We start from the raw sequence: 42,250 nt of genomic DNA, 5'->3' as shown, positions 1-42,250 counted from the left end.
ACGGGCGGTTCAAGGCCGGGTACGGGCGGTTCAAGGCCGGGTACGGGCGGTTCAAGGCCGGGTACGGGCGGTTCAAGGCCGGGTACGGGCGGTTCAAGGCCGGGTACGGGCGGTTCGGGGACGGGTACGGGCGGTTCAGGACGCCGGCAAGCGGAGCGCGGCCAGCACCGGAAGGTGGTCCGTCGCCGCCCTCAGGTCGCGCTCGCTGAGGCCCGGCAGCCCGCGCGGCACCCCGCAGCCCAGAATCCCGATCCCCGGGGTGGTGAAGATCGCGTCGATCCGTTGACGCGGATCCGAGGGCGTCGAGGTGTACTCGTCCCCCCACGGCTCGGCCGTCCAGCAGTCCTGGAGCTCCCCCGCCAGCAGGCGGAAACTACGGCCGCCGGGCCGCTCGTTGAGGTCACCGGCCACGATCGCATAGGGCACGTCCATGGCCCGCACCCGGTCGAGGAGCATCCCGGCCTGCGCGTACCGTTCGTCGCTGCGCAGGCTCAGATGGCAGCTGAGCAGCCCGACACGGGCCCCGCCGATCCGTACGACCGCCGTCGCGAAGCCGCGCCGGTGCAGCCCGGGGGTGTGGGGCAGCAGGATGTCCTCGGTCCGCTCGACCGTGGCGCGCAGCGAGCAGAGCAGCAGTGGTCCGGTGGCGGTGGCGCCGCCGGTCAGCACGACCAGGCCGGTGTGCGCGGCGAGCCAGGCCGCGTGCTTGCGCCAGCGGAAGAACCGCGGTGCTTCCTGGACGAGGACCAGATCGGGGGCGCAGGCCCGGATCACCCGGGCCAGTGCCGCACGGTCGTCGCGCATCGAGCGGATGTTGTAACTGAGCACCCGGACCACGGCCGAACCGTCCGGCTCGGTACGGGAGTCGGGCAGCGGAGGCATCGCCATGATCACAAGATACGGGAGCGGGGCTCGGCGGCAGGTGCCCGACACCGCGCTGCCCGGAACACGGTCCGCGCCCGCCGCACCCCCGGTCCGGGGTGCGACGGGCGCGGTCTGCGACGGGGGTCGGGTCAGCCCTGCCGGGCCAGGTCCGCGGCCCCCACCAGCCCTGCCTCGCCGCCCAGTTGGGCCGCCAGAACCTGGGCGTGCGGGCGCCACTCGCCGCCGATCAGCCAGCGCCGGAACGACTTGCGGATCGGGTCGAGGACCAGCTCGCCCTCGTCGGAGACACCGCCGCCGACGATGAACGCGGACGGGTCGAAGAGCGAGGCCAGATCGGCCAGCCCCGCCCCGGCCCAACGGGCCAGTTCACGGAAGGAGTCGATGGCCACCGGGTCGCCGGCCCGGGCCGCCGAGCTGATGTGCCGGCCCTGGATGCCGTCCGGCGTACCGTCGCCGAGGCCGAGCAGCAGCCCGGCGTTCTCGGGTGTCGCGTTGGCCCGCTGGCGCGCGTACCGGATGAGGGCGCGCCCCGACGCGTACTGCTCCCAGCAGCCCTGGCTGCCGCAGCCGCACAGCAGGCCGTCGGGCACGACCCGGATGTGTCCGAACTCGGCTGCCACGCCGAAGCGTCCGCGGCGCAGCTTGTTGCCGATGATGATGCCGCCGCCGAGTCCCGTGCCGAGCGTGATGCAGATGACGTCCTCGTGGCCCTGGCCGGCCCCGAACTTGTACTCGCCCCAGGCGGCGGCGTTGGCGTCGTTCTCCACGACGACCGGCAGACCGACCCGCTGCTCGACCTTGTCCTTGAGCGGTTCGTGACGCCAGTTGATGTTCGGCGCGAAGAGGACGGTGGCGCGCTTGTCGTCGACGTAACCGGCGGCGCCGATGCCGACGGCCTCGATCTCGTGCCCCTTGCCCGCGCCGGAGACGGCGGCGCAGATCGCGTCGACGATGCCTTCGGCGGTCTGCGGGGTCGGCACTTTGTGCGTTTCCAGGATGACGCCGTCTTCGTCGACCACACCGGCCGCGATCTTCGTGCCGCCGATGTCGACGCCGATGGTGAGTCCCATGTGTCCCTCAGTTTTCGGTCGAGCCCCGCAGGTTCCAACCGTACCCGAGGACGGGCATCCGGCAGTCAGTCCAAGTCGATCCGGCCGTCCGGACCAGGTCCTTCGTCCCGGGGGTCCGAGGGGTCGTCGGACTTCTTCGTGTCGTGCGCGGCACCAGCGCCGTCGGACGACGTGGGCGACGGCGGCGCGGACGCGGACGACGGGTCCGAGGACGAGGGATCCCCGGCCGACGGGCCCCGGGTCCAGCGGCTCTCCTGGGTCTCGACGGCGGAGCGGTAGGCGGCGAGCAGTTCGCCGCCCGCGGCCGCGAGGTGGTCGAAGACCCCGGGGTTGCGCTCGATGACCGGCTCGACGGCCGCCTTGGCCTGGTTCACGAACTGCTGTACGGCGCCTTGCGCGGCCATGCCGAACAGCGGGCCCGGCAGCGACGAGACCTTGTCGGCGACCGCGTCGACCAGCTTGCGCAGCTCCTCGGCGGCGGCGCCGGGCTGCGGCCCGTAGGTGGCGCGGCGGCGGGCCTTCTCCGCCTCCAGGTCTTCGGCGCACGCCGTGGCCCAGGCGTCCGAGTCGGCGGCGGGGCGCTCGGTTGCATCGCTCATGGGGTACTCCTGCGTCCGGGACAGGGTCCTTCCGCCATGGGCAGCGGAAGGGTTCGTACCTTCGACGGTACCCGAACGGAGATACGTCGTTCAGTCCGTACGCGGCCACAGAGCGGGGTCGGGCGTGAATCTGACCCGCAGCACGCCGTCCGTGAGGGCCGCGCCGGTGACCGTACAGCGGCGCAGCGCGGACGGCAGCGGAACGATTCGGCGGAACGGGCCCACGGCGAGCAGGAGTTCGTCCTCCCGGCGCACCAGCGACAGCTCGCTCTTGACCGCTCCGGGCAGCGGCAGGCACCAGACGAGCAGATTCTCCTCGGCGAGCCTGTCCTCCGTCCGCCACGGCAGCGTGGCCAGTCCCGGGGCATCGTCGTCCAGCCCGGCGCCGAGGCCACCCGCCGGCCGGACGCCTCCGGTGTCCCCCGGCCCGTCGCCTTCGGTGCCATCCGCCCCGTCGCCCTCGGTGTCTCCCGGTCCGCTGTCAGGACGGTCGAGGAGGCCGAGGTCGTCGAGACCCTGCGGATCCCGCCCCAGATGCCCGATCTCCCGGACGGAGGTCTCGGGCCCCCACTCCTCGTCCCACTCCTCCAGACACTTGCGCTGCTGCGCGACGAGCGTCGTGAGCCAAGGGTCCGACGTGTCGCGCGGAAGTATCCGGTTCGGTACGAGGGTGTCGACCCGCAGGCCGTACAGGGCGAGTCCGGTACGGGCGGTGCGCAGTGCCCGCGCCGCGGTGGGCCCCGGCTCGGCGACCAGCCGTACCGTCGTCGTCCGGTCCTCGATCAGCGCCTGTACGGCGGCCAGTTCGGCGTCCCGCCGCGCGGCGGTCTCGTACAGCCACTGCGCCGGCATCGGTACGCCCGCGAGCTGGGCCATCATCGGGCGCAGGGCGCGGGCCGCCTGCCGTTCCCTCGGCAGCAGGCGTCGGAGATAGCGGCGCAGCTGTTCGGGCAGGGCCAGTAGGGCCAAGGCGTCGTGCAGCGGCGGCAGATCGACGACGAGGACGTCCCAGCCGCCCTCGGCGGCCCGGCGCAACGCCTGGAGGAGAGCGGACTGTTCGCTGCCGGGCAGTTCGGTGAGCTCCTCGTCGGCCAGCTTGCGGGCGCCGAGCAGTTCGAGCACGGTGGCGGCCTTCTCCTGGAACGTGAGCAGTTCCGTACGGAAGTGCTCGCCGGAGTCGATTCCCGCGGCCCACAGCCCCGGTGTCACCTCGACGGGATCCGCGGCGCGCGAGGTGTCGGGCGAGGTGCCGAGGAGATCGGCGAGGGGGTCGGCGGAGAGCAGGAGGACGCGCCTGCCGCGCCGGACCGCGGCCAGGGCGGTCGCCGCGGCGACGGTGGTACGGCCCGCGCCGCCGGGGCCGGTGACCAGGACCGTACGCATCGGGATCAGGCTCCGGGGGCGGATTCGACGCGCTTCTTGAGGCCCGCCAGGGCACGGTCGATGATGACCTTCTCCGCCTTGCGCTTGATCATGCCGAGCATCGGGATCTTGACGTCGACGGTGAGCCGGTAGGTGACCTCGGTGTGGCCGTCGCCGACGGTCGCGAGGTGGTACGAGCCGTCCAGGGCGCGCAGCATCTGGGACTTCACCAGCGTCCAGCTGACCTCGTTGTCGCCGGTCCAGGTGTACGCGAGGGTGTGGTCGTCCTTGATCGCTCCGGCGTCCAGCACCAGCCTGACCTGCTCGGCGCGGCCCTTGGCGTCGGTGGTGAGCACCTCGGCCTCCTTCACCTCTCCGGTCCAGTCCGGATAGCGGGCGAAGTCGGCGATCACGCCCATGACGTCGGCCGGTGCCGCCTCGATCGTGATGCTCGAACTGGTGTGTTCCGCCATCGCCGTGCTCCTCCGGTGCTCGGGCTGTCCCGGCATCTGGGGTGGGTGAGATGTGCAGGCTATCGCGAGCGGACCGGTCACCATTCCAGGGCCCAGGGCCGTCCGGTCGACGCGAAGTGCCCGACGTTCACGCACTCCGTGTCCCCGACACGCATCCGGCGGGCGAGCGGCTGATGGACATGGCCGAAGAGCGCGTACCTCGGCCTCGTCCTGCGGATGGCGTCCAGCAGAGCCCGGCTGCCGCGCTCGAAGCGGCGGGAGACGGTGTCGTACGTCAGGTCGGGCACGTCCGGCGGGATGTGCGAGCACAGCACGTCCACCTCGCCGAGCGCCTCGACCTTGGCCGCGTACTCCTCGTCGGAGATCTCGTACGGGGTGCGCATGGGGGTACTGAGTCCGCCGCCGACAAAGCCGAAGACACGGCCGCCCAGCTCGACGCGCTCGCCGTCGAGCACGGTGGTGCCCGCTTGCGCGTACTCCGGCCAGAGCGCCGGGATATCGACATTGCCGTAGGTGGCGTACGTCGGATTGGGGAGGGCGGCGAACATATCGGCGTACTGGCGTCGCACCGCTCCTTCGATGGCGGTCTCCGGATCGACACCGATACCGGCCCACAGCCCGCGGCCGAAGTCACGGGCCTCCTCGAAGCGCCGGGCGGTGCGCAGCTCCACGATCCGGTGGGCGTTCTCGACACCGAAGAGTTCCGGGAAGATCCCGCGCGAATGGTCCGCGTAATCCAGGAAGAGCACGAGGTCACCGAGGCAGATCAGGGCATCGGCACCGGCGCCCGCCGTCGCCAGATCCGCCGTGTTCCCGTGCACGTCGCTGATCACATTGACTCGCATGAAGATCACCCTAGAACGGTGTTGCCTTACCCGGTAGAGGGTGCCGGACCTGCGGTTACCGCCCCGGAGCCCCGGTGGTGGACTACTCTGCGCGAAGTACCGTCAATACTGTGTGACCCAGGGAACATCTGTCCGGACCCCCCTATCCGTATGCCGGTACCGATGGGTAACGTCCAGGCAGTCCAGTTGTGCTCGCCCCACCGAGCACTTGCCCGATCTTGGACCGCAGCCGGCGCGTACACGGAGCCGTGGCGCCGGCGCCCGACGAGGAGCAGCAGTCTTGCGCGAGTTCGGCCTTCCGGCCCTGTACGAGGTCCCCTCGGACGGCAATCTGACGGATCTCATCCGCCGCAATGCCGTTCAGCATCCCGATGTCGCGGTTCTGGCCCGCAAGGTGGCCGGCGTCTGGACGGACGTGACCGCCACCCAGTTCCTCGCCGAGGTACGGGCCGCCGCCAAGGGCCTGATCGCGGCGGGCATCCAGCCCGGCGACCGGATCGCGCTGATGTCCCGCACCCGCTTCGAATGGGTCCAGCTCGACTTCGCGATCTGGAGCGCCGGCGCGGTCACCGTCCCGGTGTACGAGACCAGTTCCGCCGAGCAGGTGCAGTGGATCCTCGGCGACTCGGGCGCGGTCGCCGCGATCGTCGAGAGCGACGTGCACGCCGCGGCGGTGGAATCGGTACGGCTCGGGCTGCCGGCCCTGCGGAACGTCTGGCAGATCGACAAGGGCTGCGTCGACGAACTCACCGCGTCGGGCGCGGAGATCACCGACGAGACGATCGACCAGCGGGCCTCGACGGCGAAGGCCGACGACCCCGCGACCATCATCTACACCTCCGGGACCACCGGCCGCCCCAAGGGCTGTGTGCTGACCCACCGCAGCTTCTTCGCCGAATGCGGCAACGCGGTGGAACGCCTCAAACCCCTTTTCCGTACAGGCGAATGCTCCCTCCTGCTCTTCCTCCCGACCGCCCACGTCTTCGGGCGACTGGTCGAGGTGGCGGCCGTCATGGCACCGATCAAACTCGGCTGCGTACCGGACATCAAGAACCTCACGGAGGAACTCGCCTCCTTCCGGCCGACGTTGATCCTCGGTGTGCCCCGCGTCTTCGAGAAGGTCTACAACTCGGCGCGCGCGAAGGCCCAGGCCGACGGCAAGGTCAAGATCTTCGACAAGGCCTCGCAGACGGCGATCGCGTACAGCCGCGCGCTGTCCACCCCGCAGGGCCCGTCCTTCGGCCTCAAGGTGCGGCACAAGATCTTCGACCGGCTCGTCTACCGCAAGCTACGCGCGGTGCTCGGCGGACGCGGGGAGTACGCCATCTCCGGCGGCGCCCCCCTCGGCGAGCGGCTGGGCCACTTCTTCCGGGGCATCGGCTTCACCGTGCTGGAGGGCTACGGCCTCACCGAGTCCTGCGCGGCGACCGCCTTCAACCCCTGGGACCGGCAGAAGATCGGCACGGTCGGGCAGCCACTGCCGGGCTCGGTCGTCCGGATCGCCGACGACGGCGAGGTGCTGCTGCACGGCGAGCACCTGTTCCAGAGGTACTGGAACAACGAGGAGGCCACCGCAGAGGCGCTGGCCGACGGCTGGTTCCACACCGGTGACATCGGCACGCTCGACGAGGACGGCTACCTCGCGATCACCGGCCGCAAGAAGGAGATCCTGGTCACCGCCGGCGGCAAGAACATCGCCCCCGCGGTGATCGAGGACCGCATCCGGGGCCACGCGCTGGTCGCGGAGTGCATGGTCGTCGGCGACGGCCGCCCGTTCGTGGGCGCGCTGATCACACTGGACTGCGAGTTCCTCTCCCGCTGGGCCGCCGACCACGGCAAGCCGCCGAACTCGACGGCGGCGACGCTGCGGCTGGACCCGGAACTGCTGGCGGAGGTGCAGCTGGCGGTGGACGAGGGCAACGCGGCGGTGTCGAAGGCGGAGTCGGTACGGAAGTTCCGCATCCTGACGACGCAGTTCACGGAGGAGGCGGGGTACATCACGCCGTCGATGAAGCTGAAGCGGAACGTGGTGTCGAAGGACTTCGCGGACGAAATCGAAGCGATTTATCAGGGCTAGGTCGAGCGCCGTTGTGGTGCGGGCCGGTTTTTCGCGTGCGGGTTGTTGCCGGGGGCCGCGGTGTGCCGTCCGGCGGGGCGTGGTCGGGGTGCGTTGTTGGCTGGGGCCGGTTTTTCGCGTGCGGGTTGTTGCCGGTGACCGCGGTGTGCCGTCCGGCGGGGCGTGGTCGGGGTGCGTTGTTGGCTGGGGCCGGTTTTTCGCGTGCGGGTTGTTGCCGGGTGCCGCTCCGGGGTCATGTCCTGCACTGCATGATTTACGCCGCGTGCGGCTCGGTTCTTCGTGTGACGGCTCGTGAGCGGCACAAATCACGCTTTACGTTCCGGACACGACCCCTGCGCGGCCCCCTTCACCGCCCGCCACAGACCACCCCCACCGGGCGGCAGGCGGGGATCCGGCGGGAGGGGGTCGGGGTCGCAGGAGGTGACGTGTCCGGACGTAAAGCGTGATTTGTGGCGCACACCGGCCCGCACCCTGAAAACAAACCCGCACGCGCCGTAAATCATGCAGTCCGGACATGCGCCTCCGGAGGCCCCGGCACCCGACCCACCACAAACCGCACCGCACCCACCACCGAGCCGTACCCGCACCCCGAACCCCCGCCGGACGGCGTACCGCACCCGCACCCACCACCGAGCCGTACCCGCACCCCGAGCCCCCGCACGGCTAAAGCAGTTCCCGCAGCCGCCCCGCCAGCAGGTCCCAGCGCCACCTCTCCTCCACCCACGCCCGACCCCGCTCCCCCATCTCCCGCCGCAACGACTCGTCCTGAAGCAGCGTCACGATCCGCTCCGCCGACTCTCGCGCAGCGACCTCCGGCGGTCCTCCGTGGACCACCCACCCCGTCTCCCCGTCCAGCACGGCGTCCGGCGCGCCGCCCGAGTCGCCCGCGATCACCGGGAGCCCCGTCGCCGAGGCCTCCAGGTAGACGATGCCGAGGCCCTCGACATCGAGGCCGCCCCGGCGCGTACGGCAGGGCATCGCGAAGACGTCGCCCGCGCCGAAGTGGGCGGGCAGTTCCGCCCAGGGGACCGCGCCGGTGAAGCGGACCGCGTCGGCGACCCCCGTTTCCCGGGCGAGCTTCCGCAGATCGTTCTCGTACGGTCCGCCGCCCACGATCAGCAGGACGGCGTCCGGGACGTGCGCCAGGATCGCGGGCAGGGCGAGGATCAGTGTGTCCTGGCCCTTGCGCGGCACCAGGCGGGAGACGCAGACGACGACGGGCCGGCCCGTGAGTCCGAGCCGCTCGCGGATCTCCGTGCCGCCCGAGCCCGGGTGGAAGGTCTTCTCGTCGACGCCGGGCGGCAGTTGCACCATGCGCCCGGCGGCTTCCGGGGTGAGCGCCGCCGCGATGCGTGAGCGGGTGTACTCACCGAGATAGGTGATCGTGTCCGTGCCTTCGCCGATGCGCCGCAGCAGTTGCCGGGCGACGGGCAGCTGTGCCCAGCCGGCCTCGTGGCCGTGCGTGGTGGCGACCAGGCGGCGTGCGCCGGCCTGGCGCAGGGCGGGGCCCATCAGCCCGAGGGGGGCCGCCGCGCCGAACCAGACGGACTCGCAGCCGTGCGCGCGCAGCAGCTGGGTGGCGCGCCGGGTGACGCGCGGGGTCGGCAGCAGCATCGTCGTACGGTCGCGTACGACGGTGAAGGGCTGCTCGGCGTCGAACGCGGCGGTGGCCTCCGCGCCCTCCCGTCCGCGCTTCCAGGTGGACGCGTAGACGACGAGCTGTTCGGGGTCCAGGCGCAGCGCCATGTTGTGCAGGAACGCCTGGATGCCGCCCGGTCTGGGCGGGAAGTCGTTGGTCACGATCAGTGTCTTGTGCATCGCCGCCGACAGTACCGGGCGGCCCCGCCTCGTCGCTCCGGCACAGCCCCGCCCGGCATCATGACTCCCGCAATCACGCAATCACGCATGAATCGGATGAGGTGGTCATGGCGGGCGCGTACGGCACACGGTTCCCGCTCGCGGTGTGGGCTCTCACCAGGGCCGCTCTGCTGCTCTGTGTCTTCAAGGTCATCACACCGCCGGGGCCCGACGTCACATCCGATGTCTCGGTGATCTACCAGGGCTGGTACGAGGTGCTGAAGACCGGCACGTATCCGCTGGACGACGTGACCTGGCAGTATCCGCCGGCGGCGGCGCTGGCGATCGCGTCGCCCGCTGTGCTGCCGTTCCTCGGTTACGTCTCGGCGTTCTTCGTGCTGGCGTTCCTCTGTGACGCGGTGGTCCTCGGCCTGCTGCTGCGGGCGGGCAGGGGAGGCGGCCGGTCGCCGCGGGGTGCGTGGGTGTGGGTGGTGGGCGTGCCGCTGCTCGGGCCGACCGCGTATGCGCGGTACGACCTGATGGTGACGGCGGTGGCCGTCGCCGCGCTGCTCGCGGGGGCGGCCCGGCCCCGGCTGATGGGGGCGCTCGCCGGGTTCGGCGCGCTGTTGAAGGTGTGGCCGGTGCTGCTGCTGGTGGGTGTGGAGCGTGGCCGGGCCACCCGGCGGTCGTGGACGGCGGCCGCCGTGAGCGCGGTGGCGCTGGTCGTGGCGTGTTACGCGGCGATGCCGGGCGCGCTGGCCTTTCTGACCTTCCAGCGCGACCGGGGCACCGAGATCGAGTCGCTGGGGGCGCTGGTCTTCCAGGTGGCGCGGCACTTCGGCTGGGAGGGGAGCGTACTGCTCAACTACGGTTCCGTGGAGTTCGTCGGGCCGTACGTCCAGCTGGTCAGCCGGGCGGCGCTGGCGCTGACCGCGCTGGCTTTCGGCTGGTTGCTGGTGTGGCGGCTGCGGGTGCGTGAGTTCACGGCGGGCTCGCTGTGCGACGCGGCGTTCACGGCGGTGGCGCTGTTCACGACCACGAGCCGGGTGATCAGCCCGCAGTACATGCTGTGGCTGGTCGGTCTGGCCGCCGCCGCTCTGACCGTGCGGGCGAGCCGGATGGCTCTGCCGGCGGTGCTGGTGCTCGTCGCGACGGCGGTGACCCTGCTGGAGTTCCCGTTGCTGTTCGACCGGGTGGTGGCCGGGGACCCCGTGGGCATCGCGCTGCTGGTGGTACGCAACGGCTCGCTGGTCGCCGCGTCCCTGATCGCCTGCCGGCGGCTGTGGCGGGAGACGGTCTCCGGGCCCCGGGCGGCGGGGGCGGTCAGCCCAGCCGTTGGCGCAGATACGCGCGCCACCGCACGGTGAAGTCCTCCGGTGTCGTGGACAGGATGTCGTGCAGCGCGTTCTCCACGGCGCCCGCGCGCCCGCTGTGCGCGCCCACCGCGCGGTAGAAGTCGGTCAGCGGCTTCTCGCCCCAGCGTTCGGCGATCAGCTCGCAGGCCAGCCAGCCGCTCTCGTACGCCCGCGCCAGCCGGTCGGCGTCGCCGCCGAAGGCGAAGTCACGGTCGTCCGGCAGAGCGGCGGGGACCTCGCGCCGGCGGACGGCGCGCTGGAGTTCGGGGGCGATCTCGCCGGCGGTCCGGCCGGTGCCCCGGTACGCGATCCGGTCGGCGAAGCCCTCCGAGAGCCAGGTCGGGGTGGCGGCGGAGGTGGCGGCGCGGGTCGCCACGTGGGTGGTCTCGTGGGTGAGGACGATCCGCTGCCCGAAGGTGCCCAGGGCGCCGTACGCCTCGGGGTTCACGATGACCCGGTCGGCGGGGGACGCGCCCGATCCGCCGGTCTCGCCGGTGGTGACCGCCGCGATACCCCGGTAGCCGGCCGCCGACGCGCCCAGCAGCTCGGCCATGGACGTCAGGGAGCCGGGCACCAGCAGGACCACCCGGCCCGCCCAGGGGCCCGGCCAGGCGGCCTCGACGGCGGGTACGGCCCGGTCGGCGGCGGCCGCGACCGCCCGCAGCCGCTTCTCGTCCGGCCCGACGCCGAGGACCAGGCTGTGGGTGCCGCGTACGACTCGTACGGCGCCCTGCTGCCAGAGCTGCCGGGCGCCGCCCTTGCCCGGCCGGTCGCCGGTGACATACCAGCGTCCTTCGCGCTCGGCCAGTTCCAGCGTGCGGGGCGTCGACACCGGCGCGCTGTCGTAGCCGGCGAGCCGGTAGCGCAGTTCGGCGTGGGCGGTGGCCCGGTCGCCGGAGCGTTCGACGCCGGTGACGCGGTACTCCCAGGAGCTGAGCGGCACGTCGGCGAGGTTCTCGAACTCCCGGCGTCCGGTGGCGCGCAGGGCCGCCGCCGAGGGGTCGAGGACGGCCAGGTAGGCGCGTTCGTCCCGGTCCAGGACGGCGGCCGCCCGCCGGTCCAGGGTCTGCCGGATCTCACGGGTGGCGGTGCCGGGGTTCTTCGCCGGGGCCGTACAGCCGGAGCCCGGCACGAGCAGCAGGGCGGCGAGCCCGAGCACGGCGGCGCGCCGGGGCGGGCCGCCGCCCGGCGCCGCGGCCCGCGGGCCCGCCGTCGTACACGGTCCGCTCGCGCTCCGTGCTCCCGTCGCGGTACGCCCCTGACCTGCCACGCCGCCGATCGTACGGGGTCTTCGGCGCCGCGCTCAGACGCGCGTGACGGACGAGACGGGCATCATGCCCACCGGGTCGTAACGCACCGCGGCGCCGGGGTACGGGGCGTGGATCACCTGGCCGTTGCCGACGTACATCCCGATGTGGCTCGCGTCGTCGCGGTACGCCACGAGATCGCCGGGCCGGGCCTCGGAGAGCGAGACCTGGCGTCCCGCGTGCCGTTGCGCCTGGGAGGTGCGCGGCAGTCCGACGCCCGCCTGGCCGTACGACCACTGGGTGAGTCCCGAACAGTCGAAGCCCGTGGGCCCGTTGGCGCCCCACACATACGGCCGGCCCAGCGCGCGCTGGGCCGCCTGGACGGCGGCGGCGGCCCGCGCCGAGGACGGTGCGCCGCCGGAGAGCGTGGGCAGTTCGTCGCGGCCGGAGCGTGAGGCCCGGTCGTACGAGTCGCGGTCGGCGGTGGGCAGGGAGTCCAACAGCCGTCGCGCTTCGGCGAGTTTGCGTTCGACGGTGTGTTTGTAGCGGCTGACGGTGGCCCGGCTGCGTTCCAGTTCGGTCAGATCGTGGGCGGCTTCCATGCGCACCTGGGCCAGCCTCCGCTGGGCGTGTTGGAGTTCCCGCAGGACACCGCTCTGGCGTGCGCTGACCCGGTCCAGGACGGACGCCCTGTCGAGGTAGCTGTCGGGGTCGGAGGAGAGCAGCAGGGCGAGGTCCGGGTCGATTCCGCCCGAGCGGTACTGGGCGCCCGCGACCGAACCGAGCAGTCCCCGCATCCGGTTGACGCGTTCCTGGCCCCGGGCGGCGCTGTCCTGCGCCTGGTTCACCAAGGCCCGTAGCCGGCCCACCTGTTCGCCCGCCTCGTTGAACCGCTCGGTGGCCTTCTCCGCCTCCTGGTACAGCCGGTCGACCTTGGAGCGGGCTGCCTCGGGCGTCAACTGCGGGTCGGCTCCGGCCGGGGAGGCGCCGAGCGCCGCGGCCGTGGCCGCCGCCGCGGACACGGCGGCGATGGCGCTGCCACGGGCACTGACACCGAGGCCCGGCTGTGAGGGACGGCGATGGGACACCACAGGAAGCCGCGCTCCCTTCCGCTGTACGCGCTGGCGCAGCCCCTGCCGCCCGACGGGCGGACCGATGGCCGGAGCTGCGCGGAGCAGACAGTAGCGGGGCGATCACGGAGCGGCCAACGACCGCCCCGCGCACACAAAATGGCGCCCCGCCGTAGACCTCAAGGTCATCGGCGGGGCGGGGTGTCAGCGAGGGGCGCCGGAATTCGCCCGAATGGGCGGTGTCAGCGGCGGTCCGTCGGATTCAGCGGCGGCTGTCAGATCCGGACGCCGAACTGGAAGCTGCCGGCCCACTCCATGGCTTCGTAACGCACAACTGTGCCCGGCTTGGGGGCGTGGAGCACCTGGCCGTTGCCGACGTACAGGGCGACATGGCTCAGGCTGCTGAAGAAGACCAGGTCGCCGGGGGCCAGTTCGCCGCGCCCGATCTTGGTGCCGTCGTTGACCTGGGTGTAGGTGGTACGCGTGAGACTCACACCCGCCTGGCCGTAGGCCCACTGGGTCAGCCCGGAGCAGTCGTAGGCGTTGGGGCCCTCGGCGCCGGAGACGTACGGCTTGCCGATCTGGGTCTTGGCGGCTTCCAGCGCGGCGGCGGCGCGGCCCGAGGTGGGCTTCTCGTTGCCGAGGTCGATGCGGTCGTTCCCGCGGCTGGCGCGCTCCGCGTCGGCCTTGGCCAGCTCGTCGCGCTCCTGCGCGGTGAGCGTGTTCAGCAGCTTCTGCGCGGCGGCGAGCTTGGTCTGAACTTCCTTCTTCTTCTTGGTCAGTTCCTTGCGGGTCTCCGCGAGGTCGGTGACCTTGCTCTGCGCCTCCTGGCGCTGCTGCGCGAGGGAGCGCTGCTTCGCCTGTATCTGCTGGAGCGACTCGGCCTGCTTGGCGCTGACCTGGTCGAGCGTGGACGCCTTCTCCAGGTAGCTGTCCGGGTCCGAGGAGAGGAAGAGCTGGACGGCGGGGTCGATGCCGCCGGTGCGGTACTGGGCGCTGGCCATCGAACCGAGGCTCTCGCGCATCTCGTTGAGCTCGTCCTGGCCGCGGGCGACCTTGTCCTGGAGGGCGTCGACCTGCTTCGCCAGCTTGTTCTCCGCCTCCTCGGCGCCGCTGGCCTTCTCGGTCGCCGCCTCCGCCTCGTGGTAGAGGTGGTCGACCTTCTCCTTAACGTCGGCCTTGCTCGGCTTCGGGTCGGCCTGAGCGGACTGGGAGGTGAGAGCGACCGCGGCGGTGGCGATGGTGGTGAGCACGGTCACTCGTGCGCGGCTCGGCTGCTTGGGACGGCGGTGGGACGCCACGGAGGCGAACTCCTTCTTCCTCAGCCGCCTGCCGGGCCTTTGGGGACGTTAAGTCCCGACTCCGTGGGCTCGGCTCCCCCGCAAACATGGCCGAACTACACGAAAACGGCGGTTCCTTCACTGCCACCCCGGATGGGTGATCAACCGCGCGAAGGTTCGAGGCCTGACCTTAGTGACCCCTCCGTGATCAGTTCAAATCCTTCTCAGAAAAATCTCGGCCAGGGAACGCATAATTTACCGACACTACACAGACAGTGATGGACATTTGACGCCGCGCCCCACCATTACCTGACCAATTCGGTCATTAACCAAAGAAGTTGATTAGACGCGCGAAAGCCGCTTCAACAACAACGCGGACGTGACCGGCCTGGCCCCCGCCTTCGCCACCCCGTCGGCGACCTCACGGTCGGTGGAGACCACCACCACCGGCCGGCCCGGCGGCTCCGCCCTGACGAGCTGACGGATCAGCTCGTCCGCGGTCACCCCCGGCTTGGAGAACAGCACCCGCACGCCGCGCGGCGGGGCCAGCAGCACCGGCGCCGCCAGCTCCGCACCGTCGAAGACACAGGTCATCTCGGCGCCCGTCTGCGCCGCGAGCATCGCGAGGCCGCCCAGCAGCCGCAGCCGCTGCTTCTCCAACGGCATCGTGGGATAGCCGGTCTTGGTCACGTTGTAGCCGTCCACGACCAGATGCGCCTGCGGCAGCGCGAGCAGCTGGTCCAGCAGCGCCGGATCGGTCTCCGACAGCGCGCGGGCCGCCACGTCCTTGGGAGACATCCGGCCGGGCTCGACCGCGTCGACCGTATCGGCGGGCCGCGCGGCCGCGGGCGGCAGCGCCAGCTCGCGCCGCAACCCCTGCGCCGACTCCAGCACCGTGTCCAGCAGCAGCCGCAGCCGCATGTCCTCGACCGAGCGGCCCTCACGCGCGGCCCTGCGGCTCGCCTCGACCGCCGACTCCGCCTCGCCCAGACGCGCCTTGATCCTGCGGGTCTCGCTCTCGGCGGCCGACACCTGGGCGGCGGCCTCCGCCCGGACGGTCTCGCTCTCCGCGTTCGTACGGCGCAGGGCGGCCTCGCCCCGCTTCACATCGCTCTGGGCGCTGCGCAGCTTGCGATGGAGCGATTCGGTCTCCTTACGGGCCGCCTCCAGCTCCGTACGCAGCCGCTCCGTCTCGCTCTTCGTCTGCGCCTTGGCCAGCGCCAGTTCCTCCCGCAGCCGCTCCAGCTCACGCCGGGTCTCCTTGTCGGCGCGCTCGGCGTCCGCCCGCTGGGCCTCCTCGCCCGCCGCGGCCACCAACTTCACCCATCCGGGGGGACGGAGCACATACGCGGCGGCGGCCACATCGACGGGATCGGCGGCGGCAGGCGGCGATCCCGCCTCCAGCGCACCGGCCAGCTCGGGCTGGGACTGGCCGATCCGCTCCCCGATCCGCTGCCGGAACAGCGGATCGCTCTCCAGAGCGGCGGCCATCGCGTTACCGGCGAACTTCGCGCGCCTGGTCGGGGTGAACCGGGCGTACTGGCGCAACTGCGCGGGGAGTTCGGTGACGGTCAGCCCGCCGAAGGCGTCCGAGACCAGCGCGACGACCCGGCGCCGTACCCCGTCCGGGAGCGGGCGGTCGAGCGCCTCCGCGACGTCGCCGTCGGCGGCACCGGCCGGCTCAGCACCGCTCGCGGGCTGCTCCACGATCCGTCACCCCATCTACCCCTTTCGGGCGGCTCCCTCAGGAACCGGCCCCTGGCCTGTCAACCAGCTCGATCTGATCCACCGCGTTGCACCAGCGGCAACGCACCGACTCGATGGTCTCACTGACCACCTCGCGCTCCTCGATCTTCGGTTCTCCGGCCAGGTCCAGATGGACGTATTCGACAGCCTTCGACGACCGGGTCACATCGAAGCGCGTGAGATTGCCGCACAGCGTGCAGCGCCACCGGGTGTCGGCCGTCGGCTGGGGAACCGTCGTCATCGTTGCCGTCCTCTTTTCGTCGTCCCTCATGCGGAGTCCCGCGGTGCACCGTCGAACTGCGGAGAGAAATACTCCCTGCAACCCTACGGCCTCACAGGCACCCCAGGGAGCGGCGAGGCACTCTGTGCCACTCGGTCCCGGTACGACATGCTCTGTCCGTGACGAATTGGCGGACAGCGGCCGGCGGACCGGTGGTGACCTACGGACTGATCGGCCTGTGCCTGCTGGCCTTCCTGATCAGCCCGGTCTCGGGGTTCAACCCGGCGTACGGGGAGGGCGACTCGGTCCTCGCCGCGCAGAGCGCGCACTTCGAACAGTGGGGCGTCATCCCCAGCGAGCTGATGCGCAGCTCCCCGCGGATCCTGCTCACCCCGCTGACCGCGCTCTTCGTCCACGGCAGCTGGCTGCACCTGCTGGGGAACATGCTCTTCCTCTACGTCTTCGGAGCGATGGCCGAGGAACGCATGGGCCGGACACACTTCGCGCTGTTCTACCTCACCGTCGGCTATCTCGCGCTGTTCGTGTACGCGGCGGCCAACGCCACCTCGGAGCAGACCCTGGTCGGGGCCTCGGGCGCGATCTCGGGAGTGCTCGGCGCCTTCCTCTTCCTCTTTCCCCGGGCCCGCGTCACCAGTCTCTTCCCGTTCCTGCTCTTTCTGCCGCTGCGCTTCCCCGCCTGGATCGTGCTGATCTTCTGGTTCGTCCTCCAGTGGCTGGCCGCACGCGGCGCCGGCCCGGGACCCGGGGTCGCCTACCTCGCGCACCTGGTGGGCTTCGGCACCGGCTTCCTCTACGCCTGGGGACGCTACTGGCGGAGGGATAGAGTGAGGGACCAAACCGGGGCCACCGAGGGAGAACGCCAACCGTGATCACCGCGATCGTGCTCATCAAGACCAGCGTCGACCGGATCCCCGAGATCGCGGAGTCGATCGCCGCGCTGGACAGCGTCAGCGAGGTCTTCTCGGTGACCGGTACGTACGACCTGATCGCCATGGTCCGGGTGCCCAAGCACGACGACCTGGCGGATGTCATCCCCGGCCGGATCAGCAAGATCGAGGGCGTCGAGGCCACGGACACGCATGTGGCGTTCCGTACGTACTCCCAGCACGACCTGGAAGCGGCCTTCGCCATCGGCCTCGACGCGTAGGCCCTGTTTCAGAGGTCCCGCGGCTCACGGTGCCGGGCGCACCCGCCGACCCGGGGCGCCCGGCGGCCGGTCAGCCGCGGTCGGGGACGCAACGGCCGTCCTCCGTGCGGTAGTTCCACCGGGCACCCTCACGCACCAGCTCGCGCACCGCCCGGACGAACCGCTCCACATGCTCGTCCGGCGTCCCGGCGCCGAAGCTGACGCGGATCGCGTTCAGCGAGCGCTCGCCCGGACCGGCCTCCGGGGCACCGCACTCCCCCGGGTCCCGCGGGTCACTGCCCAGCAGGGTCCGCAGCAGCGGGTGGGCGCAGAAGAGACCGTCCCGTACGCCGATGCCGTACTCGGCGGACAGCGCAGCGGCGAAGTGCGAGCTGTTCCAGCCGTCGACCACGAACGACAGGACACCGACACGCGGGGCGTCGTCGCCGAACAGCGAGAGCACCTTGACCTCGGGCACCTCGGCCAGCCCCGCACGCACCAGGCCGACCAGCCGCTGCTCACGGGCCGCCAGCGCGTCGAACCCGGCCTCCGAGAGCGCCTTGCAGGCGGAGGCGATCGCGTACACACCGATCACGTTGGGCGAACCGGCCTCGTGCCGGGCGGCCGTGGTGTGCCACTCGACCTCCACCCCGCCATCGGCACGGCGTGCCACCGTACGGCTGGCTCCGCCGCCCGCGAGATACGGCTCCGCGTCCTGAAGCCAGTCGGACCGGCCCGCGAGCACTCCGGAGCCGAACGGCGCGTACAGCTTGTGCCCGGAGAAGGCGATCCAGTCGACATCCAGCTCGGCGATGTCCACCGCGTGATGCGGCACGAGCTGCGCGGCGTCGAGAACGATCCGGGCCCCCTGGGCATGCGCGGCGGCGGCCAACTCCCGTACGGGCCACAGCTCACCGGTGACATTGGACGCGCCGGTGACACACACCAGCGCCGGCCCCTGAGGGTCCCTCCCGGCGAGCGCGCGCTCCAGCGTGGCGACGGCATCCTCGGGCGTACGGGGAGCGTTCAGGAACGTCACCCGCGCATCCCGCCAGGGCAGCAGCGAGGCGTGGTGCTCGGTCTCGAAGACGAACACCTCGCAGCCGGCGGGCAGCGCGCCGGCCAGCAGGTTCAGCGAATCGGTGGTCGAGCGGGTGAAGACGACCTGGTCGTCGGCGCGGCAGCCGAGAAACTCCGCGACCGTGCGGCGGCTGTTCTCGAAAAGGTCCGTGGAGAGCTGCGAGAGATACCCGGCGCCGCGGTGGACACTGCCGTAGTACGGGGCATAGGCGGCGACGTCGTCCCACACCCGCTGGAGCGCCGGGGCGCTGGCCGCGTAATCGAGCGCGGCGTAGCTGACCTCGCCGCCGGTGACGAGCGGGACGGTGACGTCCCGCCCGAGGACGGGAAGCGGCGCGGCGCAGGCGGGGTCGTCGGAGGTGGCGGCGGAGTCGGTGGTAGCGGCATTCAGGAACGCGGACATGGCGAAATCTCCCGGCAGGACAAGTCGAAACGGCTTCAAGGACCCGCGGGCACGGCGGAACCGTGACGGTGCGGGGGTTGCCTCGACACACGGAGAACACCGTGCGGAGGTGTGTTGAAGAGGGGCGTCGATGCCCTAGCGCATTCGCTTGCTCACGAGGCTGCTCCCTTGAGGACCAGGACCCCAGAGATCACAGGGGTCCGCGCTTGCCGCAGACCTCGCTGCCTACGGCCTGGTCTTCACCCGGGGCACCCCGCCACGGACGGAGGGTTGCCGGACAGCGAGCCGGGGCCTTAATCGCTGTCACTCATGACCTTGGCCGAGAGTATGGCACAGCGTGCCGAGAGGGAGCAGGGGGTGTCCGCGATGCGGGACGCGGTCTCGCCGTCCGGCGGGGGGGTGCGGGTACGGCTCGGTGGCGGGTGCGGTGTGTGGTGGGTGCGGGTGCCGGGGCCTCCGGAGGCGCATGTCCGGACTGCATGATTTACGGCGCGTGCGGGTTTGTTTTCAGGGTGCGGGCCGGTGTGCGCCACAAATCACGCTCTACGTCCGGACACGTCACCTCCTGCGACCCCGACCCCCTCCCGCCGGATCCCCGCCTGCCCGGTGGGGGTACGGCCCTGGCGCGCTGGGGTGGTCTGTGGCGGGCGGTGAAGGGGGTCGCGCAGGGGTCGTGTCCGGAACGTAAAGCGTGATTTGTGCCGCTCACGAGCCGTCACACGAAGAACAAAGCCGCACGCGGCGTAAATCATGCAGTGCAGGACATGACCCCGGAGCGGCACCCGGCAACAACCCGCACCGAACCACCGGCCCCAGCCAACAACGCACCCCGACCACGCCCCGCCGGACGGCGACACCGCCCCCGCCGGACGGCTACATGTTGCTCGCCGTGACCCAGCGCGTCAGCGCCCGTCCCGCCGCCCCCGAGTCGATCGACTCCGCCGCCCTCGCGATCCCCGCCGCCAGTTGCAGCTCCAGCGAGTCCCCCGTCGGGTCCAACGCCACCAGCGCCGCCGCCGAGTTGAGCAGCACCGCGTCGCGTACGGGACCGGTTTCGCCGGCCAGCAGCCGGCGGGCGACGTCCGCGTTGTACGACGCGTCCGCGCCCCGCAGTGCCTCGACCGGTACCAGCTCCAGGCCCACCTGCCGTGGGTCGAAGGGCTCCTCGGTGACCTGTCCGTCCCGTACGACCCATACCCGGGACGTGGCCGTGGTGGTCAGTTCGTCGAGGCCGTCGTCGCCCCGGAAGACCAGTGCGGACGCGCCCCGTTCGGCCAGCACGCCCGCCATGATGGGCGCCATCCGGGCGTCGGCGACGCCGGTCGCCTGTGCGCGTACCTTCGCCGGGTTGGTGAGCGGGCCGAGGAAGTTGAAGGTGGTGCGGATGCCCAGTTCGCGGCGGGCGGCCGCCACGTAGCGCAGGGCGGGGTGGAACTTCACCGCGAAGCAGAAGGTGATGCCCGCTTCCTCGGCGACCTGGGCGACGCGCTGCGGGGGCAGTTCCAGGTTGACGCCGAGCTTCTCCAGTACGTCGGACGCTCCGCTGGCCGAGGACGCGGCCCGGTTACCGTGTTTGACGACCTTCGCGCCGGTGCCCGCCACCACGATCGCGGACATGGTGGAGATGTTGACGGTCTTGGCGCCGTCGCCGCCGGTGCCGACGATGTCGACGCTCCGGCCCGGTACGTCGATCAACTGGGCGTGCGCGTACATCGCCCGTACGAGACCGGTGATCTCCGCGACGGTCTCGCCCTTGGCACGCAGGGCCACCGCGAAACCGGCGATCTGCGCGTCGGTGGCCGCGCCGCTCATGATCCGGTCCATCGCCCAGGCGGTGGCGTCCGCGCTCTGGTCGGCGCCGCTGAGCAGCGCGTCCAGCACACCCGGCCAGGAGTACGCCGCCACGGTGTCGCCTCCGACGGGGGTAACAGCGCTCATGCTCGCTCCTGGGTTTTCGTCTGGGTTGGGGACGCGGTAGGGCCCTGTCTCAAGCCTATCGGCGCGCAGGGTGCCGACATGCCCGATGCCCGCACTCCGGACAACGCCGAGGGCCCCGGCCGGTTCCCTCTCGGGAGACCGGGCCGGGGCCCTCGGTGGTGGCGACCTGGATTGGCCGGGTGGGATCAGTGGTGGCCGTGGCCGCTGGTGATCTCCTTGTACTCCTCGGCGGTGGGCTTGGGGATCTGGTTCCCCTCGCCGTAGTAGCCCTTGCTGAGCTTCGCCTTGAGCTTCTCGGCGGGCTTCACCTTGCGCCGCACACCGTTCTCGTCGACGGTGGCACCGATCTCGGCGGGCGCGTACTGCTCGTGCGCGGTGAGCTTGTGCAGGTCTCCCTGCTCCAGCGGGGTGTGGACCTCGACGAACTCACCGTGCGGCAGCCGCTTGATGACACCGGACTCGCGTCCGTGCAGCACCTTCTCGGCGTCGCGGCGCTGGAGACCCAGGCAGATCCGCTTGGTGACGATGAAGGCGATGACCGGTCCGACGAAGAAGGCGATCCGGACGAACCAGGTGATCGCGTTGATCGACAGATGGAAGTGCGTCGCCCACAGGTCGTTGCCGCCGCCGACGAGCAGTACGAAGTACCACGTCAGCCAGGCCACACCGAACGCGGTACGGGTCGGTACGTTGCGCGGGCGGTCCAGGATGTGGTGCTCGCGCTTGTCGCCGGTGACCCAGGACTCGATGAACGGGTAGACCGCGATCGCGACCAGCACCAGCGGGAAGATGACCAGCGGGATGAAGACACCCAGGACGAGGGTGTGGCCCGCGAAGTTGATCTCCCAGCCGGGCATCACACGGATGAGGCCCTCGGAGAAGCCCATGTACCAGTCGGGCTGGGCGCCGGTGGACACCTGGTCCGGGCGGTACGGGCCGATCGCCCAGATCGGGTTGATCGTGGCGATGGCCGAGACGATCGTGATGAGTCCGAAGACCAGGAAGAAGAAGCCTCCGGCCTTGGCCATGTAGACCGGCAGCAGCGGCATGCCGACGACGTTCTTCTCCGTCTTGCCGGGGCCCGCGAACTGCGTGTGCTTGTGGTAGAAGACCAGGATCAGGTGGGCCACGACGAGGCCGAGCATGATGCCGGGCAGCAACAGGATGTGGACCGAGTAGAAGCGGGCCACGAAGTCGCCGCCGGGGAACTCCCCGCCGAACAGGAACATCGACAGGTACGTTCCGACGATCGGGACCGACAGGACCGCGCCCTGCATGAACCGGACGCCGGTGCCGGAGAGCAGGTCGTCCGGGAGCGAGTAACCGGTGAAGCCGGTGAACATGCCCAGGACGAACAGCAGGAAGCCGAACACCCAGTTGACCTCACGGGGCTTGCGGAACGCACCCGTGAAGAAGACTCGCATCATGTGGACGAGCATGGCCGCGAGGAAGATCAGCGCGGACCAGTGGTGGATCTGCCGGATCAGCAGACCACCGCGGACATCGAAGCTGATGTCCAGCGTGGAGGCGAACGCCTCCGACATCATCTGCCCCTGGAGCGGGATGTAACCGCCGTGGTACTCCACCTCGTTCATCGACGGGTGGAAGAACAGCGTCAGGTACACACCCGTGAGGATGAGGATGATGAAGCTGTAGAGGCAGATCTCGCCGAGCATGAAGGACCAGTGGTCCGGGAAGATCTTCCGCATGTTGGCCTTGGCCAGGGAGTAGATCCCCAGCCGGCCGTCGGCCCAGTCGGCGACCCGCTCACCCGCGGGTGCCTGGCGCTTTTTGTCGTCCGTAGCAGTGGTGGTACTCATCCGCGCTCCCAGAAGGCAGGACCGACGGGCTCGTCGAAGTCGCCGAGCGCCTCGAGGTTGCCCTCGGCGTTCACACCGATCCGCAGCTGCGGAAGAGCGTGACCGGCCGGGCCGAAGATGACGCGGGCGCCGTCGGAGAGGTCGAAGGTGGACTGGTGGCACGGGCAGAGCACGTGGTGCGTCTGCTGCTCGTACAGGCTGATCGGGCAGCCGACATGGGTGCAGATCTTCGAGAACGCCACGATGCCCTGGTGGGACCAGTCGAGCTCGCGCTTGTCCTTGATCTCGTCCGGCTGGATGCGGACGATCATCAGGGCCGCCTTGGCGATCTCCTTCTGGAAGTCCTCGCTGTGCTCCTCCAGGCCCTCGGGCATGGCGAAGGTCAGCGAGCCCACGACGACGTCCTCGGGACGCAGCGGCTCATGGGTGTTCATGTTGATGAGCTCTTTGCCCTTGCCCCACAGCGTGGAGCGGAGCTTCTTCTCGGGCAGCGGACCCAGGTCGCGCAGCAGCACCACTCCGGAGAGCGGGACCAGCGCGAGCGCGCCGAACATGGTGTTGCGGACCAGCTTGCGCCGGCCGAAGCCGGACTCGGCCGCGCCCGCCGCGAAGTCCTCCAGGACCTTCGCCTTGACCTCCGGCGGCGCCTCGATCGGGTGACGCTCGGCGGCGGTCTCCACGTCCGACATCAGCGTGCGGGCCCAGTGGACCGCGCCGGCGCCGATGCAGAACAGCGCGATGCCCAGGGTCAGGCCCAGCGAGAAGTGCAGGGCGCTGACGTGGCCGATGGGCCAGATGTAGACGCTCTTGTCGACCGGGAACGCCACGAACGAGGCGATGAACGCCACGGTCGCCACCATCGACAGCAGGAACATGAAGGCGATCGCGCGCTCGGACCGCTTGGCCGCCCGCTCATCGATGTCCTGTATGCGCGGTTTATGGGCCGGCAGCCCCGGGTCGGCGAACGGATCGTCCGCCACCTGCACCGCGCCGTGCGCGGTGTCCTGCTCGCTCGGCAGGGTCTCTTCTGGAATCTCTTGGCTACTCATGACTTCTTGGCCTTAGCGGTGTGGGCCGCGACCCAGACGGCGGCTGCGATCAAAGCACCCAGACCGAAGATCCAGGCGAACAGGCCCTCACTGACGGGGCCGAGGCCGCCCAGGCTGAGACCGCCGGGGCTCTCGGTCTCGTCTCCGTTCACCGCCTTGACGTAGGCGATGATGTCCCTCTTCTGCTGCTCCGGCATCGTGGAGTCGGGGAAGGACGGCATGTTCTGCGGGCCGGTCTGCATGGCCTCGTAGATGTGCTTCGGATCCACGCCTTCGAGGCTCGGCGCGGTCTTGCCGTGTGTCAGCGCGCCACCCTCACCGGTGAAGTTGTGGCACTGGGTGCAGTTGGTGCGGAACAGCTCGCCACCCTTGGCGATGTCGGCGCCCGCGGGGCTGTACTGCTTGTCGGTCGGCGTGATCGGACCGGCGCCGAGGGACGCGACGTACGCGGCGAGCTGGTCGATCTGCTTCTGCGAGTAGATGACCTTCTTCTTCGGCACCTGCGCGCCGGGCTGCTGGGCCGGCATACGGCCGGTGCCGACCTGGAAGTCCACGGAGGCGGAGCCGACGCCGACCAGGCTCGGCCCGTCAGAGGAACCCTGACCGCCGGTTCCGTGGCAGCTGGCACAGCCCACGGAGTAGAGCTTCTTGCCCTCCTCGATGGCGAGTGACTGGGAGGTTTCGTCGGCCTGCGCCTTACTCGCGGGCGCGAACGCGGCGTACAGCCCCCCGGTGGCCGCCAGCGCGAAGAGTAGGACGACGACCGCCGCCAGCGGATGGCGTCGTCGTGCGGAGAGCTTTTTCACGGATTACCCCGGTGTCAGGATCTTCAGCGTCGGTGCTTCTGGACTGTGTGCGCTCGGGCGCGTGGCCCGGCTACTTGATCAAGTAGATCGTGGCGAAGAGGCCGATCCAGACGACATCGACGAAGTGCCAGTAATAGGACACGACGATGGCGGCGGTTGCCTGTTCATGGGTGAATCTCTTGGCCGCGTACGTCCTGCCCAGGACGAGCAGGAACGCGATCAGACCCCCCGTCACATGCATGCCGTGGAAGCCGGTGGTCAGGTAGAACACCGAGCCGTACGGGTCGGAGGAGAGGGAGATCCCTTCCTCCTTGACCAGTTCCGTGTACTCGAAGATCTGACCGCCGATGAAGATCGCACCCATCACGAACGTGATCACGAACCAGGTTCGGAGCTTCTTCACGTCACCCCGCTCAGCGGCGAAGACGCCGAGCTGGCAGGTGAGGGAGGAGAGCACCAGGATCGTGGTGTTCGTCGCCGAGAACGGAACGTTCAGGGCCGAAGCCATTTCCTTCCAGTACGCCGCTCCCATCACCGAACGCAGGGTGAAGTACATCGCGAAGAGGGCCGCGAAGAACATCAGCTCGGAACTCAGCCAAATGATGGTTCCGACGCTGGTGAGGTTCGGCCGATTGACCGACGGGTGCGCGTGCCCGGTTTCTACTGTCGTTGCTGTCGCCACGACCGACATTATGTCGGTCGCTTATCCCGCGCTGACTCCGGGGGGTGCCGTTCGGTGTGTCCATGGGGTGTGCTCAGCGGTAACAGCCCGGCGAAGCGTCGTCGTTACCCGTGCTGACATGGTGTCCGACGGAGTAGCATCCGCGCATCGGTCCAGGGCAACGGCGCCCTGGAGCCCTCGCAGACACTGATGTCACGGAGGAACAATGCAGCCGACCGCCACGGTGCTGGTCTACAGCGACGACGCGAACACCCGCGAGCAGGTCAGGCTGGCTGCGGGACGCCGGCCGGCCGCCGACGTCCCACGGGTCGAGTTCCTGGAGTGCGCGACGCTGCCCGCGGTCCTCAAGGCGCTGGACAAGGGCGGTGTCGACGTCTGTGTGCTGGACGGCGAGACGGTTCCCGCCGGTGGCATGGGCGTCTGCCGGCAGATCAAGGACGAGATCTTCGACTGCCCGCCGGTACTGCTGCTGATCGGCCGCCCCCAGGACGCCTGGCTGGCCACCTGGAGCCGTGCGGAGGCGGCGGTGACCCTTCCGGTCGAGCCGGTCGGCTTCGCGGACGCCCTGGCCTCCCTGCTGCGCGCCAGGCTCGCCGTGGAGGCGTGAGGGGCCGATGGGCTCGGAGGTGCGCCGGGAGGCGCGAGAGAGGCTCATGGCCGGCCGTACGGACTCCGTACGGCCGGCTTCGTGCGGACGGGCTCCGTACGGCCGGAGTTCCTCCGTGCGGACGGACTTCGTGCGGTCTCCGGTTCCTCCGTACGGTCAGACCACGGGGCGGAGCCGCGCCGAGTCGGCGGGGCTGCTGCCGTCCCTGGTCCCGGCCTGGAGGACGCTGCCCTTGCGCCAGTCGTCCCACTCCATGTTCCAGTCACCGAAGCCGTTGCCGAAGTCCTCCATGTAATCGCCGGCGCTGTTGACGACCTGGACGATGTCGCCCGGGGTGACGGTTTCGAAGAACCAGGCGGCGTTTCCGGTGGACATGCCGACGCATCCGTGGCTGACGTTCGCGACTCCCTGCGAGCCGACGGACCAGGGCGCGGCGTGCACGTACTCACCGCTCCAGGTGACGCGGGTCGCCCAGTACACCGGCAGGTTGTAGCCCTCGCTGCCCCCGATGCCGACGGTTGAGCCGCGCATCTGTACGAACTGCTGCTTGCCCAGTACGACCTTGATGCCGTTACGGGTGGAGAAGCCGGGCTTGCCGGTGGTCACCGGGATGCTGTTGATCTCTTCTCCGTCGCGGTAGACCGTCATGTAGTGCGCACTGGCGTCGACGATCGCCTCCAGGCGGCTGCCGACGGCCAGTTTGAGGGGCTTGACGGCGGCCCCGTACAGCTTGTCGCTGATCTTCACGCCTTCGAGGTTGCTGCTCGCCGTGATGCTCCCGTGGGCGGGCCAGTACTCCTTCGGACGGAAGTGCAGTTCCGTGTCGTCCACCCAGTGCCAGGCGCCGCCGTTCGCGACGGGCGTGGAGCGGACCTTCAGGGACCGTTCGACGACGTCCCTGGCCTTCTTCGACTTGATCGGCTCACTGAGCGTGGCGGTGATGGGCTGCCCCACACCGTACTCGCCCTCCTCCGGGCCGAATTCGACCTCGAGTTTCTTCTTGGCGGGGCGGGTGTCGAAGGTGAGGGTACGGGCGCCTGGGGCGCCGTCCTTGTTCTCCGTGGCGACCTTGACGGTGTAGCGGGCGCCGGCCGCCAGCGGCGCCGTGGAGTGCCAGCGCAAGCCGTCGGCGGCGAGTTCACCCGCCAGGTAGTGGCCCGTCGCGTCGACGGCGATGACATCGGTGATCCGGCCGTCGCCTCCTTTGGAGGTGACCTCCAGAGGCTTGTCGGGATCCGCCTTGGCACTGCCCGCGGGTGTGCTGAAGGCGATCTTCCCGGTGGCGTCGGACGGCTTGGCGGAGAGGGGGTGCTTGTCACTCCCTCCGCACGCGGTCGCGCCCGCCCCGAGGGACACGACCAGCAGGATGCAGCTGAGAACGGTGCGCGAACGCGGCGTGTGGTTCATGAGCACACGGTAAGAAGATCAACCGTTTTTCCGCGCGATGAGCGAAGCAAACGGGGGGCCCGGACGCTCCATGGCGAAGCGTCCGGGCCCCCCGGTTGACTACTCTGTGCTACTGGTTCTGGTTCTCGCCCCGGTAGAACTCGAAGACCCAGCCCCAGAGGCCGATCAGGAGCAGCGGCGCCGAGAAGTACAGCAGCCACCAGCCCACGGCTACACCCAGGAACGCGAGCGCGCCACCGATGGCGAGCGAGAACGGCTGCCAGCTGTGCGGGGCGAAGAACCCCACCTCACCGGCCTCGTCCGCGACATCGGCTTCCTTGTTGTCCTGCGCCATCGCGTCCACCCGGCGGGCGGTGAAGGCCAGGTAGAAGCCGATCATGACGCTCAGCCCGAAGGCCAGGAACAGCGCGGTCGTGCCGACCGGCTCCTTCGACCACACGCCGTAGACGGCGGCGCAGGCCAGGATGAAGAAGCTGAGCCACAGGAACATCGTGCCTTGGATCTTCACTTCCCGGCCTCCTTGCCACCGACGAGGGCGCTGGAGTCGGCTCCGTGGCCGACGTTCTCAAGCTGGTCGAGGGCGGCGATCTCCGGGTGGTGCAGATCGAACGCCGGGGATTCGGAACGGATCCGCGGCAGGGTGAGGAAGTTGTGCCGCGGCGGCGGGCAGGAAGTCGCCCATTCGAGCGAACGGCCGTAGCCCCACGGGTCGTCGACCTCGATCTTCTTGCCGTACTTGGCGGTCTTCCAGACGTTGTAGAAGAACGGCAGGACCGACAGACCGAGCACGAACGAGCTGATCGTGGACACCGTGTTGAGCGCGGTGAAGCCCTCGGAGGCGAGGTAGTCCGCGTAACGACGCGTCATTCCCTCGGCACCCAGCCAGTGCTGTACGAGGAAGGTCCCGTGGAATCCGATGAACAGCGTCCAGAAAGTGATCTTTCCGAGCCGCTCGTCCAGCATCTTGCCGGTGAACTTCGGCCACCAGAAGTGGAATCCGGCGAACATCGCGAATACCACGGTGCCGAAGACGACGTAGTGGAAGTGCGCGACGACGAAGTACGAGTCGGAGACGTGGAAGTCCATCGGCGGCGAGGCCAGGATCACACCGGTCAGGCCACCGAAGACGAAGGTGACCAGGAAGCCGACCGTCCAGAGCATCGGTGTCTCGAAGGACAGGGAGCCCTTCCACATCGTGCCGAGCCAGTTGAAGAACTTCACCCCGGTCGGGACCGCGATCAGGAACGTCATGAACGAGAAGAACGGCAGCAACACACCGCCGGTCACGTACATGTGGTGCGCCCAGACCGTCACCGAGAGACCCGCGATCGCGATGGTCGCGCCCACCAGACCGATGTAACCGAACATCGGCTTGCGGGAGAAGACCGGAATGATCTCGGAGACGATGCCGAAGAACGGCAACGCGATGATGTACACCTCTGGATGCCCGAAGAACCAGAAGAGGTGCTGCCAGAGCAACGCCCCGCCGTTGGCGGAGTCGAAGATGTGCGCACCGAACTTGCGGTCCGCCTCCAGGGCGAACAGCGCGGCGGCCAGCACCGGGAAGGCGAGCAGGACCAGTACACCGGTCAGCAGCACGTTCCAGGTGAAGATCGGCATCCGGAACATCGTCATGCCGGGAGCGCGCATGCAGATGATCGTGGTGATGAAGTTGACCGAGCCGAGGATCGTACCGAAGCCGGAGAACGCCAGACCCATGATCCACAGGTCGGCGCCGATGCCCGGCGAACGGACCGCGTCCGACAGCGGCGAGTACGCGAACCACCCGAAGTCGGCGGCGCCCTGCGGCGTGATGAAACCGCTCACCGCGATGATCGAGCCGAAGAGGTACAGCCAGTACGCGAACATGTTCAGCCGCGGGAACGCCACATCGGGCGCACCGATCTGCAACGGCATGATCCAGTTGGCGAATCCGGCGAACAGCGGCGTCGCGAACATCAGCAGCATGATCGTGCCGTGCATCGTGAACGCCTGGTTGAACTGCTCGTTCGACATGATCTGCGTGCCCGGACGGGCCAGCTCGGCGCGCATGAAGAGCGCCATCAGACCGCCGATGCAGAAGAACGCGAACGACGTGACCAGGTACATCGTGCCGATCGTCTTGTGGTCAGTGGTGGTCAGCCACTTCACGACCACATTGCCTGGCTGCTTGCGCCGTACCGGCAGCTCACTCTCGTACGAGTCGTCAGCTGCTGCGGCGGCACCCTGGGGTTCGTTGAGGATGCTCACAGTTTGTTCGTCTCCGCATTCCTGGCCGGATCCGTCTGCTCAATGCCGGACGGGATGTAGCCGTTCTGGCCCTTCTTGGCCAGCTCTTCCAGGTGCTGCTGGTAGCGCTCCGGGGAGACCACCTTGACGTTGAACAGCATCCGCGAGTGGTCGACGCCGCAGAGCTCGGCGCACTTGCCCAGGAAGGTGCCTTCCTGGGACGGCGTGACCTCGAAGGCATTGGTGTGACCCGGGATGACGTCCTGCTTCATCAGGAACGGCACCACCCAGAAGGAGTGGATGACGTCACGCGAGGTCAGGATGAACCGGACCTTCTCGCCCTTGGGGAGCCAGAGGGTCGGACCCGGGTTACCCGTCTGCGGGTTCCGTGTGCCCGGCACACCGGCGTCGTAGACGCCTTCGGCACCCTTGGGGAACTTCTTCTGGAACCGGTCGGGGATGGCATCGAGTTCCTTGGGGACCTCGTTGCCTGCAGTGGTCTTGCCGTCCACGTTCTCGACGTAGTTGAAGCCCCAACTCCACTGGTAGCCGACCACGTTGATGTTGTGGACCGGCTTCTTGGAGATGGCGAGGAGCTTCGACTCGTCCCGTGCCGTGAAGTAGAAGAGCACCGAGACGATGATGAGCGGGACGACCGTGTACAGCGCCTCGATGGGCATGTTGTACCGGGTCTGCGGAGGTACCTCCACCTTGGTGCGGGAGCGACGGTGGAAAATGATGCTCCACACGATCAGACCCCACACCAGTACGCCCGTGACGAGCGCTGCCGCCCACGAGCCCTGCCAGAGGGAGAGGATCCTGGGAGCCTCCTCCGTCACTGGGGTGGGCATTCCAAGGCGGGGGAAGTCCTTGTATGAGCAACCGGTGGCGGTCGCGAGGATCAGGCCCGCAGTCAGCACCTGCGGCAGCTTCCGCCGCATCGGGCGCCGCGACGAGCGGTCGGAGCCGTTGGGACTCACGTAGCGCCTTCCCGAGAGTCTCGCCCGCGTGGTCGGCTGCGCCCGTCTCGCTGGTCGGTCGCCGGCCCTGACACGGGCAGGGGTTTGGATGTTTATGCGGACCAAACCCTACTGGACGCGATTTGGGGTCGTGCGGGGAGGGTGCCCAACGCGCCGCCTGACTCCCCGAAGGGGTGGACCACGCCATTCCGGGGGCATTCGGCGGACCCCCGGAAGGCGCTCGGCAGAGCCTGATCGAGCCCTTGGCAGCGCCCCCGGCGGAGCCTTTCTGACGGGCTTTCCGTAGAGGCTTCCGTACGGGCTTCCGTAGGGGTTTTCCGTACGCGCGCGGGGACCGGGTCGGCGGGGGGGGCGGGCGCGAGGAACGGGGTCGGCAGGGCGGCCGGGCTCGGGTGTTGACCGGGCGGGGCGGTACGGGAGTTAGCGTGACGGCGTGCCTTACTTCGACGCCGCTTCCTCCGCCCCGCTGCACCCCGTGGCCCGTCAGGCCCTCCAGGCCTCCCTGGACGAGGGCTGGGCGGACCCTGCCCGGCTCTACCGGGAGGGCCGGCGGGCGGCGCTGTTGCTGGACGCGGCGCGGGAGGCGGCGGCGGAGGCGGTCGGCTGTCGCCCCGACGAGCTGGTTTTCACTCCTTCGGGGACGAATGCGGTGCATTCCGGAATGTCCGGCGCCCTGGCGGGCCGTCGGCGCGTCGGGGCGCATGTGGTGGTGTCGGCGGTGGAGCACTCCTCGGTCCTGCACGCGGCGGCGGCCCACGCGGCCGCCACCGGGGGCGCGGTGACCGAGGTCCCGGTGGACCGTTACGGGGCGAGCGCGCCGGACGCGTACGGCCGGGCCCTGCGCGAGGACACGGCACTGGCCTGCCTCCAGTCCGCCAACCACGAGGTCGGTACGGAGCAGCCGGTGGCCGCGGTGGCCGAGATCTGCCGGAGCCAGGGCGTCCCGCTGCTGGTGGACGCGGCGCAGTCGCTGGGCTGGGGGAAGGTGGAGGGCGCCTGGTCGCTGCTGGCGGCGAGCGCCCACAAGTGGGGCGGTCCGGCGGGCGTCGGGCTGCTGGCCGTACGCAAGGGTGTCCGGTTCGCCCCACAAGGTCCCGCCGACGACCGGGAGTCGGGGCGCATGCCGGGTTTCCAGAACATTCCGGCCGTCGTGGCCGCGGTGGCTTCGCTGCGGGCGGTGCGCGCGGAGGCGGCGGACGAGGCGGTACGGCTGCGGGCGCTGGTGGACCGGATCAGGGCGCGGGTGCCGGAGTTGGTGCCGGATGTCGAGGTGGTGGGCGATCCGGAGCACCGGCTTCCGCATCTGGTCACCTTCTCCTGTCTCTATGTCGACGGAGAGGCGTTGCTGCACGAGCTGGACCGGGCGGACTTCTCGGTCTCCTCCGGTTCGTCCTGTACGAGCAGCACACTGACCCCGAGCCATGTGCTGCGGGCGATGGGCGTGCTGTCGGAGGGCAATGTCCGGATCTCGCTCCCCCTCGGCACGCCGGAGGCGGAGGTGGACCGGTTCCTGGAGGTGCTTCCGGGAGTGGTGTCGGGTGTACGGGAGCGGCTCGGGGCTCCGGCTTCGAGTGCGGCTCCGGTCTCGGCTCCGGCCCCGGATCCGGTCTCGGCTGACGAGACCAGTGGGGCCGGTGAGTCCGGTGAGTCCGGTGGGCCTGGTGTGGCCGGCGGGCCTGAGGGAGCCGGCGGGTCGGCGCCGTCGCTCGTGGTGGACGCGCTCGGCCGACGCTGTCCGATCCCGGTGATCGAACTGGCCAAGGTGTTCGGTGAGGTGCCAGTGGGCGGGACGGTGTCGGTTCTCTCGGACGACGAGGCGGCGCGGCTGGACATTCCCGCGTGGTGCGAGATGCGCGGCCAGGAGTACGTGGGCGAACAGCCGGCGGACCACGGTGTCGCGTATGTGGTCCGCCGGGTGTCCTGAGCGCCTGCTCGGGTTTGGTCCTTGAGATCAGGCCCTGAGAGTCGGGTCAGCTCAGGTGGGCCTGGACCTCGACCGCCGCGTCATCGCCGTACGCCTTGGTGAAGCGCTCCATGAAGTGGGACCGGCTGAGCGTGTACTCCTGGGTGCCCACCGTCTCGATGACGAGCGTCGCGAGCATGCAGCCCACCTGGGCGGCGCGCTCCAGGCCGACGCCCCAGGAGAGACCGGAGAGGAACCCGGCGCGGAAGGCGTCGCCGACACCGGTCGGGTCGGCCTTGACCTCCTCCTCCGCGCAGCCGACCACGATCGGCTCCTCGCCGACCTTGTCGATACGCACACCCCGCTTGCCGAGGGTGGTGACGCGGTGGCCGACCTTGGCGAGGATCTCGTCCTCGGTCCAGCCGGTCTTGGACTCGATGAGCCCCTTCTCGTACTCGTTGGAGAAGAGGTACGTGGCCCCTTCGAGCAGGTTGCGGATCTCTTCGCCGTCCATGCGGGCGATCTGCTGTGAGAAGTCGGCGGCGAAGGGAATCCCGCGCGAACGGCACTCCTCGGTGTGCCGGCGCATCGCCTCGGGGTCGTCGGCGCCGATCAGCACCAGGTCGAGTCCGCCGACGCGGTCGGAGACCTTCTTCAGCTCGATCAGACGGGCCTCGCTCATGGCGCCCGTGTAGAAGGAGCCGAGCTGGTTGTGGTCGGCGTCCGTCGTACATACGAAACGGGCCGTGTGCAGGACCTCGGAGATATGGACCGAGGAGGTGTCGACCCCGTGGCGGTCGAGCCAGTCGCGGTACTCGTCGAAGTCCGCGCCGGCCGCGCCCACCAGGATGGGGCGGGTGCCCAGCTGGCCCATGCCGAAGGCGATGTTCGCCCCGACACCGCCCCTGCGCACATCCAGGTTGTCGACGAGGAAGGAGAGGGAGAGCGTGTGGAGCTGCTCCGCGACCAACTGTTCGGCGAAGCGGCCGGGGAAGGTCATCAGATGGTCGGTGGCGATGGAGCCGGTGACTGCGATTCGCACGGCGTTAACGCTCCTGATGAGGAGAACGGTTGACCACTTCACGCTATCGGTTCCCTCCCAGTACGACGACTGAGGTCACCGGGCAAGGTGTCCGACCGGTGAGATCGGACGGCCGTTCGACGAGATCGGGCGGGGTTCGGAGCGATCGGGCGGGCAGTCCGGAGCGACGGTGTGACCCGTCCGGCGCAGTGTGGGGAACCGCACGCTTCCCCCTTCCGTCCCACCGGTGTCCCCCGTACAGGAAACCCAGGGGACACGGACAACGGGCGTACGGCGGGGACGACATGGAACGACACGCGGTCGGACGGCACTCAGTCGAAGGAGCGAAGCGGTGACCAGCACGGAGCAGCCTCACGAGAGCACGGCCGGCGCCGACAGCACCGTCGGCGCCGGGATCCCGCGTCGGCGGCGTACCGCGTTCGCCGTCGCGACGGTGGCGGCGGCGGTTCTGATCGCCGGGGGCGGCGGCGCGTACTTCGCCACGAGCGCCGCCGGCGGCAGCGGTACGGACAACGGGAGCGGCGGAAGCAGTGGGAACGGGCGCGGTACGGCGGGCGGTGACGGGCAGCCGTCGCTGCTGGCCCTCGACAGCGCGGCGACGGGGCCGGGCGGGGCGCCCGGCACAGGTCCGGCGGACGGGACCGGCGCCTCGGCACCTCCCGGTATCGCGCCCGGCGAGCCCGATCCGCACGGAATCGTCTACCGCCTCAAGGGAAAGCCGCCCAAGGCGCCTGACGCGGCGCGTGTCTACCGTACGGACGGGAACGCGAAGGTCACGGCGGCCGAGGTGGCCCGGCTGGCGGAGGCGCTCGGAGTGACGGGCACGCCGCGGTCGGAAGAGACGGCGTGGAAGGTCGGTACGGAGAAGGACGGCTCGGGGCCGGTGCTCCGGGTCACCAAGCAGGCCCCGGCCACCTGGACGTTCGCGCGGTTCGGCCCGTCGGGCGGCGACAACTGCCTGAAGGGCAAGAGCTGCCCGAGCGGTGGAGGCAGTGGCAAGGGCAGCGACCTCGGGACCGGTGGCGGGAGCGGTGAGGACTCGGCCGTGAGCGAGGCCGCGGCGAAGAAGGCGGCGGCTCCGGTTCTGAAGGCGCTGGGCCAGGACGACGCCGCGCTCGACGCCCGCCAGGTGATGGGCGCGGTCCGGGTGGTGAGCGCGGACCCGGTGGTCGGCGGACTGCCCACGTACGGCTGGTCGACCGGGATCCAGGTGGGCGCGGACGGCCAGGTGGTCGGCGGCATCGGACACCTGAAGGCTCCCGAGCGGAGCGACTCGTATCCGGTGATCGGCGCGGACGAGGCGCTGAAGGAACTGAACAAACCGGCGGAGGGCGGGACCGCCAGGAAGCCGGTCGAGATCAAGAAGGCGGTGTTCGGCCTCGCGATGCGGTCCGTGGCCGGGCGCGAGGCCCTCGTACCGTCCTGGCTGTTCGAGGTGGCGCCGGGCGGCGAAGCGCCGCCGTACACGGTCACCCAGCCCGCGGTCGCTCCGGAGTTCCTGACGAAGCCGAAGCCGACGAATCCGACGCCGACGAATCCGAAGCCGCCCCGCGAGGAGCGGCCGCGCGGTAACGGCGACAAGGGGATTCGCGTCACGTCGTACGGCGTGGACGGGCGGACGCTGAGCCTGCGCTTCATGGGCGGCGTGTGCAGCACGTACAAGGCGAAGGCGGACGAGAGCGGTACGGCGGTGAAGGTGAAGCTCACCGTTTCCGAGCCGGAGCCGGGGAAGGTCTGTGTGGCGATGGCCAAGGAGCAGGACGTCACGGTGACGCTGGACAAGGCGCTGGGCGAGCGGCAGGTGGTGGACGGGGCGTCGGGCGAGCGGGTGCCGCGTAACTAGATCTGAACACGTGGAAGGCGGCGGTCCCGAGAGGGGCCGCCGCCTTCCACATACGCCATGTACGGCTCTGTGCCGTCCTGGCTGTTAGCTGAAGGAGTCACCGCAGGCGCAGGAGCCCGAGGCGTTCGGGTTGTCGATCGTGAAGCCCTGCTTCTCGATGGTGTCGACGAAGTCGATGGAGGCGCCGCCCAGGTACGGGGCGCTCATCCGGTCGGTGACGACCTTGACACCGTCGAAATCCTTGACGACATCGCCGTCGAGCGAACGCTCGTCGAAGAACAGCTGGTAACGGAGGCCGGAGCAGCCGCCGGGCTGAACGGCGACGCGCAGCGCGAGGTCGTCCCGGCCTTCCTGGTCCAGCAGGGCCTTGACCTTGCCCGCGGCGGCGTCGGACAGGAGGATGCCGTCGCTCGCGGTGGTGGTCTCGTCCGATACGGACATCTGCTTCTCTCCCGGGTTGTACGGACTGCTTGCCGACAGTGCAACCGGCGCGGCCACGGATTCATTCCGTGGCCCCGGGGCGTGTCTTTCCCTTCTTCATGCTCGCACACCGCGTTCCGGAACGGCAGCGGGCGGCGAGGCTGCGCCAGGTGCGGTGGGAGCCCCCGGAATGCGTCACATCGACGCTATGGCCATCGTCAAAGTGACGTGAAGCGACTATGATAGATAGCGTCAATTAGACGAAAAGGCTCGTCTGCTGAGAAGAAAGGGTGCGTGACGTGACCACCGCCCAGCCCCGTCAGGATCTCGCCGTCCAGCCGACGCCGCTCGCTCTGCTACTGCTCGGCCGCGAGGCCGACACCCGCAGCGAGCGAGGCGTGGAGTGCCCCGGCGACCTGCCCTCCCCGTCCGACCCCGACCTGGTGGAGCGCGCCCGCGCGGCCAAGGAGAAGCTCGGGGACAAGGTCTTCGTCCTGGGCCACCACTACCAGCGGGACGAGGTCATCCAGTTCGCGGATGTCACCGGTGACTCCTTCAAGCTGGCCAAGGACGCGGCGGCGCGGCCGGGCGCGGAGTACATCGTCTTCTGCGGTGTGCACTTCATGGCCGAGTCCGCCGACATCCTGACCACCGACGATCAGAAGGTCGTCCTGCCGGACCTGGCGGCGGGCTGCTCCATGGCCGACATGGCCACGGCCGAGCAGGTCGCGGAGTGCTGGGACGTACTGACGGAGGCCGGCATAGCCGAACGGGTCGTGCCCGTTTCGTACATGAACTCCTCCGCCGACATCAAGGCCTTCACCGGCAAGCACGGCGGCACGATCTGTACGTCCTCGAACGCCGAGCGCGCCCTGAACTGGGCCTTCGAGCAGGGCGAACAGGTCCTGTTCCTGCCGGACCAGCACCTCGGCCGGAACACGGCGGTACGGGAGCTGGGGATGTCCCTGGACGACTGCGTCCTCTACAACCCGCACAAGCCCAACGGCGGCCTCACGGCTCAGGAGTTGCGGGACGCGAAGATGATCCTGTGGCGCGGCCACTGCTCGGTGCACGGCCGCTTCTCGCTGGACTCCGTACGGGACGTACGGGAACGGATCCCGGGCGTGAACGTCCTGGTGCACCCGGAGTGCAAGCACGAGGTCGTGGCGGCGGCGGACTATGTCGGCTCGACGGAATACATCATCAAGGCCCTGGAGGCGGCCCCGGCGGGCTCGAAGTGGGCGATCGGGACGGAGCTGAACCTCGTACAGCGCCTGGCGAACCGTTTCGCCGCCGAGGGCAAGGAGATCGTCTTCCTCGACAAGACGGTCTGCTTCTGCTCCACGATGAACCGGATCGACCTGCCGCACCTGGTGTGGGCGCTGGAGTCGCTGGCCGAGGGCAGCGAGGTCAACGTCATCGAGGTGGAGAAGGAGACGGCGGACTTCGCGCAGCTGGCGCTGGAGCGGATGCTGGCGCTGCCGTAGGGGGATGGTTCGGCGGGGGTGGTGGGTGGTGTTCGGTGGTCCCCGCGCACGCGGGGCACCACCTCTTCTGCGCCCGCCGCCAACCGCCCTGCCCCCGCGTCGTCTACAGTTTCCACTCTCACCGCCCAGGCGTTCTTGAGCGCGGGCCTCGCCCCCGCGCTCCGCCAGGAAAACGGTTCGACGGTTCTCGGAGCGCGTTGATGCTCCAGCAATCCCCCTCCCCTGCGTTCCCGGCCATGTCCCGTTCCGGAAGCCAGAGGTCTCCTCGTCATGCCCCGTTCCCGGCTCATCGCCGCACTCGTGCTGCTCTGTTTCGTCGGCCCGTTGTCGACCGACATGTATCTGCCGGCTTTTCCCCGGATGGCCGCCGAACTGCGTACCGACGCCTCCGGGGTCCAGCTCACGCTCACCGCGTTCCTGGTCGGCATGACCGTCGGTCATTTGGTCTTCGGGCCACTGTCGGACCGGTACGGGCGGCGGGGGCCGCTGTTGGTGGGGGCCGGGGTGTGTGCCGTCGCCACCGGGTTGTGTGCCGTTGCGCCTGAGCTCGGAGGGCTGGCGGTGTTGCGGTTCGCGGCGGGGTTCGGTGGGGCTGCGGGGGTGGTGATCGGGCGGGCCGTGGTCTCGGACGTGACCGAAGGGGCTGCGGCGGCGCGGCTGTTCGGGATTCTGATGACGCTGGCCGGTACGGCGCCGGTCCTGGCTCCACTCGCGGGCGGCGCGGTGATCGGGGCGGGCGGGGCCGGGTGGCGGGGTGTGTTCTGGGTGCTGGCCGGGGTCGCGCTGCTGGTCGTGGTGGCCGTGGTGGTCGCCGTACCGGAGAGCCTGCCGGTGTCACGGCGACGGACCGGCGGCGGCCGGGAGTTGCTGCGGTCCGTACGGGACGTCGCGGGCGATCGCGCGTACGTCGGTTACTCGCTGGCCTTCACCTTCGCGTTCGGCGCGCTGTTCTGCTACATCGCCGGTGCCCCGTTCCTGCTCCAGAACGTGCTGGGGCTGAGCGTCGGCGTCTCGTCCGCCTACTTCGCCTGCGGCGCGGTGTTCATGGCCCTGTCCAGCGCGAGCGGCGCCAGGCTGGCGGGCCGGATCGCGCCCGAACGGCTGCTGAGCGCAGGCCTGTACGCGATGCTCGCCGGCACGGCGGCCCTGCTCGGGATCGCCGTGGCGGACGCGCTGACCGTGGCCGTGTACCTCCCGCTGATGGCGCTGGTGTGCGGCGGCCTCGGGCTTGTCACCGGGAACGCGTCGTCCCTGGCGATCGCGCGAGTGCCGGACGCGGCGGGCACGGGCTCCGCCCTGCTCGGTACGGCGCAGAGCGCGTTGGGGGCGTTGGTGGCGCCGCTGGTGGGACTCGGCGGGGCGGACGCGGTGGTGCCGGTGTTCGGCGGGATGGCGGTGTGCGGCGGGTTGGCGGTGCTGGCGGGGCGAACTGCCAGTCGGGCGAGGGGTATTACGTGGACTGCGCAGGCTCCCCGGGAAACGGGCCCGAGATGAGTCCACCCCAGGGACAGGGCTCCCCCGGCGCGAAAGGCACACCACGCGTGGGAAGTGCGCTCACCGGCCGAACCATTCGTCGGAGTCCTTGCCTTCCAGAATCCAGAAAATGGCGGCCAGCATCACCAGCCCCACGGCCACGGCCGGCTGGAATCCGTAAAAAATCCAGGCCACCACGAGCGTGAGCACCTGGACCACGGCAGCGATCAGCGCATACGCGTACACCACGTTCCTGGCAAGCGCGGAACGCTTGAAGAAGAAAAAGCCGGCGCCGAGCAGCGCGATGGAGAGGGAGACGAAGAGATAGGCGACGAGCCTGGTCGCGCCCGGGTTCTGCACCTCCTGGCCGTGATCCAGGCGGCTGTTCATGTCTTCCAGCAGAACGAAAGCGGCGAGGGCCAGCCCCAGCGCCTGAAGCCCAACTATGGCGACGCAGAACTTGATTGACACGGGCATGCGTTCCGACGTCCCGACCTTCATGCTCACGGAGTCCTCCCACCCACTCTTTGACGGCACTCCGAGCACCTTCACATGGGGGGCTCGGGACCGGTCCCGACCCTCGCGCGGACGCCTGGATCACCGTCCCGGGCAGAGTCGTGTACTGGAATTCCCGCGTGACGGGAATTCCAGTACACGAAGGGCAACACCGCCCCCGCTCATTCGTGTCAGGTCCGGGGCCGACGTCAGGCGCGGGGGCCGACGTCAGGCGCGGGGGCCGACGGTTGCCATGGCTCGGGCGACGGCGTCGGCGAAGGAGCCTTTCGCGTCGGAGGCGAGCCAGGAGTGCTGCGCGGCCACGAGGCACCCGAAGGCCGCCGCCGTGAGCGCGCGGGGCGTCGGATCGTCGGCGGCGTGGGGTGTACCGGCCGCCTCGGCGCGTTCGAGCAGTACGGCGACGACGGCGTCCTGTATCTGCTGCAGCTTCTGGAGGTAACCGGCGAGCAGTACGGGCGTCTCGAAGATCACCCGGTGGATCGGCTCCACCATCTCCTCGTGGCCCGGCGCCTCCGCAAGGGAAACCAGCACGTCGAACACGTGGTGCAGTGACGTCCAGACCGCTTCGTCGGCCGGGCGTGCGCGCAGGGCGGCGAGCATGTCGTCCACGACGAGGTCGAACTTTCCGAGGACGATCTCCTCTTTCGTGGCGAAGTAACGGAAGACGCTGCGCTGGGACATGCCCACGGCCGCCGCTATGTCGTCGATGGTCGTGGCCTCGAAGCCACGCTCGACGAACAGCGCGCTAGCGGCTTCGGCGATCTCCATCCGCACCGCCCGGCGGGTGCGCTCCCGGAGGCCGGGCAGTTTCTCGTTCATGATGCACCGATCGTAACAGGCACAGCCCAAGGTGACAGTGACTGACAGGATCGGCGTATGCTGCCATCACGCAGGCCAACTTCAGCGCCGGAGGAAGAACATGAGCCAGGACAAGACCATCGTCATCACCGGTGCCAGCGACGGCATCGGCGCCACGGCAGCCCGCCGGCTCCACCGGAACGGCCACCGCGTCGTCATCGTCGGCCGCTCCCCGCAGAAGACCCAGGCCGTAGCCCGTGAAATCGGTGCGGACCACTACCTCGCCGACTTCACGCGCCTCGACGACGTCCGCGAACTCGCCGCCGAACTGAGCGCCGCGTACCCGCACATCGACGTACTCGCCAACAACGCCGGCGGCATCTTCGGCGACCGTACCAAGACCGTCGACGGCTTCGAGAAGACCTTCCAGGTCAACCACCTGGCGCCGTTCCTGCTCACCCAGCTGCTGATGGACAGACTCATCGCCGACAAGGCGACGGTGATCCAGACCTCAAGTCTCGCCGCCCGCATCGGCGGCAAGGTCGTCATCGACGACCTCGACCACGACAGGGACTTCACCGCGATGCGGGCCTACGGCACCGCCAAACTCGAGAACATCCTGTTCACCAAGGAACTGCACCACCGCTACCACGCGCAAGGCATCTCCACCGCTTCCTTCCACCCGGGCAACGTCGCGACGAACTTCGCCGTCGAGTCCGACAGCTTCCTCAGGCACATCACCGGAAGCCGCCTCGCCCGAGCTTTCCTGATCACCCCGGAGAAGGGTGCCGAGCAGCTCGTCTGGCTCGCCGAGGGCCGACCCGGCACCGACTGGATCTCCGGCACCTACTACGAGAAGCACAAGCCGGCCAGGCGCAACAACCCGCAGGCCCTCGACGCCGACCTCGCCCGCCAACTCTGGGACCGCTCCGAAGAATTGCTCGCCCCGAAGCTCGGCTGAACCTCACACAGCTCTGCGGCTCCGCGAACCGGCCTCACAAGCCCCGCAAGCCCCACAAGCCCCCAGCCTCACAAGTAGAGCTGCTGCGCGCAGGTGCGGCAGCACGTCTTGCCGCCGCACAGTTCGGTCTCGCGGTGCTCGCAGGGCTGCCCCGTGTCGGCCCCCGGCAATCGGCCGCCCCGGCTGACGGCGATCCGCCACGTGGCACTCAGCGCCCCCGCGAGGCACGCGACCATACGGCGCAGTTCCTTCGGATCCGCACTCGGGCCAGGAGGCAGCGGCTTGGCGGCATCGGCCAGGAGGTGCTCCACCGAGACGAGCAGGTCCTCCTCCACCTCGTCGGCCAGCCGGGACATCCGGCTGCCGGGGCCGTTGGCACTCAGGTAGCAAGGATTACCCTCCGCCGTCGTCCACGGCAGCAGCCGCAGCGGGACGCCCTGTGGATCGCGCAGCATCATCACGCGGCCACCTCCCGGCAACTGCGCTTCCCGGGCGGGGCGTTGCGCCTCGTTGTACGTGTGAACATCTCGGCCTGCTCCTGATCAGACGAGCCGGACCCCGGGCCCCAGCTCAGGGCCGGGGGTCTGGCGTTGCATGAACACCGGCGGTTACCGTGTGCGGCACCATCGTCACTCTGTGGCATTCGACCTCAACAGGGGCGCGTCGTCCCAGCGTTGAGATTGGGATGATTGCGAGAAAACGCCCATGAAATTCAAGCCCCAGACCCTGAACCCGTACCTGTCGGCCCGCCACTACTTCGGCTCGGAGCAGCGCCGCCATCGTGAGCGCGCGGATCTGTCGCTCGTACGGTTGGCGGAGATCCTGAACTCCAGCAAGAGCACGCTCGCGCGCATCGAGACGGCGGAGTTGATGCCGCCGCCTGATCTGCCACGCAAACTCGACGCGGCGTTCGGTACGGACGAGCACTTCCACGATCTGTACCAACTGGCCAAGCGTGAGGCGCATCCGGATCAGTACCGGCGATTCATGGACTTCGAGGCGACGGCCGAGGTCATTGAGGTCTCCGATCCCCAGGTCATGCCTGGTCTGTTGCAAACCCGCGACTACGCATACGCGCTGCTGCGCTGCCAGGAGGACTTGACCGAGGAGGAGGTCGAAGCTCTCGTCAACGCCCGGATGTCGCGGCAGGATCGGCAGCGATCGGACTCACCTCCGCACCGGTGGGCGATCATTGACGAATCGGTACTCCGGCGGAGGGTCGGGAGCCGGGAGTGCATGCACAAACAGCTGGCTTCGCTGCTGGAGCAGGCGGATACTCCGAACAGTAAGGTTCAGGTGATTCCGTTCAGCGCAGGTTCACACGCGCTGGTTGGCGCCACACTGATCCTGCTGACACTCCCTGACGGCTCCACAGTGGCCTACGAAGAGGGCATCCGGGTCGGTCACCTCTATGAGGACCGGGACGCGGTGAAAAAGTGGCGACGACAGTACGAAGTGCTGCGGGCCAACGCTCTCTCGCTGTCGGAGTCGGCGCAGCTGATTCGAAAGGCAATGGAGGACTACCAGACATGCGACACACCCCCGAGCTGAGCACCGCCCGTTGGCGTAAGAGCAGCTACAGCAACACCAACGGGGGCGCGTGCGTCGAGATCACCGAGGACTTCCCCGGCCT

The 42,250-nt window shown here is 69.6% G+C and carries 39 protein-coding genes and 1 riboswitch; of the genes, 12 read left to right on the top strand and 27 right to left on the bottom strand.

Annotated features, from left to right (window positions below; all coding sequences use genetic code 11):
* Positions 1-135: 135 nt before the first annotated feature.
* The 6 genes from ACIQD6_RS13720 to ACIQD6_RS13695 all read right to left on the bottom strand — a co-directional run bounded on the left by ACIQD6_RS13720 (position 136) and on the right by ACIQD6_RS13695 (position 5,234).
* Positions 136-888 carry an endonuclease/exonuclease/phosphatase family protein gene (locus ACIQD6_RS13720; RefSeq protein WP_401881601.1) on the bottom strand — a complete coding sequence of 251 codons (753 nt, stop codon included), beginning with the start codon at positions 886-888 and terminating at the stop codon, positions 136-138.
* Between the two features lie 125 nt (positions 889-1,013).
* A complete protein-coding gene (locus ACIQD6_RS13715; RefSeq protein ID WP_401881599.1) occupies positions 1,014-1,955 on the bottom strand; it encodes an ROK family glucokinase in 942 nt (313 codons plus the stop codon).
* 65 nt (positions 1,956-2,020) lie between these two features.
* Positions 2,021-2,554 carry a DUF5304 domain-containing protein gene (locus ACIQD6_RS13710; protein ID WP_401881597.1) on the bottom strand — a complete coding sequence of 178 codons (534 nt, stop codon included), beginning with the start codon at positions 2,552-2,554 and terminating at the stop codon, positions 2,021-2,023.
* A gap of 90 nt (positions 2,555-2,644) precedes the next feature.
* Positions 2,645-3,937 carry an ArsA family ATPase gene (locus tag ACIQD6_RS13705; RefSeq protein WP_401881595.1) on the bottom strand — a complete coding sequence of 431 codons (1,293 nt, stop codon included), beginning with the start codon at positions 3,935-3,937 and terminating at the stop codon, positions 2,645-2,647.
* 5 nt (positions 3,938-3,942) lie between these two features.
* Positions 3,943-4,389: an SRPBCC family protein gene (locus tag ACIQD6_RS13700; RefSeq protein WP_401881593.1), complete on the bottom strand. Its 447-nt coding sequence runs from the start codon at positions 4,387-4,389 to the stop codon at positions 3,943-3,945.
* Between the two features lie 77 nt (positions 4,390-4,466).
* A complete protein-coding gene (locus ACIQD6_RS13695; protein WP_401881591.1) occupies positions 4,467-5,234 on the bottom strand; it encodes a metallophosphoesterase in 768 nt (255 codons plus the stop codon).
* A 280-nt stretch (positions 5,235-5,514) separates the two neighbouring features.
* On the opposite strand from ACIQD6_RS13695, the gene ACIQD6_RS13690 reads away from it, so the two are divergent.
* A complete protein-coding gene (locus ACIQD6_RS13690; protein ID WP_401881589.1) occupies positions 5,515-7,311 on the top strand; it encodes an AMP-dependent synthetase/ligase in 1,797 nt (598 codons plus the stop codon).
* A 663-nt stretch (positions 7,312-7,974) separates the two neighbouring features.
* Here the strand turns inward: ACIQD6_RS13690 and ACIQD6_RS13685 are convergent.
* Positions 7,975-9,129, bottom strand: a complete 1,155-nt coding sequence (locus ACIQD6_RS13685) for a glycosyltransferase family 4 protein (RefSeq protein ID WP_401881587.1) — start codon at positions 9,127-9,129, stop codon at positions 7,975-7,977.
* 107 nt (positions 9,130-9,236) lie between these two features.
* On the opposite strand from ACIQD6_RS13685, the gene ACIQD6_RS13680 reads away from it, so the two are divergent.
* On the top strand, positions 9,237-10,475 hold the full coding sequence (locus ACIQD6_RS13680; RefSeq protein WP_401881585.1) for a glycosyltransferase 87 family protein: 1,239 nt from the start codon (positions 9,237-9,239) through the stop codon (positions 10,473-10,475).
* Here ACIQD6_RS13680 and ACIQD6_RS13675 read toward each other — a convergent pair.
* The 5 genes from ACIQD6_RS13675 to ACIQD6_RS13655 form a co-directional block, all read right to left on the bottom strand.
* Entirely contained in the window at positions 10,432-11,622 is a 1,191-nt protein-coding gene (locus ACIQD6_RS13675) for a hypothetical protein (RefSeq protein WP_401881748.1), read from the bottom strand. The genes ACIQD6_RS13680 and ACIQD6_RS13675 overlap by 44 nt on opposite strands.
* Before the next feature lie 144 nt (positions 11,623-11,766).
* Positions 11,767-12,801, bottom strand: a complete 1,035-nt coding sequence (locus ACIQD6_RS13670) for an NlpC/P60 family protein (RefSeq protein WP_401881583.1) — start codon at positions 12,799-12,801, stop codon at positions 11,767-11,769.
* Positions 12,802-13,055: 254 nt separating this feature from the next.
* Complete coding sequence (locus ACIQD6_RS13665; protein WP_401881582.1) at positions 13,056-14,081, bottom strand: NlpC/P60 family protein; 1,026 nt, start codon at positions 14,079-14,081, stop codon at positions 13,056-13,058.
* Positions 14,082-14,402: 321 nt separating this feature from the next.
* Positions 14,403-15,767, bottom strand: a complete 1,365-nt coding sequence (locus tag ACIQD6_RS13660) for an NYN domain-containing protein (RefSeq protein WP_401881581.1) — start codon at positions 15,765-15,767, stop codon at positions 14,403-14,405.
* A gap of 37 nt (positions 15,768-15,804) precedes the next feature.
* Complete coding sequence (locus tag ACIQD6_RS13655; protein WP_401881579.1) at positions 15,805-16,047, bottom strand: hypothetical protein; 243 nt, start codon at positions 16,045-16,047, stop codon at positions 15,805-15,807.
* A 158-nt stretch (positions 16,048-16,205) separates the two neighbouring features.
* Between ACIQD6_RS13655 and ACIQD6_RS13650 the strand changes: the two genes are divergently transcribed.
* The gene (locus tag ACIQD6_RS13650) at positions 16,206-16,916 is read left to right on the top strand and encodes a rhomboid family intramembrane serine protease (RefSeq protein ID WP_401881577.1); all 711 of its coding nucleotides are present in this window, start codon (positions 16,206-16,208) and stop codon (positions 16,914-16,916) included.
* Positions 16,913-17,194, top strand: coding sequence for an Lrp/AsnC family transcriptional regulator (locus ACIQD6_RS13645; protein WP_030355412.1), 282 nt, complete (start codon positions 16,913-16,915; stop codon positions 17,192-17,194). Before ACIQD6_RS13650 ends, ACIQD6_RS13645 begins: the two co-directional genes overlap by 4 nt.
* 70 nt (positions 17,195-17,264) lie before the next feature.
* Here the strand turns inward: ACIQD6_RS13645 and ACIQD6_RS13640 are convergent, their stop codons facing one another.
* From ACIQD6_RS13640 to ACIQD6_RS13615, 6 genes are all read right to left on the bottom strand, one after another.
* Positions 17,265-18,656 (bottom strand): aminotransferase class V-fold PLP-dependent enzyme, encoded by a 1,392-nt coding sequence (locus tag ACIQD6_RS13640; RefSeq protein WP_401881576.1) that lies wholly within the window; start codon positions 18,654-18,656, stop codon positions 17,265-17,267.
* A 197-nt stretch (positions 18,657-18,853) separates the two neighbouring features.
* Positions 18,854-18,971: riboswitch (SAM riboswitch) on the bottom strand.
* 558 nt (positions 18,972-19,529) lie between these two features.
* Positions 19,530-20,594, bottom strand: a complete 1,065-nt coding sequence (gene trpD, locus ACIQD6_RS13635) for an anthranilate phosphoribosyltransferase (protein WP_401881574.1) — start codon at positions 20,592-20,594, stop codon at positions 19,530-19,532.
* 185 nt (positions 20,595-20,779) lie between these two features.
* Positions 20,780-22,414 (bottom strand): cytochrome bc complex cytochrome b subunit, encoded by a 1,635-nt coding sequence (locus tag ACIQD6_RS13630; protein ID WP_401881572.1) that lies wholly within the window; start codon positions 22,412-22,414, stop codon positions 20,780-20,782.
* Entirely contained in the window at positions 22,411-23,463 is a 1,053-nt protein-coding gene (locus ACIQD6_RS13625; RefSeq protein ID WP_401881570.1) for a Rieske 2Fe-2S domain-containing protein, read from the bottom strand. Before ACIQD6_RS13625 ends, ACIQD6_RS13630 begins: the two co-directional genes overlap by 4 nt.
* Positions 23,460-24,269, bottom strand: coding sequence for a c-type cytochrome (locus ACIQD6_RS13620; RefSeq protein WP_401881569.1), 810 nt, complete (start codon positions 24,267-24,269; stop codon positions 23,460-23,462). Before ACIQD6_RS13620 ends, ACIQD6_RS13625 begins: the two co-directional genes overlap by 4 nt.
* Positions 24,270-24,339: 70 nt before the next feature.
* Positions 24,340-24,960 carry a heme-copper oxidase subunit III gene (locus ACIQD6_RS13615; RefSeq protein ID WP_401881568.1) on the bottom strand — a complete coding sequence of 207 codons (621 nt, stop codon included), beginning with the start codon at positions 24,958-24,960 and terminating at the stop codon, positions 24,340-24,342.
* A gap of 196 nt (positions 24,961-25,156) precedes the next feature.
* On the opposite strand from ACIQD6_RS13615, the gene ACIQD6_RS13610 reads away from it, so the two are divergent.
* Positions 25,157-25,558 (top strand): hypothetical protein, encoded by a 402-nt coding sequence (locus tag ACIQD6_RS13610; protein ID WP_401881567.1) that lies wholly within the window; start codon positions 25,157-25,159, stop codon positions 25,556-25,558.
* Positions 25,559-25,714: 156 nt separating this feature from the next.
* On the opposite strand, the gene ACIQD6_RS13605 is transcribed toward ACIQD6_RS13610, so the two are convergent.
* The 4 genes from ACIQD6_RS13605 to coxB all read right to left on the bottom strand — a co-directional run bounded on the left by ACIQD6_RS13605 (position 25,715) and on the right by coxB (position 30,174).
* Positions 25,715-26,965 carry an Ig-like domain-containing protein gene (locus ACIQD6_RS13605; protein WP_401881565.1) on the bottom strand — a complete coding sequence of 417 codons (1,251 nt, stop codon included), beginning with the start codon at positions 26,963-26,965 and terminating at the stop codon, positions 25,715-25,717.
* 109 nt (positions 26,966-27,074) lie between these two features.
* Entirely contained in the window at positions 27,075-27,473 is a 399-nt protein-coding gene (locus ACIQD6_RS13600) for a cytochrome c oxidase subunit 4 (RefSeq protein ID WP_401881563.1), read from the bottom strand.
* Positions 27,470-29,215: a cytochrome c oxidase subunit I gene (gene ctaD / locus ACIQD6_RS13595; protein WP_401881562.1), complete on the bottom strand. Its 1,746-nt coding sequence runs from the start codon at positions 29,213-29,215 to the stop codon at positions 27,470-27,472. Before ctaD ends, ACIQD6_RS13600 begins: the two co-directional genes overlap by 4 nt.
* The gene (gene coxB, locus ACIQD6_RS13590) at positions 29,212-30,174 is read right to left on the bottom strand and encodes a cytochrome c oxidase subunit II (protein WP_401881560.1); all 963 of its coding nucleotides are present in this window, start codon (positions 30,172-30,174) and stop codon (positions 29,212-29,214) included. Before coxB ends, ctaD begins: the two co-directional genes overlap by 4 nt.
* 433 nt (positions 30,175-30,607) lie before the next feature.
* Here coxB and ACIQD6_RS13585 point away from each other — a divergent pair, with 433 nt between their 5' ends.
* The gene (locus ACIQD6_RS13585; RefSeq protein ID WP_401881558.1) at positions 30,608-32,098 is read left to right on the top strand and encodes a cysteine desulfurase/sulfurtransferase TusA family protein; all 1,491 of its coding nucleotides are present in this window, start codon (positions 30,608-30,610) and stop codon (positions 32,096-32,098) included.
* Between the two features lie 46 nt (positions 32,099-32,144).
* Here ACIQD6_RS13585 and ACIQD6_RS13580 read toward each other — a convergent pair whose 3' ends face one another.
* Entirely contained in the window at positions 32,145-33,119 is a 975-nt protein-coding gene (locus ACIQD6_RS13580; protein WP_401881556.1) for a carbohydrate kinase family protein, read from the bottom strand.
* Positions 33,120-33,450: 331 nt separating this feature from the next.
* Here ACIQD6_RS13580 and ACIQD6_RS13575 point away from each other — a divergent pair, with 331 nt between their 5' ends.
* A complete protein-coding gene (locus tag ACIQD6_RS13575; RefSeq protein WP_401881554.1) occupies positions 33,451-34,962 on the top strand; it encodes a hypothetical protein in 1,512 nt (503 codons plus the stop codon).
* Positions 34,963-35,046: 84 nt separating this feature from the next.
* Here ACIQD6_RS13575 and ACIQD6_RS13570 read toward each other — a convergent pair whose 3' ends face one another.
* Positions 35,047-35,403 carry a HesB/IscA family protein gene (locus ACIQD6_RS13570; RefSeq protein WP_401881747.1) on the bottom strand — a complete coding sequence of 119 codons (357 nt, stop codon included), beginning with the start codon at positions 35,401-35,403 and terminating at the stop codon, positions 35,047-35,049.
* A gap of 278 nt (positions 35,404-35,681) precedes the next feature.
* Between ACIQD6_RS13570 and nadA the strand changes: the two genes are divergently transcribed.
* Complete coding sequence (gene nadA, locus ACIQD6_RS13565; RefSeq protein WP_401881552.1) at positions 35,682-36,869, top strand: quinolinate synthase NadA; 1,188 nt, start codon at positions 35,682-35,684, stop codon at positions 36,867-36,869.
* A 270-nt stretch (positions 36,870-37,139) separates the two neighbouring features.
* Positions 37,140-38,363, top strand: coding sequence for a multidrug effflux MFS transporter (locus tag ACIQD6_RS13560; protein ID WP_401881551.1), 1,224 nt, complete (start codon positions 37,140-37,142; stop codon positions 38,361-38,363).
* Positions 38,364-38,423: 60 nt separating this feature from the next.
* Here ACIQD6_RS13560 and ACIQD6_RS13555 read toward each other — a convergent pair whose 3' ends face one another.
* Entirely contained in the window at positions 38,424-38,849 is a 426-nt protein-coding gene (locus ACIQD6_RS13555) for a hypothetical protein (RefSeq protein WP_401881549.1), read from the bottom strand.
* 216 nt (positions 38,850-39,065) lie between these two features.
* Positions 39,066-39,677, bottom strand: coding sequence for a TetR family transcriptional regulator (locus ACIQD6_RS13550; protein ID WP_401881547.1), 612 nt, complete (start codon positions 39,675-39,677; stop codon positions 39,066-39,068).
* A 100-nt stretch (positions 39,678-39,777) separates the two neighbouring features.
* Here ACIQD6_RS13550 and ACIQD6_RS13545 point away from each other — a divergent pair, with 100 nt between their 5' ends.
* Entirely contained in the window at positions 39,778-40,617 is an 840-nt protein-coding gene (locus ACIQD6_RS13545) for an SDR family NAD(P)-dependent oxidoreductase (RefSeq protein WP_401881545.1), read from the top strand.
* Between the two features lie 68 nt (positions 40,618-40,685).
* On the opposite strand, the gene ACIQD6_RS13540 is transcribed toward ACIQD6_RS13545, so the two are convergent.
* The gene (locus tag ACIQD6_RS13540) at positions 40,686-41,078 is read right to left on the bottom strand and encodes a hypothetical protein (RefSeq protein ID WP_401881543.1); all 393 of its coding nucleotides are present in this window, start codon (positions 41,076-41,078) and stop codon (positions 40,686-40,688) included.
* A 244-nt stretch (positions 41,079-41,322) separates the two neighbouring features.
* Between ACIQD6_RS13540 and ACIQD6_RS13535 the strand changes: the two genes are divergently transcribed.
* Positions 41,323-42,168 (top strand): Scr1 family TA system antitoxin-like transcriptional regulator, encoded by an 846-nt coding sequence (locus ACIQD6_RS13535; RefSeq protein WP_401881542.1) that lies wholly within the window; start codon positions 41,323-41,325, stop codon positions 42,166-42,168.
* A partial coding sequence (locus tag ACIQD6_RS13530) for a DUF397 domain-containing protein (protein ID WP_401881745.1) occupies positions 42,147-42,250 on the top strand: 104 nt, incomplete at its 3' end. The genes ACIQD6_RS13535 and ACIQD6_RS13530, both read left to right, overlap by 22 nt.

The sequence above is a fragment of the Streptomyces sp. NPDC088400 genome (assembly GCF_044753355.1).
Classification (GTDB): Bacteria; Actinomycetota; Actinomycetes; order Streptomycetales; family Streptomycetaceae; genus Streptomyces.
Note: the sequence above shows the minus strand (reverse complement) of the source record. Positions and strands in the feature narration are given on the sequence as shown.

Excerpts from the sequence above, each read along its gene's own strand:
- ACIQD6_RS13720 (WP_401881601.1), bottom strand. The coding sequence starts at position 888 with ATGGCGATGCCTCCGCTGCCCGACTCCCGTACCGAGCCGGACGGTTCG.
- ACIQD6_RS13715 (WP_401881599.1), bottom strand. The coding sequence starts at position 1,955 with ATGGGACTCACCATCGGCGTCGACATCGGCGGCACGAAGATCGCGGCC.
- ACIQD6_RS13710 (WP_401881597.1), bottom strand. The coding sequence starts at position 2,554 with ATGAGCGATGCAACCGAGCGCCCCGCCGCCGACTCGGACGCCTGGGCC.
- ACIQD6_RS13705 (WP_401881595.1), bottom strand. The coding sequence starts at position 3,937 with ATGCGTACGGTCCTGGTCACCGGCCCCGGCGGCGCGGGCCGTACCACC.
- ACIQD6_RS13700 (WP_401881593.1), bottom strand. The coding sequence starts at position 4,389 with ATGGCGGAACACACCAGTTCGAGCATCACGATCGAGGCGGCACCGGCC.
- ACIQD6_RS13695 (WP_401881591.1), bottom strand. The coding sequence starts at position 5,234 with ATGCGAGTCAATGTGATCAGCGACGTGCACGGGAACACGGCGGATCTG.
- ACIQD6_RS13685 (WP_401881587.1), bottom strand. The coding sequence starts at position 9,129 with ATGCACAAGACACTGATCGTGACCAACGACTTCCCGCCCAGACCGGGC.
- ACIQD6_RS13680 (WP_401881585.1), top strand. The coding sequence starts at position 9,237 with ATGGCGGGCGCGTACGGCACACGGTTCCCGCTCGCGGTGTGGGCTCTC.
- ACIQD6_RS13655 (WP_401881579.1), bottom strand. The coding sequence starts at position 16,047 with ATGACGACGGTTCCCCAGCCGACGGCCGACACCCGGTGGCGCTGCACG.
- ACIQD6_RS13640 (WP_401881576.1), bottom strand. The coding sequence starts at position 18,656 with ATGTCCGCGTTCCTGAATGCCGCTACCACCGACTCCGCCGCCACCTCC.
- trpD (WP_401881574.1), bottom strand. The coding sequence starts at position 20,594 with ATGAGCGCTGTTACCCCCGTCGGAGGCGACACCGTGGCGGCGTACTCC.
- ACIQD6_RS13630 (WP_401881572.1), bottom strand. The coding sequence starts at position 22,414 with ATGAGTACCACCACTGCTACGGACGACAAAAAGCGCCAGGCACCCGCG.
- ACIQD6_RS13625 (WP_401881570.1), bottom strand. The coding sequence starts at position 23,463 with ATGAGTAGCCAAGAGATTCCAGAAGAGACCCTGCCGAGCGAGCAGGAC.
- ACIQD6_RS13615 (WP_401881568.1), bottom strand. The coding sequence starts at position 24,960 with ATGTCGGTCGTGGCGACAGCAACGACAGTAGAAACCGGGCACGCGCAC.
- ACIQD6_RS13610 (WP_401881567.1), top strand. The coding sequence starts at position 25,157 with ATGCAGCCGACCGCCACGGTGCTGGTCTACAGCGACGACGCGAACACC.
- ACIQD6_RS13605 (WP_401881565.1), bottom strand. The coding sequence starts at position 26,965 with ATGAACCACACGCCGCGTTCGCGCACCGTTCTCAGCTGCATCCTGCTG.
- ACIQD6_RS13570 (WP_401881747.1), bottom strand. The coding sequence starts at position 35,403 with ATGTCCGTATCGGACGAGACCACCACCGCGAGCGACGGCATCCTCCTG.
- ACIQD6_RS13560 (WP_401881551.1), top strand. The coding sequence starts at position 37,140 with ATGCCCCGTTCCCGGCTCATCGCCGCACTCGTGCTGCTCTGTTTCGTC.
- ACIQD6_RS13550 (WP_401881547.1), bottom strand. The coding sequence starts at position 39,677 with ATGAACGAGAAACTGCCCGGCCTCCGGGAGCGCACCCGCCGGGCGGTG.
- ACIQD6_RS13545 (WP_401881545.1), top strand. The coding sequence starts at position 39,778 with ATGAGCCAGGACAAGACCATCGTCATCACCGGTGCCAGCGACGGCATC.
- ACIQD6_RS13535 (WP_401881542.1), top strand. The coding sequence starts at position 41,323 with ATGAAATTCAAGCCCCAGACCCTGAACCCGTACCTGTCGGCCCGCCAC.